54 protein-coding genes (1 of these 54 cut by a window edge) are annotated in these 56338 nt (G+C 72.1%); 19 read left to right on the top strand and 35 right to left on the bottom strand.

Annotation, left to right across the window (positions count from 1 at the left end; genetic code table 11):
• The 5 genes in view from ABTZ99_RS15420 to ABTZ99_RS15400 are tightly spaced (each overlapping or abutting the next) and all read left to right on the top strand, a layout consistent with a single transcriptional unit that may run on beyond the window.
• Window positions 1–1401, top strand: partial view of an ABC transporter substrate-binding protein gene (locus ABTZ99_RS15420; RefSeq protein WP_498772112.1) — the 3' portion only. Its footprint begins 135 nt before the window's first position; 1401 of the gene's 1536 nt are visible here — the last part of the coding sequence; its start codon lies beyond the left edge, outside the window; the stop codon is at window positions 1399–1401.
• A complete protein-coding gene (locus ABTZ99_RS15415) occupies window positions 1398–2342 on the top strand; it encodes an ABC transporter permease (protein WP_499611787.1) in 945 nt (314 codons plus the stop codon). Before ABTZ99_RS15420 ends, ABTZ99_RS15415 begins: the two co-directional genes overlap by 4 nt.
• Window positions 2339–3109 carry an ABC transporter permease gene (locus ABTZ99_RS15410; RefSeq protein WP_499611784.1) on the top strand — a complete coding sequence of 257 codons (771 nt, stop codon included), beginning with the start codon at window positions 2339–2341 and terminating at the stop codon, window positions 3107–3109. Before ABTZ99_RS15415 ends, ABTZ99_RS15410 begins: the two co-directional genes overlap by 4 nt.
• Window positions 3106–4578, top strand: coding sequence for an ABC transporter ATP-binding protein (locus tag ABTZ99_RS15405; RefSeq protein WP_498772106.1), 1473 nt, complete (start codon window positions 3106–3108; stop codon window positions 4576–4578). Before ABTZ99_RS15410 ends, ABTZ99_RS15405 begins: the two co-directional genes overlap by 4 nt.
• A complete protein-coding gene (locus tag ABTZ99_RS15400; RefSeq protein WP_498772104.1) occupies window positions 4575–5126 on the top strand; it encodes a GNAT family N-acetyltransferase in 552 nt (183 codons plus the stop codon). Before ABTZ99_RS15405 ends, ABTZ99_RS15400 begins: the two co-directional genes overlap by 4 nt.
• A 6-nt stretch (window positions 5127–5132) precedes the next feature.
• On the opposite strand, the gene ABTZ99_RS15395 is transcribed toward ABTZ99_RS15400, so the two are convergent.
• The gene (locus ABTZ99_RS15395) at window positions 5133–5984 is read right to left on the bottom strand and encodes an SDR family oxidoreductase (RefSeq protein WP_499611781.1); all 852 of its coding nucleotides are present in this window, start codon (window positions 5982–5984) and stop codon (window positions 5133–5135) included.
• A 269-nt stretch (window positions 5985–6253) separates the two neighbouring features.
• Between ABTZ99_RS15395 and ABTZ99_RS15390 the strand changes: the two genes are divergently transcribed.
• Window positions 6254–7474, top strand: a complete 1221-nt coding sequence (locus ABTZ99_RS15390; protein ID WP_499611778.1) for a pectate lyase — start codon at window positions 6254–6256, stop codon at window positions 7472–7474.
• Between the two features lie 54 nt (window positions 7475–7528).
• Here the strand turns inward: ABTZ99_RS15390 and ABTZ99_RS15385 are convergent, their stop codons facing one another.
• The 6 genes from ABTZ99_RS15385 to ABTZ99_RS15360 form a co-directional block, all read right to left on the bottom strand.
• Complete coding sequence (locus tag ABTZ99_RS15385) at window positions 7529–8776, bottom strand: hypothetical protein (RefSeq protein ID WP_498772098.1); 1248 nt, start codon at window positions 8774–8776, stop codon at window positions 7529–7531.
• The gene (locus ABTZ99_RS15380) at window positions 8773–9279 is read right to left on the bottom strand and encodes a SigE family RNA polymerase sigma factor (RefSeq protein WP_498772096.1); all 507 of its coding nucleotides are present in this window, start codon (window positions 9277–9279) and stop codon (window positions 8773–8775) included. Before ABTZ99_RS15380 ends, ABTZ99_RS15385 begins: the two co-directional genes overlap by 4 nt.
• Before the next feature lie 134 nt (window positions 9280–9413).
• Window positions 9414–10511: a CU044_5270 family protein gene (locus ABTZ99_RS15375; protein ID WP_499611774.1), complete on the bottom strand. Its 1098-nt coding sequence runs from the start codon at window positions 10509–10511 to the stop codon at window positions 9414–9416.
• Complete coding sequence (locus ABTZ99_RS15370; RefSeq protein WP_498772092.1) at window positions 10504–11094, bottom strand: RNA polymerase sigma factor; 591 nt, start codon at window positions 11092–11094, stop codon at window positions 10504–10506. Before ABTZ99_RS15370 ends, ABTZ99_RS15375 begins: the two co-directional genes overlap by 8 nt.
• A gap of 102 nt (window positions 11095–11196) precedes the next feature.
• Window positions 11197–11433, bottom strand: a complete 237-nt coding sequence (locus ABTZ99_RS15365; RefSeq protein ID WP_499611771.1) for a hypothetical protein — start codon at window positions 11431–11433, stop codon at window positions 11197–11199.
• A gap of 97 nt (window positions 11434–11530) precedes the next feature.
• On the bottom strand, window positions 11531–12583 hold the full coding sequence (locus ABTZ99_RS15360) for a Kelch repeat-containing protein (RefSeq protein ID WP_499611767.1): 1053 nt from the start codon (window positions 12581–12583) through the stop codon (window positions 11531–11533).
• A 91-nt stretch (window positions 12584–12674) separates the two neighbouring features.
• Here ABTZ99_RS15360 and ABTZ99_RS15355 point away from each other — a divergent pair, with 91 nt between their 5' ends.
• Window positions 12675–13370, top strand: a complete 696-nt coding sequence (locus ABTZ99_RS15355; RefSeq protein WP_499611764.1) for a TetR/AcrR family transcriptional regulator — start codon at window positions 12675–12677, stop codon at window positions 13368–13370.
• A gap of 1 nt (window position 13371) precedes the next feature.
• Here the strand turns inward: ABTZ99_RS15355 and ABTZ99_RS15350 are convergent, their stop codons facing one another.
• The 5 genes from ABTZ99_RS15350 to ABTZ99_RS15330 form a co-directional block, all read right to left on the bottom strand.
• Window positions 13372–14487 carry an ABC transporter permease gene (locus ABTZ99_RS15350; protein WP_499611761.1) on the bottom strand — a complete coding sequence of 372 codons (1116 nt, stop codon included), beginning with the start codon at window positions 14485–14487 and terminating at the stop codon, window positions 13372–13374.
• Window positions 14487–15371, bottom strand: coding sequence for an ABC transporter ATP-binding protein (locus ABTZ99_RS15345; protein ID WP_499611759.1), 885 nt, complete (start codon window positions 15369–15371; stop codon window positions 14487–14489). The genes ABTZ99_RS15350 and ABTZ99_RS15345 overlap by 1 nt, the downstream gene beginning before the upstream one ends.
• Window positions 15372–15431: 60 nt before the next feature.
• Window positions 15432–16118, bottom strand: a complete 687-nt coding sequence (locus ABTZ99_RS15340) for a response regulator (RefSeq protein WP_498772080.1) — start codon at window positions 16116–16118, stop codon at window positions 15432–15434.
• Window positions 16115–17404: a sensor histidine kinase gene (locus tag ABTZ99_RS15335; RefSeq protein WP_499611756.1), complete on the bottom strand. Its 1290-nt coding sequence runs from the start codon at window positions 17402–17404 to the stop codon at window positions 16115–16117. Before ABTZ99_RS15335 ends, ABTZ99_RS15340 begins: the two co-directional genes overlap by 4 nt.
• 179 nt (window positions 17405–17583) lie before the next feature.
• Entirely contained in the window at window positions 17584–18369 is a 786-nt protein-coding gene (locus ABTZ99_RS15330) for a class I SAM-dependent methyltransferase (protein WP_499611753.1), read from the bottom strand.
• A 50-nt stretch (window positions 18370–18419) separates the two neighbouring features.
• Here ABTZ99_RS15330 and ABTZ99_RS15325 point away from each other — a divergent pair, with 50 nt between their 5' ends.
• Entirely contained in the window at window positions 18420–19001 is a 582-nt protein-coding gene (locus tag ABTZ99_RS15325; RefSeq protein ID WP_498772074.1) for a TetR/AcrR family transcriptional regulator, read from the top strand.
• A 5-nt stretch (window positions 19002–19006) separates the two neighbouring features.
• Here ABTZ99_RS15325 and ABTZ99_RS15320 read toward each other — a convergent pair whose 3' ends face one another.
• A complete protein-coding gene (locus ABTZ99_RS15320) occupies window positions 19007–19984 on the bottom strand; it encodes an aldo/keto reductase (protein WP_499611750.1) in 978 nt (325 codons plus the stop codon).
• Between the two features lie 75 nt (window positions 19985–20059).
• On the opposite strand from ABTZ99_RS15320, the gene ABTZ99_RS15315 reads away from it, so the two are divergent.
• The gene (locus ABTZ99_RS15315) at window positions 20060–20875 is read left to right on the top strand and encodes a helix-turn-helix domain-containing protein (protein WP_499611747.1); all 816 of its coding nucleotides are present in this window, start codon (window positions 20060–20062) and stop codon (window positions 20873–20875) included.
• Window positions 20876–20960: 85 nt separating this feature from the next.
• Here ABTZ99_RS15315 and ABTZ99_RS15310 read toward each other — a convergent pair whose 3' ends face one another.
• The 3 genes from ABTZ99_RS15310 to ABTZ99_RS15300 are packed head-to-tail and all read right to left on the bottom strand — an operon-like array spanning window position 20961 to window position 23017.
• Window positions 20961–21917 carry an LLM class flavin-dependent oxidoreductase gene (locus ABTZ99_RS15310; protein ID WP_499611744.1) on the bottom strand — a complete coding sequence of 319 codons (957 nt, stop codon included), beginning with the start codon at window positions 21915–21917 and terminating at the stop codon, window positions 20961–20963.
• Window positions 21918–21926: 9 nt separating this feature from the next.
• The gene (locus ABTZ99_RS15305; RefSeq protein WP_499611741.1) at window positions 21927–22604 is read right to left on the bottom strand and encodes an SDR family NAD(P)-dependent oxidoreductase; all 678 of its coding nucleotides are present in this window, start codon (window positions 22602–22604) and stop codon (window positions 21927–21929) included.
• Window positions 22601–23017 carry a VOC family protein gene (locus ABTZ99_RS15300; RefSeq protein WP_498772062.1) on the bottom strand — a complete coding sequence of 139 codons (417 nt, stop codon included), beginning with the start codon at window positions 23015–23017 and terminating at the stop codon, window positions 22601–22603. The genes ABTZ99_RS15305 and ABTZ99_RS15300 overlap by 4 nt, the downstream gene beginning before the upstream one ends.
• Before the next feature lie 46 nt (window positions 23018–23063).
• Between ABTZ99_RS15300 and ABTZ99_RS15295 the strand changes: the two genes are divergently transcribed.
• Window positions 23064–23741: a GntR family transcriptional regulator gene (locus ABTZ99_RS15295; protein ID WP_499611738.1), complete on the top strand. Its 678-nt coding sequence runs from the start codon at window positions 23064–23066 to the stop codon at window positions 23739–23741.
• Here the strand turns inward: ABTZ99_RS15295 and ABTZ99_RS15290 are convergent.
• From ABTZ99_RS15290 to ABTZ99_RS15260, 7 genes are all read right to left on the bottom strand, one after another.
• The gene (locus ABTZ99_RS15290; RefSeq protein WP_499611736.1) at window positions 23705–24844 is read right to left on the bottom strand and encodes an alpha/beta hydrolase family protein; all 1140 of its coding nucleotides are present in this window, start codon (window positions 24842–24844) and stop codon (window positions 23705–23707) included. The two genes, ABTZ99_RS15295 and ABTZ99_RS15290, sit on opposite strands and share 37 nt — an antisense overlap.
• A gap of 22 nt (window positions 24845–24866) precedes the next feature.
• On the bottom strand, window positions 24867–25859 hold the full coding sequence (locus ABTZ99_RS15285) for an ABC-2 membrane transporter-related protein (RefSeq protein ID WP_499611733.1): 993 nt from the start codon (window positions 25857–25859) through the stop codon (window positions 24867–24869).
• Window positions 25856–26737: an ABC transporter ATP-binding protein gene (locus tag ABTZ99_RS15280; protein WP_499611730.1), complete on the bottom strand. Its 882-nt coding sequence runs from the start codon at window positions 26735–26737 to the stop codon at window positions 25856–25858. The genes ABTZ99_RS15285 and ABTZ99_RS15280 overlap by 4 nt, the downstream gene beginning before the upstream one ends.
• Entirely contained in the window at window positions 26734–27126 is a 393-nt protein-coding gene (locus ABTZ99_RS15275; RefSeq protein WP_499611727.1) for a GntR family transcriptional regulator, read from the bottom strand. The genes ABTZ99_RS15280 and ABTZ99_RS15275 overlap by 4 nt, the downstream gene beginning before the upstream one ends.
• A gap of 153 nt (window positions 27127–27279) precedes the next feature.
• Window positions 27280–28851, bottom strand: coding sequence for a right-handed parallel beta-helix repeat-containing protein (locus ABTZ99_RS15270; RefSeq protein ID WP_499611725.1), 1572 nt, complete (start codon window positions 28849–28851; stop codon window positions 27280–27282).
• A 211-nt stretch (window positions 28852–29062) separates the two neighbouring features.
• On the bottom strand, window positions 29063–30514 hold the full coding sequence (locus ABTZ99_RS15265) for a DHA2 family efflux MFS transporter permease subunit (RefSeq protein ID WP_498772047.1): 1452 nt from the start codon (window positions 30512–30514) through the stop codon (window positions 29063–29065).
• A gap of 188 nt (window positions 30515–30702) precedes the next feature.
• Entirely contained in the window at window positions 30703–31197 is a 495-nt protein-coding gene (locus ABTZ99_RS15260) for an FBP domain-containing protein (RefSeq protein WP_498772045.1), read from the bottom strand.
• Between the two features lie 80 nt (window positions 31198–31277).
• Here ABTZ99_RS15260 and ABTZ99_RS15255 point away from each other — a divergent pair, with 80 nt between their 5' ends.
• The 7 genes from ABTZ99_RS15255 (at window position 31278) to ABTZ99_RS15225 (ending at window position 39891) form a co-directional block, all read left to right on the top strand.
• A complete protein-coding gene (locus ABTZ99_RS15255; protein ID WP_499611722.1) occupies window positions 31278–31844 on the top strand; it encodes a TetR/AcrR family transcriptional regulator in 567 nt (188 codons plus the stop codon).
• Window positions 31845–31921: 77 nt separating this feature from the next.
• A complete protein-coding gene (locus tag ABTZ99_RS15250; protein ID WP_499611720.1) occupies window positions 31922–32284 on the top strand; it encodes a PLD nuclease N-terminal domain-containing protein in 363 nt (120 codons plus the stop codon).
• Window positions 32285–33203: 919 nt separating this feature from the next.
• The gene (locus ABTZ99_RS15245; protein ID WP_498772037.1) at window positions 33204–33806 is read left to right on the top strand and encodes a DUF4956 domain-containing protein; all 603 of its coding nucleotides are present in this window, start codon (window positions 33204–33206) and stop codon (window positions 33804–33806) included.
• Window positions 33803–34636, top strand: a complete 834-nt coding sequence (locus ABTZ99_RS15240) for a polyphosphate polymerase domain-containing protein (RefSeq protein ID WP_498772035.1) — start codon at window positions 33803–33805, stop codon at window positions 34634–34636. The genes ABTZ99_RS15245 and ABTZ99_RS15240 overlap by 4 nt, the downstream gene beginning before the upstream one ends.
• Window positions 34627–36720, top strand: coding sequence for a CotH kinase family protein (locus ABTZ99_RS15235; protein ID WP_498772033.1), 2094 nt, complete (start codon window positions 34627–34629; stop codon window positions 36718–36720). Before ABTZ99_RS15240 ends, ABTZ99_RS15235 begins: the two co-directional genes overlap by 10 nt.
• A gap of 254 nt (window positions 36721–36974) precedes the next feature.
• Window positions 36975–37874 (top strand): endo-1,4-beta-xylanase XynA, encoded by a 900-nt coding sequence (gene xynA, locus ABTZ99_RS15230; RefSeq protein WP_499611717.1) that lies wholly within the window; start codon window positions 36975–36977, stop codon window positions 37872–37874.
• A 331-nt stretch (window positions 37875–38205) separates the two neighbouring features.
• The gene (locus tag ABTZ99_RS15225; RefSeq protein WP_499611714.1) at window positions 38206–39891 is read left to right on the top strand and encodes a TIR domain-containing protein; all 1686 of its coding nucleotides are present in this window, start codon (window positions 38206–38208) and stop codon (window positions 39889–39891) included.
• On the opposite strand, the gene ABTZ99_RS15220 is transcribed toward ABTZ99_RS15225, so the two are convergent.
• From ABTZ99_RS15220 to ABTZ99_RS15210, 3 genes are all read right to left on the bottom strand, one after another.
• Complete coding sequence (locus tag ABTZ99_RS15220) at window positions 39869–41989, bottom strand: tetratricopeptide repeat protein (RefSeq protein WP_498772028.1); 2121 nt, start codon at window positions 41987–41989, stop codon at window positions 39869–39871. The genes ABTZ99_RS15225 and ABTZ99_RS15220 overlap by 23 nt on opposite strands.
• A gap of 34 nt (window positions 41990–42023) precedes the next feature.
• The gene (locus ABTZ99_RS15215) at window positions 42024–42245 is read right to left on the bottom strand and encodes a DUF397 domain-containing protein (protein WP_498772026.1); all 222 of its coding nucleotides are present in this window, start codon (window positions 42243–42245) and stop codon (window positions 42024–42026) included.
• A 252-nt stretch (window positions 42246–42497) separates the two neighbouring features.
• The gene (locus ABTZ99_RS15210; protein WP_498772024.1) at window positions 42498–43334 is read right to left on the bottom strand and encodes a helix-turn-helix domain-containing protein; all 837 of its coding nucleotides are present in this window, start codon (window positions 43332–43334) and stop codon (window positions 42498–42500) included.
• 896 nt (window positions 43335–44230) lie between these two features.
• Between ABTZ99_RS15210 and ABTZ99_RS15205 the strand changes: the two genes are divergently transcribed.
• Entirely contained in the window at window positions 44231–45676 is a 1446-nt protein-coding gene (locus ABTZ99_RS15205) for an MFS transporter (protein WP_498772022.1), read from the top strand.
• Window positions 45677–45734: 58 nt separating this feature from the next.
• On the opposite strand, the gene glgB is transcribed toward ABTZ99_RS15205, so the two are convergent.
• The 9 genes from glgB to ABTZ99_RS15160 all read right to left on the bottom strand — a co-directional run bounded on the left by glgB (window position 45735) and on the right by ABTZ99_RS15160 (window position 55283).
• Window positions 45735–47504, bottom strand: a complete 1770-nt coding sequence (glgB, locus tag ABTZ99_RS15200; RefSeq protein ID WP_499611711.1) for a 1,4-alpha-glucan branching protein GlgB — start codon at window positions 47502–47504, stop codon at window positions 45735–45737.
• On the bottom strand, window positions 47501–48811 hold the full coding sequence (locus ABTZ99_RS15195; RefSeq protein WP_498772018.1) for a maltokinase N-terminal cap-like domain-containing protein: 1311 nt from the start codon (window positions 48809–48811) through the stop codon (window positions 47501–47503). Before ABTZ99_RS15195 ends, glgB begins: the two co-directional genes overlap by 4 nt.
• On the bottom strand, window positions 48808–50532 hold the full coding sequence (gene treS, locus ABTZ99_RS15190) for a maltose alpha-D-glucosyltransferase (protein WP_499611708.1): 1725 nt from the start codon (window positions 50530–50532) through the stop codon (window positions 48808–48810). Before treS ends, ABTZ99_RS15195 begins: the two co-directional genes overlap by 4 nt.
• Complete coding sequence (locus ABTZ99_RS15185; protein WP_499611706.1) at window positions 50532–52499, bottom strand: maltotransferase domain-containing protein; 1968 nt, start codon at window positions 52497–52499, stop codon at window positions 50532–50534. Before ABTZ99_RS15185 ends, treS begins: the two co-directional genes overlap by 1 nt.
• A 181-nt stretch (window positions 52500–52680) precedes the next feature.
• Window positions 52681–53094 (bottom strand): VOC family protein, encoded by a 414-nt coding sequence (locus ABTZ99_RS15180; RefSeq protein WP_230571704.1) that lies wholly within the window; start codon window positions 53092–53094, stop codon window positions 52681–52683.
• Window positions 53095–53172: 78 nt separating this feature from the next.
• Window positions 53173–53976: an SDR family NAD(P)-dependent oxidoreductase gene (locus tag ABTZ99_RS15175; protein WP_499611704.1), complete on the bottom strand. Its 804-nt coding sequence runs from the start codon at window positions 53974–53976 to the stop codon at window positions 53173–53175.
• A gap of 40 nt (window positions 53977–54016) precedes the next feature.
• Window positions 54017–54334: a putative quinol monooxygenase gene (locus tag ABTZ99_RS15170; RefSeq protein ID WP_499611701.1), complete on the bottom strand. Its 318-nt coding sequence runs from the start codon at window positions 54332–54334 to the stop codon at window positions 54017–54019.
• Window positions 54331–54762 (bottom strand): ester cyclase, encoded by a 432-nt coding sequence (locus ABTZ99_RS15165; RefSeq protein ID WP_498772007.1) that lies wholly within the window; start codon window positions 54760–54762, stop codon window positions 54331–54333. The genes ABTZ99_RS15170 and ABTZ99_RS15165 overlap by 4 nt, the downstream gene beginning before the upstream one ends.
• Window positions 54759–55283, bottom strand: a complete 525-nt coding sequence (locus ABTZ99_RS15160; protein WP_499611700.1) for an LLM class oxidoreductase — start codon at window positions 55281–55283, stop codon at window positions 54759–54761. The genes ABTZ99_RS15165 and ABTZ99_RS15160 overlap by 4 nt, the downstream gene beginning before the upstream one ends.
• A gap of 108 nt (window positions 55284–55391) precedes the next feature.
• On the opposite strand from ABTZ99_RS15160, the gene ABTZ99_RS15155 reads away from it, so the two are divergent.
• Window positions 55392–56219: a helix-turn-helix transcriptional regulator gene (locus ABTZ99_RS15155; RefSeq protein ID WP_498772005.1), complete on the top strand. Its 828-nt coding sequence runs from the start codon at window positions 55392–55394 to the stop codon at window positions 56217–56219.
• Window positions 56220–56338 lie beyond the last annotated feature (119 nt).

Here is a 56338-nt window from a genome sequence, read left to right as displayed (position 1 = left end):
TTCGCGGGCGCCGGCGCCAAGGAGGTGCTGGACCCGCACCTGGCGAACCTGTTCGTGGAGGCCGCCCGGTCCAAGGCGCTGTACGACAAGCTCGCCGACCTCGGCCCGGACGTCTCCGCGCAGCCCAGACTCGCCGAGAAGTGGGAGCCGGACGCCGGCCTGACCCGCTGGCGGATCACGTTGCGGCAGGCCGCCTTCCACAACGGGCAGCCGGTGCGCGCGGAGGACGTGCTGGCCAGCTACGCCCGCATCCTCGACCCCGCCCGCGCGTTCCGGGCCAAGTCCAGCCTCGCGTTGATCGACCTGCCCAACAGCCGCGCGGTGGACGAGCGGACGGTGGAGTTCGCGCTGAAGCGGCCGTTCGTGGAGTTCCCGAACGTGCTGGCGGCGTTCGGCGCGTACATCGTGCCCGCCGGCACGGAGGACTTCACCACGCCCGTCGGCTCGGGGCCGTTCCGCTTCGTGTCGTTCGAGCCGGGCAAGTCGGTGCTGCTCAAGCGGCACGCCGAGTACTGGGAGGGCGCGCCCCACCTGGACGAGCTGGAGTTCGTGATCGCCAACGAGGAGTCCGCGCGGACGAACGCGCTGCTCGGCGGCCAGGTCGAGTACGCGCACGACCTCACCCCGACCACCGCGCGCAGCCACGCGGCCGGGGACCGGATGGCGATCCACCGCGCGCCCAACAGCGCCGTGCAGGCCTTCGCGATGAAGCTGGACCGGCCGCCGTTCGACAACCGGGACCTGCGCGAGGCGATGTTCCTGCTGGCCGACCGGGCGCAGCTGGTCGAGTCGGTGCTCGCGGGCTCCGGGCAGGTGGGCAACGACCTGTTCGGCAAGGGCTACCAGCACTACGCCGACGACATCCCGCAGCGCACGCGCGACCTGGACAAGGCGAAGTTCCTGATCCGCCGCGCGGGCGCCGAGGGCCTCACGGTCAAGCTGGACACGTCCACCGCCGCGGCCGGGATGGTCGAGGCCGCCACGGTGTTCGCCGACCAGGTCAAGGGTTCGGGGCTGACCATCGAGGTGGTCACCGGCAACAAGGACAGCTACTGGTCCGACACGCTCAAGAACGGCTCGCTGTCGAGCTTCCGCTCCGGCGCGATGCCGATCGAGACCCACGTCGCGCAACGCCTGCTGAGCGGTTCGGGCACGAACGTGACCAAGTGGGCCCGGCCCGAGTTCGACGCGCTCTACGACCAGGCGGTGTCCACTGTGGACGCCGGGCGGCGCGGCGAGGTGTACCGGGAGATGCAGCGCTCCCTGCACGCCGAGGGCGGCTACCTGATGTGGGGCTTCGCGGACTGGATCGTCGGCGCCGCGCCGAAGGTGGGCGGCATCTCCACCGCGCCCGCGAACACGCTCGACTGGGCGCGGTTCGACAAGGTGTGGCTGGGATGAGCCTGCGCCGGTACGCGGCCCGGCGGCTGGCCATCGGCCTGGTCCAGGTGCTCGCCGTCGTCACCGCGGTGTTCCTGCTGGTGCAGGCGTTGCCGGGGGACGCGGCGGTGGCGTTGGCGGGCGACAACCCGGATCCCCAGCGGATCGCGCAGATCCGCGCCGCGATGGGGTTGGACCGGCCGCCGCTGGAGCGGTTCGGCGACTGGCTCGGGGGGTTGGCGCGGGGCGACTTCGGCGTGTCGCTGATCTCCGGTCGGCCGGTGGCGGAGTTCCTGCACGACGGGCTGGGTCCGACGCTCGTGCTGGCCGTGCTCGCCCTGGTGCTGCTGGTCCCGCTGGCCGTGCTGCTGGGCGTGCTGGCGGCGTTGCGCGAGGGCGGGCCGGTGGACCGGGTGGTCACGACGGTGACCGTGGGCCTGCACTCGATCCCGGAGTTCGCGCTGGCCGTCGTGCTGATCGCGTTGTTCGGGGTGCAGTTGCGGTGGCTGCCGCCCACGGCGGTGGGCGCGGACCTGCTCGGGCAGCCCGCCGTGCTGGTGCTGCCGCTGGTGGTGCTCGTCGCGCGGCCGTTGTGCTCGATCAGCCGGCTCGTGCGCGCCGGCATGATCGACGCGCTGGCGTCCGACTACGTCCGGCACGCGCGGCGGCTCGGCATCGGGGTGACGCGGGTCCGGTTCGCGCACGCGCTGCCGACCGCGCTGGCACCCGCCGTGCAGCAGGTGGCGCGGACCACCGACTGGCTGCTCGGCGGCGTGATCGTGGTCGAGGCGGTGTTCGTCGTCCCCGGTCTCGGCACGATCCTGGTGGACGCGGTCGCGGGCCGCGACCTGCCGGTGGTGCAGGGGCTGGCGGTGGTGTTCGCGGTGACCACGGTGGTGGTGAACCTGGTCGCGGACCTGCTCGTGTTCCGGCTCGCGCCGCGATCGGTGGCGATCGCGTGAGGGGCGTCGGCTGGTTGCTCGTGCTGGTGCCGCTGGCACTGGCGCTGGTGGGCCCGTTGTTCGTGCCGGCCGAGCTGACGCGGGGCGCGCCGTTCGCGGAGAACTCGTCGCTGGGCACCGACTTCGTCGGCCGGGACGTGTGGCACCAGGTGCTCGCGGGCGGGCAGACGGTGGTGCTGGTGGCGTTGCTGGCGACGGTGTTCTCGTACGTGCTCGGCGTGCCGTGGGGCGTCCTCGCCGCGATGACCCGCCTGCGGATCGTGGACGAGGTGCTGATGCGGCCCTTGGACCTGCTGCTCGCGGTGCCGTCGTTGCTGGTGCTGATCCTGGTGGCGGCGATCGCCGGGCCGGGGCTGGTGGTGCTCGTCGGCGTGGTGGCGCTGGTCAACTTCCCGGACGTGGCGCGGATCTCGCGGGCCGCCGCTCTGGAGATCGCCGGCCGGCCCGCGCTGGAGGCGATGCGGTTGCAGGGCGAGACGTGGTGGCGGACGTCCATCGTCTACACGGGACGGTCGATGCTGCGGACCCTGGCCGCCGACCTGGGCGTGCGGCTGACCGGCGCGCTGTACCTGGTCGCGTCGGCCAGCTTCCTGGGCGTCGGCGTCGCGCCGGACGCCGCCGACTGGGCCGTCATGGTCGACCGCAACCGGGTGGGGCTGTTCCTGCAGCCGTGGGCGGTGGTCGTGCCCGCGTTGCTGATCGTGGCGTTGTCGGTGGGGTTGAACCTGGTGTTCGACCGGGCGTTGCGGGCGGAGGCGCGGACGTGACGGCGGTGGTGCACGTGGAGGGCCTGCGCGCGGTGGCCGGGTCGCGCGCGTTGGTCGACGGTGTCAGTTTCGCGCTGTCGGCGGGGCAGGTGGTGGCGCTGGTCGGCGCGTCCGGCAGCGGCAAGACCACCACGGGGTTGGCGCTGCTCGGCGAGCACGCGCCGGGGGTGTCGGTGAGCGGGCGGATCACGGTGACCGGGCGGATCGGGTTCGTGCCGCAGCAGCCGTCCGCGGCGCTGAACCCGGTGCGGCGGCTCGGTGGCGTGTTCCGGGAGATCGCCGCCCTGCACCCCGGTGATCGCGACACGTTGATCGCCGACGCGCTGCGCCGCGCCCGCGTGCCGGTGGAGCTGCTGCGCCGGTACCCGCACGAGCTGTCGGGCGGCCAGCAGCAACGGGTGGTGCTGGCGCAGGCGCTGGTCGGCGACCCGGCGGTGCTGGTCGCGGACGAGCCGACCACCGGGCAGGACCCGATCACCCGGGCCGAGGTGGTCGACGAGCTGTCGTCGGTCGTGGCGCAGGGCGTGGCGCTGGTGCTGCTCACGCACGACCTGGACGTGGTGCGGGCGTTGGCGGACGAGGTCGTGGTGCTGCGGGCGGGCCAGGTCGTGGAGGCGGGGCCGGTGGCCGACGTGCTCGACCGGCCGCGGACGGCCTACACCGCCGAGCTGGTCGCGGCGCAGCCCCGGGTCACCGTGCCCGCCGAACGGCCGGTCGAGCCGGTTCGGCTGGAGGCGCGGGCGCTGACGGCGCGGCACCGTGCCACGACCGTGCTGCACGACGTGGACGTGCGGGTGGGCGCGGGCGAGTGCCTCGCCGTCGTGGGGCGCTCCGGGAGCGGCAAGACCACGCTGGCCCGGTGCGTCGCCGGGCTGCACGCCGGGTTCACCGGTGACGTGCTGCTGGACGGGCGTCCGCTGCCCCGGTCGTTGCGCCGCCGGTCACGGGCGCAGTTGGCCGCGGTGCAGTACGTGTTCCAGGACGCCCGTGCGTCGTTCGACGCCTACCGGACCGTGCTGGACCAGGTCAGCCGGACCGCGGTGCGGCTCGGTGGCGTCGCCGACCCGCGTGCGGCGGCGTTGGCGGAACTGGCGGCCGTGGGGCTGGACGAGGCGACCGTGACCCGCCGGCCGTCCGGGCTGTCCGGCGGCGAGCTGCAACGCGCGGCGCTGGTGCGGGCGCTGCTGGCCCGGCCTGACGTGCTGGTGTGCGACGAGATCACCTCCGGCCTCGACACCCTGACCCAGGCGAGCCTGCTCGACCAGCTCGCCGCGCTGACCTGCACCGTCGTGCTGATCAGCCACGACCTGGCCGTCGTCGCGCGGCTGGCCGACCGCGTCGCCGTGCTGCACCGCGGGCACGTCGTCGAGCACGGGCCGGCGGGCGACGTCCTGGGCTCCCCCACCCACCCGGTGACCATCGGCCTGCTGGGCCGCTCGATGGAAGGAACAGAGGAGAGGAAGACATGACCTTGTACCACCGCGAAGTAGGGCCTTACGAGGTCCGCCTGGCTTCGCCGACCGACGTGGACGGCGCGCGCAGCGTCATGCTGGACACGTTCTACCAGGAGTTCGGCTACGGCTACCGGCCCGAGTGGCACGGTGACGTGGTCGACCTCGACGGCGCGTACCTGCGGCCCGACCGGCACGCGTTGTTCGTCGCGGTCAAGGGCGACGAGGTGGTGGGTACGACCGGCGTGCGCGCCACGGCGCCGGCCAGCCCGCCGCACCCCGCCTGGCTGGCCGCCCGCTACCCGGACGGCAGCACGGCGCAGTTGTTCCGCGTGTACGTGCGGCCGGAGCACCGCCGGTGCGGGCTGGCGCGCGCGTTGGTCGACATGGCCACCGCGTTCGTCGCGGGGACGCCGGGCTACGAGCGGCTGTACCTGCACACCGACACCCGGATCGCGGGTGCCGAGCCGTTCTGGCGCTCGGTGGCCGAGGAGGTGCACGACGCGCGTGACGGCGACCCGATTAGCTTCCAGACCGTCCACTTCGAGATCCCGCTGGCCCGCTGAGCCCGCTCACCCGTCACGTCGTCGGTGGAGCAGGTCCGCCAACGACGTGGCGGGGTGGCCGGTGAGGGTGGGCACGGCGTCGCCGACCTCGGACAGCTCGCCGCTGGCGACGGCGGTGTAGGTGGAGACCCAGGCGTCGAGCTGCCAGTCGGGCGCTCCGTACCCGGCACGCGAGCGATAGGCCTCGTCGACCGTCTCCGGGTGGTAGGTGATCGTCCGGCCGGTGGCTGCCGACAGCACGTCGGCGATCTCGTGGAAGGTGAGCGCCGCCGGACCCGTGAGGTCGTAAGTGCGGCCCGCGTGGGCGTCGGGGTCGGTGAGCACGGCGGTCGCGGCGTCGGCGACGTCGTCCCGCGCGACGGCGGCCAGGCGACCGTTCCCGGCGGGACCGCGCAGCACGTCGTCGTCCCCGACCATGGCGGGCAGGTAGTCGGCGTAGAGGTTGTCCCGCAGGAACGTGAACTCCAGCCCACTGGCTTCGACGTGCCGTTCGGTGGCCCAGTGGTCGCGGGCGAGGGTGAAGGTGGCGTTCGGCGCGGCGCCCACGAACGAGAGGTAGACGAGGTGGGCGACCCCGGCCGCCGCCGCGGCGTCGACGAAGGCGCGGTGCTGGTCCACCCGGTCGGGTGATTCCGAAGCCGAGACCATGAGGACGGTCGGGATGCCGTCGAGGGCCCGGCGAACGGCGTCGTGGTCGGCGAACCCGGCTTTCGCCACGGTCGCCGCGGGCACCTTGGGCGCGCGGGCGGGGTCACGGACGAGCAGCAGCTGGGCGTGCCCTGCTTCCGCGAGGCGGCGGGCGACGCGGCCACCGACGTGCCCGGTGGCGCCCGTGACGGCGATCGGGGGCTGGGCCATGGGTCTCCTCTCGGCGGTCGGCGCACCCCAGGCTCCCACGGACGGGCGCGCCGGACCTGCTCGACGTTGCCCGGCTCGCGCACCGGCGACGCGCCCGTGCGTCCCATGAACGCGATCGCCATTCGACGACAATTCGCGAATTCGTCGAAACAGCGCCTGTACGCGGACCTTTAATTCACGTGCATGAACTTCCTACACAAATGTGACCGCGCAGGGTTACCCTTCCTGGGAGCGCTCCCAGAATGGCCCTGCTCGCAAGGAGGCGACGCATGAACACGGTTACTGGCACGCGCAGAAGAAAGCTGACCGGTCGATTCGCGGCGATCACGGCCGCGGCTTCGGTGACGGCGATGGCCGCGGCGATGGTGGTGGCCGGCGGCCAGAGCGCCTACGCGGCCGTCGGGTGCCGCGTCGACTACACCGTCACGAACCAGTGGGGCGGCGGGTTCGGCGCGAACGTCACGATCACCAACCTGGGTGACGCCCTGTCGAGCTGGAGCCTGGAGTGGACCTTCACCGCCGGCCAGCGCGTCGACCAGCTGTGGGGCGGCGAGTTCAGCCAGTCGGGCAGCACCGTGACCGTCCGCAACGCGAGCTACAACGGCTCCCTGGCCACCGGCGCGAGCACGACGCCCGGCTTCAACGGCTCGTGGTCCGGCTCGAACCCCGCGCCGACCTCGTTCAAGCTCAACGGGGTGACGTGCACCGGCTCGCCGACCAGCACGTCCGTCTCCCCCTCCACCTCGCCCTCGACCACCAGCCGGACCACCACCACCACCACCACCACCACCACCACCAACCCCGGTGGCGGCGGTGACGGCAGCGGCCCCTGGCCCACCGACACGGGCAGCGTGCACACCCCGACCACCCGCAACGCCGGCACGTTCTTCGACGGCGGCATGAAGCGGTACTACGGCATCGGTGACGGCGGCCAGGGCGAGAGCCAGGACCCGATGTTCGTGGTGGCCAACGGCGGCACCATCCAGAACGTGATCATCGACGCCCCGGCGGGCGACGGCATCCACTGCGAGGGTTCCTGCACCATCCGCAACGTCTGGTGGAACGACGTGGGCGAGGACGCCGCGACGTTCAAGTCCTCCAGCTCCTCGGCGCAGTACCTGGTCGACGGCGGCGGCGCGAAGTCGGGCGCGGACAAGGTGTTCCAGCACAACGGCGCGGGCACCGTGACCATCCGCAACTTCCAGGTGCACAGCAGCGGCAAGCTCTACCGCGCCTGCGGCAACTGCTCGACGTCCTACCAGCGCCACGTGGTCATGGACGGCGTCACGGCGCGGTCGACGAAGGTCCTCGCGGGCATCAACACCAACTGGGGCGACACCGCCCGCTTCTCCCGCATCACCGTCTACGGCAGCACGGTGATCTGCGAGAAGTACCAGGGCGTGCCGAAGGGCTCCGAGCCGAAGAAGATCGGTGAGGGCGCGGACGGCAAGAACTGCTTCTACTCGCCGTCCGACATCACCCAGCGGTAGCGGCACCGGCGGTGCGGGCGCGGCCACCCCTCGACGACGCGCCCGCACCACCGGTCACCAGTGCAGGTCCGGCAGTTCCGCGATCCGGACCAGGTCCGCCTCCCCCAGCGGCGGGGTCGGGCGCGTCGGTGCGTCGGACGCCCCGCCGGTCTGCGCGGCGTTGGAGGTCTGGACGCTGACCCACGTGCCGTCCGCCGCCTGCGCGGTCAGCGACAGCCTGGTCACGCCCCCTTCCACCACGGTCTCCAACGCCGCCTTGCGGCCATCCGAGAGGTCGACCAGGCGGCACGCGGCACGACCGGCGCAGCCCACCTCGCCGCCGCCGGGCTTCTCCAGGTTCACCATCAGCCAGCCGCTGCCGGCGGCGTCGGTCAGGTTGGCGATCGCGCGGTAGGCGCCCTGCCTGATGCCGAACTTCAACGCCTCCTCGGCGGGAGTCCGCTCGGGCCTCAAACCGGGTGGGAGGGCGCCCGCCAGCACCGGGTCGAGCTCGGCCGCGCGGCGGTCCGACGGCGCGGGGGGCACCGGACGGCCCACCCACTGCACCTTGAGCTGCGGCGCGGTGGCGATGGCGGTCAGGCGGTCGTCGTCGAGCACCCTCGTCTTGGAGCCCTGTCCGCCGGTCTCCATGACGCGCACGTACGTGCCGTCGGTGCGCCACACCTCGACGGTGGCCATCGTCACCTCGGCCGTCGACAACACGTCGACCTTCGCCGTCGCCCCGTCCGGCAGCTGCTCGATCGCGCACCGGACCTCCGACGTGGGCGCCCCCGACAGCGTGCACTCCCCCGGCGGCTGGCCGCCGAGCGGCCTGACGTAGACGATGACCGTCCGGTCGCCGGTCAGCACGAAGTTGCCGCCCCAGCTGTCCGCGATGGCGCAGAGCCGCAGCGGTGTCGCCTCGACCCCCGCCGGCAACGGCAGCGCGAACCGCGCGAACGCCTCGGTGAGGCGACCGGACTCGGCCAGTTCCGCCGGCGTCGCCGAACCGCGCGGCTGGTCGGGGAAGCCGCCCGTCATCCGCTCCGCCGCGCATCCCGGAGTCGTCACGACCGCCGACGTCGCGCTCGTCGTCGGCGACGTCGACAGCACGCCGGCGGGCGGGGCCGAGGCCTGCCCGAACGTCCCGCTCACCGCGACCGCGACCACCGCCACGACACCCGCCGCCGCGGCGGTCAGCGCGCCGTACCGCCGACGTGCCCGCCGCCTGCGCCCGTCCTCGACCACCTGCTCGAACGCCAGGCCCAACGCGGGCTCGTCCGCCAACGCCGACCTGATCATGTCCCGCACCTCGTCGCTCACGAGCCCTCCCACAGCACGGTCCGCTTGGTCGCCAACGCCCGGCGCAGGGCGCCCAGCCCCTTGGCGACCTGGCTCTTCACCGTTCCCTCGCTGCAGCCCAGCGCCGCCGCGGTCTCCGCGACCGGCAGGTCCTCCCAGTACCGCAGCACGACCGCGGCCCGCTGCCTGGGCGGCAGCGCGGCCAACGCCCGCCGCACGTCCAGGGCCTCCTCGAGCCCCGTCGACGCCTCGGCCACCTCCGGCACGGCCTCGACCACCGTCTCCGGCCGCCGTCCCCGCCACCGCGACTCGTCGATCACGGCCCGCACGAGCACCTTGCGCACGTACGCGTCGACCCGTCCCTCCCGGTCCAACCGCCCCCAGTGCACGTAGACCTTGGCCAGCGCCGTCTGCGCCAGGTCCTCGGCCCGGTGCCAATCGCCGCACAACAAGAAGGCGGTCCGCCGCACGACAGCCGCCCGTGCCTCGAAGTACGCCCGGAACTCGCGGTCCCGATCGTGCACGTGACACCTCCTCCACTCGGTCACCCCCTATACGGCGTCCGCACGCGGCCCGTTGCCCGTAACTTTGCGTGAGCACGCCGAAGGGCCCGCGCGCCGTCGAGCGCACGGGCCCCCCGAACCGCCGGGCTCCCCGATCAGCCGGCGGGCTCGACCCCGATGGCGTCCACCACCGCCGTCGTCACCGCGGTGAACTCCAGCACGGTCCCGGCCTCGAAGTCGTCCACGTCGTCGGTCGCGACCTGCCGCTCGCCGATGAACCGGCCGGTCTCCGGGTCGATGATGATGTCCCGGCGCCGGTCGTCGTCCTCGACGCCCAACGCGATGCCGACCCGACCCCCCAGGTTGGCCTGCTCCTCGGTCACCTCCAGGCCGTCGATCCTGGTCAACGCCCGGTAGATCGCGGCACGCACGTCCTTGTCGACCAGCCCGCTGCGCAACGCGTCGGCGGCGTAGGCGAACAGCGCGGCGTCACCCCGGCCGTCCGGCACGTCGGCCCGCAGCCGCTCGAACAGCGCGTCCGGATCGGTCGGCAGGCCCGCCTGCCACTCGGCGGTCGGGTTCTGCCAGGAACCGCCGTCCTGGCACTTCGACTCGCCGAAGAAGTCGCCGCACGGCGCGCGCCACTCCCCCTCGGGCCAGCCGCGCCGGTCGGGCAAGCCGCGCCGGCCGGCCACGCCGGCCGCCTCCGCCTCCGCCCGCGTGCCGATGACCCACTGCTCGTTGCCGGTCGCGTCCCGGCGCAGCATCCACTCGTCGCTCGGGTTCGCGGGCACCCACGTCTCCATCAGGTGCTCCGTGAGCCAGGCGAAGCCCTTGCCCTCGACCGAGGTCGTGCCCATCCACCAGGCGTGCGTCGCGACGTAGCGGTACTGACCGGGCCCGACGGGCTCGTCCACGGCGCCGATCGTCGTGGAGGCCGCCTGGTCGAGCGTCCGCACGGCCTCGGCGGTCGCCGGCGCGGGACCGCCGAACGACACGGTCTGCGCGACCAGGGCCCCGGCCACCAGCACCACGACCACCGCCGCGGCGGCCAACCAGCGCCCGGTGCTCCTCCGTGGTCGGCGCTGCGGTGTCGTGGTCACGCCCTCCTCCTCCTGCTCGATGTCCGCGAGCAACGCCGCCCTGGTCCGGACGAGCACCGGCTCGTCCGCGCGGACGTGGGCGTTCAAGGCGTCCAGCGCGGAGTCCAGTTCGTCCTCGGTCCACAGGCGGCGGACGTCGTCGTCACTCATCGCCGCTCCTCGTGTGCTCGGTGTTCGACGCGTGGGCCCGCAGCCGCTGCCGCACGCGGTGCAGCCGGGAGCGGACCGTGCCGACGGGGATGCCGAGCGCCTCGGCGACCTCGTTCGAGTCGAGGCCCGCCCAGCTGGTCAGCAGCAGCACGTCCCGGTCGCCCTCGTCCAGCCCGACCAGCGCGCCGGCCAGCAGCCTGGCCCGCGACGAGGCGTCCACCCGGTCGGCCACCCGGTTCCCGTGGTCCTCGGCGCCCGAGGCCGACCCGGCCGCCCGCGCCGCCGCTCGCAGCCCGCGCACCTCCTGCCGCACGTGCCTGCGCAGCAGGTTCGTGGCGATGCCGTAGAGCCAGGAACGCGCCGTGCCGCGGCCCGGGTCGTACCCGGTGCGGGTCTGGAACGCGATCAGGAACGTCTCGCCGACCAGGTCGTCGGCCAGGTCGCCGACGCGGCGGGCCAGGTACCGGTGCAGCGGCCGGGCGTGCCGGTCGAACAGCTGCCCGAAGAGCCGCGACGGGTGCGGTCCGGCCAGGTCCGGCCGGTCGTCGGCGGCCGCGGCCCCGCCGCCCGCGTGCTCGGTCATGATCCTCACACCAGGTGTTGCCCGCAGCGCGCCGCCACGTTCACGCCGTGCCGGTCGGTCACGCCGCACGGTACGGCGTCCGGGGACGTCTCCGGGGCGCGATCAGGGGCGTCCGCAGTGCAGCGCGGTGATGCCGCAGTCGAACGCGCGGGCCTCCACCAGCCGGAACCGCCGTCGGGCGGCGGTGTCGCCGAACACCGGCAGGCCCGTGCCGATCGCGGTCGGGTCGACGAACAGGTGCAGTTCGTCCAGCAGGTCCTCGGCGAGCTCGCGGCCGAGCACGATGCGGTCGACCGGTCCGGTCAGCGCGCCGACGTGGGGGTGAGGTCCTCGGTCCACGGGGAGGTGAGCCAGTCCGTCTCCCCGCCCGGACCGGCCACCACCCCGTTCCGACACCGACGACCTGGAACCGCGCGCGACGGCCGTCGCCTCCGGCTCAGCGGGCGCCGGGGCGGTAGGCGTCGTTCACGGCCACCGGGCCGGCGCCGCTCGTGGTGCCACCACCCGGGACGTAGATCGTGCCGTCCACCGCGACGGCGGCGGTGCCGTGGCGGGGTACCGGCATCGGCGCCAGGCGCTGCCAGCGGTCGCGGGCCACGTCGTACACCTCGTGGTCGGGGAAGACGCCGTGCGCGCCCGCCGCGTGGTTGCCCTCGCCGCCGAACGCGTGGATCCGGCCGCCGACGACGGCGGTCGCGATACCGCCCCGGGCGGTCGGCATCGGCGCGCGCTCGGTCCAGCACCGGGTGCGCAGGTCGAGCGCGTACACGCTGTCCCGGACGTTCACCTGGCCCCGGTCACGTCCGCCGAGCACGTAGAACGTCGCACCGAGGATCGCGCCGCCGACGTGGTCACGGGCCTCGGGCAGGCTCGGCAACGACTCCCAGCGACCGGTCACGACGTCGTAGGACGACACGGTGTCCACGGTGTCCTGCAACCCGCCGGGTCCGGGCGTCAACGTCCGCATGCCGCCGGCGAGGTAGATCTTCGTCCCCCGCACGCCCACGGCGGCGCTGCCGCGTTCGGCGCCGGCGGGCATCGGCGGCAGTTCGGTCCACCGGTCCGCGCGCGGGTCGTAGACGTAGCTGTCGCGCAACGCCTGCCACGACGCGCCGCCGGACAGCCCGCCCACGACGTAGAGCCGACCGCCCACCGCCGCCACGTTCGGGTGGTTCATCGCCACCGGCAGGGGCGCCGCCGTCGACCAGCGGTCGGTGCGCGGGTCGTAGACCTCGACCTTGTCCGTGGTCACGACCCCGCCGCCGGCGTTCGGGAGGATGCCGCCGATGACGTAGACCCGGCCGTCGAGCGCGGCGACGCTGTGCTCCTGCCGCGGCCCGCTCGCGATCGGCGCCAACGGCTGCCAGCCGTGGCCGTACCCGGTCGTCGGCGGCGTGCCGCCGGGGGATGTCCCGTGTCCGGGATGGGCGTGGGCCGCAGGGGCGACCAGCAGCGCCACGCCCGCGGCCAGGGCGGTCCATCGTCGCATCGCGACCTCCACTTGCACGTCGTTACACCGTCTCTATATCGACGTTAGACGAGTTCTATAACGGTGACAAGTGTGGGTATAGTCCGGTTACATGAGCGAGGGGCAGCAGGCGCGGGAGCGCATCCTGGCCGCGGCGGCGACCCTGGTCGGCGAGGTCGGCATCGAGGGCACGTCGATCCGCGACGTGTGCACGCGCGCGGGCGTCACGCCGCCGACCGTCTACCACTACTTCGGCGACAAGCGCGGTCTGCTCGACGCCGTGGTCGCCGACGGGTTCGAGCGCTACCTCGCGGAGAAGCGCAGGCGTCGCCCGTCCGCCGACCCGGTCGAGGACCTGCGCCGCGGCTGGCACGGGCACGTGGAGTTCGGGCTGCGCAACCCCGCGTTCTACGGGCTGATGTACGGCGGCGTGCGGGCCGGTCGGCACCCGGCGGCGCTGGAGGGCGAGCGGATCCTCCGCCGGATCGTCGAGCGGATCGCCGAGGCCGGCCTGGTGCGCGTCACGGTGGACGAGGCCGTGCAGACCGTCCACGCCGCCACCGTCGGCACCACGATCCTGCTGATCGGCGACCCCGACGCGCCGGGCGCCGCAGGGCTGTCCGAGCGCAACCTCGAAGCCGTGCTCGACGCGGTGCTGATCACCCGGCCCGACGCCGACCGCACCGGCCTGCCCGCCGAGGCCGAGAAGCTGGTCGCGCTCGTCGCGCGGACCCCGGACGCCCCGCTCACCCCCGGCGAGCGGGGCATCCTGCTGGAACTGCTGGCGAAGCTCGCCCGGACCGGGTGAGCTACGCCTCCCTGGCCCAGGCCTTGGCCAGCGCGAGCTTGCCGCCGGTGTGCAGCAGCGACCCGGAGTACACCCGGCTCGCCAGCAGCACGGTCAGCACCACCGTCCCGGCCAGCAACCCCATGGCCAGCAGCGGTTCCCACAGCGCCGCGTCACCGGCGAACAGCCGCACCGGCATGGCGATCGCCGACGAGAACGGCAGGAACGACAGCACGGTGAGCACGGCGACGTTGTCGGAGAAGAACATCACGCCGAAGTAGGGCCCCATCACCAGGAGCATCACCAGGCCCATGCTCGAACCCAGGTCCTCCTGCCTGCTGACCAACGACCCGGCCACCGCCCACATCGCGGCCAGCAGCACGAAGCCGAGCAGCAGGAACGGCACGAACCAGCCCAGCGGGGGCGCGACCAGCGCCAGCAGCTCCGAGTGCCCGCCGAGCCGCATCGCCACCGGCCCGGCCACCGCGATCACCAGCACCTGGCCGATCGTCAGCAGCGAGTGGCCCACGATCTTGCCCGCCAGCAGCGCGCGCACCGGCACCGTCGACACCAGGATCTCCACGATCCGCGTCTGCTTCTCGGTGACCGTGCTCTGCGCGATCGCCGTGCCGCTCATCCCGAACATGAGGAACAGCAGGGCGAACACCATGATCACGAGCTGCCGCTGACCCTGGCCGACCTCGGCCGGGTCGAGCAGGTCGACCGGCGGCGCGGTGCGCAGCGCGGCCAGGACGTCGGTCGGCGGGTCGGCCAGCGCGACCACCCGGACACCCGTGGCCGACTCGCCCGTCGGGTCCGGCACGACCGCCGCCTCCACCTCCTCCGACCGGATCAGCGCCTCGGCCTCGGCCACGTCGGCGACGGCGCGGACCTCGACACCGGTGTCCGTCAGCACGTCCGCGGCCCGCGCGCCGACCGTGGCCACCTTGGTCTCGCCGCCGCCGAACACGGTCGGCAGGATCGACATCGCGAACAACCCCACCACGATCACGCCGAGGCCGATCCAGAAGGCCTTGGCGCGCAGGAAGGTCTTCATCTCCCGCTCGGCCACCAGCCTGGTGGCCGCGACGAACCCGCGCGACCCGCCGTCCCGCTCCCGCTCCGCCACGCCGGTCATCAGATCGCCTCCATGAAGATCTCGCCGAGCGTCGGCACGACGGGGGTGAAGCTGCGCACGGGACCGCGGCGCAGGGCCGCTGCCAGGACCACCTGGTCCACTTCGGCGTCACCGTCCGGTTCGAACACCACGCGGGGACCGTCCACGTCGACCACGCGGACGCCCGGCACGTCGCGCACCCACCCCGCGTCGGACGCCACGACCAGCTCGAACCTCGTGGTGCCGTACCGGGTCCGCAGCTCGTCCCGCGCGCCGGCGACCGCGATCCGGCCGCCGGAGATGATCACCACGTCGTCGCAGAGCCGTTCCACCACCGACAGCTGGTGGCTGGAGAACAGCACGGGCACGCCGTTCGCGGCCCGCTCGCGCAGCACGCCGAGCACCGTCTCGACCGCGATCGGGTCCAGCCCGGAGAACGGCTCGTCCAGGATCAGCATGACGGGGTCGTGCACGAGCGCGGCGGCGACCTGCGCGCGCTGCTGGTTGCCCAGCGACAGCTCCTCGAGCTTGTCCTTGGCCCGGTGCCCCAGTTCGAGCTGGTCGAGCAGCCGCTCGGTGTTGCGCCGCGCGGTGTCCTTGTCGAGGCCGTGCAGCTGCCCGAGCCAGGCGATCTGCTCGCCGACGGCCATCTTCGGGTAGAGGCCGCGCTCCTCGGGCATGTACCCGAACCGCTGCCGCACCGCGCCGGTCACCGGCGAGCCGTGCCAGGCGACCGTGCCGCCCTGCGCCGCCAGGACGCCGAGGACGATGCGCATGGTGGTGGTCTTGCCGGACCCGTTCGCGCCCAGGAACCCGGTCATGCGGCCGGGTCGGACCTCGAAGGACACCCCGTCGAGGACCTGGTGGTCGCCGAAACTCCGGCTGACCGACGTCACTGTCAACATGACCGCAACGCTAGGTCCCGCACCCCGGCGGCGCGTCCGGCGCGAGATCGACTCCCGGGGTCATCCTCGCGGAGGACCCCCTTGGCCCGGCTCCACGATCCCGTGCTCGTAGGCGAACACGACGGCGTGCGTGCGGTCGCGCAGGCCCAGCTTGGCCAGGATGCGCGACACGTGCGTCTTCACCGTCGTCTCGCCCAGGTACAGCGCGCCGGCGATCTCCGAGTTGCTCGCGCCGCGCGCGAGGTGTTCCAGCACCTCGAACTCGCGGTCGGTCAGCTCCGCCGGCCGCCGCGCGGGCGTGGCGGGCCCCCGTTCGGTGAACCGGGCGATGACGCGCCGCGTGACCTCGGGCGAGAGCAGGGCGTCGCCGCGGGCCACGATCCGGACCGAGTCGACCAGGTCCTCCGGCGAGGCGTTCTTGAGCAGGAAACCGCTCGCGCCCGCGCGCAGCGCCTCGAACAGGTAGTCCTCGCGGTCGAACGTGGTGAGGATGACGACCTTGATCGGGTTGCCCGCGCCGGCCGGGCCGAGGATGCGCCGGGTGGCCTCCAGGCCGTCGACGCCCGGCATCTGCACGTCCATCAGCACGACGTCCGGCCGGAGCCTGCCGACCACCTCCACGGCCTCGACGCCGTCACGGGCCTCGCCGACCACCTCGATGTCGTCCTCGGTGCCGAGGATCACCCGGAAGCCCGCCCGCACCAGGTCCTGGTCGTCGGCGAGCACCACGCGCAACGGGATCGTCATGCCGGGAACCTCGCACGGACCCGGTACCCGGCATCACGGCGGGGTCCGGCTTCCAGCTCGCCGCCGTGCACCGCGACCCGCTCCCGCATCCCGACCAGGCCGAACCCGGCCCGACCCGACGTGCCCGACCGACCCCGGCCGTCGTCGGCCACCTCGACCTCCAGCGAGTTCGCCAGGAACCGCACCCGCACGTCGGCCTTGCGCGCGTCCGCGTGCTTCACCACGTTCGTCAACGACTCCTGCACGATCCGGTACACCGACAGCGCCACGCCCTCCGGCACCGGCCGGGGCTCGCCGTACACGCCGTGCTCCACGTCGAGCCCGGCCGACCGCGCCAGTTCGGCCAGCTCGGGCAGCTGGTCCAGCCCCGGCGAGGACGTCTCGCCCGCCTTGGGTGGCGCCTCGTCCTGATCGGCGCGCAGCACGCCGAGCAGCCCGCGCAGCTCGCCGATGGCGGTGCGGGCGGTGTCCTCGACGGTCCGCAACGCCTCCCTGGCCAGGTCGGGGTCGCGGTCGAGCACCCGCCGCGCCGCGCCCGCCTGCACGCCCATCACCGACACGTGGTGCGCCACGACGTCGTGCAGGTCGCGGGCGATGCGGACGCGTTCGGCGACGATCGCGCCACGCGTGTTCTGCTCCTGCGAGCGGCGCAGCTGCTCGGCGCGGTGCTCCAGCTCGGCCTGCCGACGGGCCGAGACCCACGCCATCTCGCCGAAGAAGTACGCGGACAGGAAGAACAGCACGTTGAACCCGATGCCGTAGAGCACGGTCGCGAGCACCGGGTCGAGCGGCCCGGCCGCGCCCTCGAACGGCGGCATCGGCCTGACCAGGAACCGCACCAGCCCGAACCCGAGCCAGCCGAACATGGCCACGATCACCGCGATCCGCGCCCACCGCGCCCGCGTCCGGTCCCGCCCCCACGCGCCCGCGCTGAAGATGGCCAGGAACAGCGCGACGGACGGCACGAGGTTGTCGCCCACCTGCCGGGCCTGCGCCGCGACGAGCAGCGCGCCCACCACGACCATCACCGTCAGCGGGTAGCGCCGGCGCGCCGCCAGCGGCAGGGTCATCGCCGCGCCCCAGGCGAGCTGCTCGGCCAGCGGCGGTCCGCCGTCCCACGGGCTCGCGCCCATGCTGTTGATCAGCACGGTCACCGCCACCGCGCCGGCCAGGGCCGCGAGCGCCAGCCAGACGTCCTCGCGCCACTCGGCCCCGGTGGGACCGGGACGCCGCCACCGCGCCCACACCGGCTCGGGACCGCCCTCGCGCGTCCAGTCGTCCGCCATGCCCGTGAACGTAGCCCGAGCGGCGTTCGGCCGGAGCGCCGGACCACTGCGGTTCACCGGGCAGGTGCGGCAGCGGGGGTGCTGCGCCAGACCGGCGGGGTGGACGGGTTCCGCCACACCGGCCTGCTCGACGACCGGGACCGGTTGCCCATCCCGCCGTCCGGCGACCCGCGGGCTTCCTAGTCCGCGCCCGACCGGGCGGCGGTGACGACGACGGCGGTGTAGCGCATGACGAAGGCGCCGCCCACCGCGTCGATGGCGGCGCCGGTCGCGGCCAGCACCTCGTCCAGCTCGGCGGGTGGGAGCCGGGCGGCCACGCCGGAGGTCGGCAACTGGTCCAGCCACTCGTCCCGGGTGTAGGTCCGCTCCCAGTCGAACCGCCACTCCTCGTGCTCGCCGAACGCGCCCGACCGCCGGATGCCGTCGACCGCCTTGGCGGTGAAGGGCGAGTACCCGGCCGCGGGGGCGGGCGGGGAGTCCGGCAGGACGCGGCGATAGCCGGCGTTGAAGGCCTCGGCCAGGTCGGGCGGCGGTTGGGCGACGTTCCAGAACACGGCCAGCCGGCCGCCCGGCCGCAGCACGCGGGCCGCCTTCGCCGCGCCCGCGACCGGGTCGACCCAGTGCCAGGTCTGGCCGGACACCACGGCGTCGAACACGCGGCCGGCGGGCTCCCAGTCCTCGAACCTGCCCACCTCCACGTCGAGACCGCGCCGCCGTGCCACGTCGGCCATCCGGGGGTCGACCTCGACGCCGAGCACCCGGCACCCGGCCGCCTGGAACCGGCGGGCCGCGATGCCGGTGCCCGTGCCGACGTCCACCACGTGGGGCCCGGGGCTCGCGGCGACGATCGCCCGCACCATGGCGTCGGGGTAGGACGGTCGGGAGCGGTCGTAGCGCTCGGGGTCCGTGCCGAACGACTCGGCCATGTCACGGGCGCGGTGCGGGTCCGGGGGTACTGTGGGCATGCGCCCACTATGAGTGGGCAAGCGCCCACTCGTCAACCGAGAGGAGCACCGTGCCGACCGGTGTGGCCATCCGCGACGTGCGCGAGCAGCTGTTCGACGCCGCCGACCGCATCCTGCTGCGGGACGGGCCCAGCGCGCTGACCAGCCGTGCCGTCACCACCGAGGCGGGTTGCGCCAAGGGCGTGCTGCACCGGCACTTCGAGGACTTCGACGCCTTCCTGGCCGAGTTCGTGCTCGACCGCGTCGACCGGATGGACGCCCAGGCCGCCGCGCTGCGCGGGGCCGCGGGCTCCGGCGCGGTCGTCGACAACCTCACCGACGCGCTCATCTCGCTGTTCGGGTCGGTCGCGGTGGCGATCGTCGCCCTGGTGACCTTCCGGGACGAGCTGCGCGCCCGGCTGCGGCGGGCGTGGCCCGCGGGCGTGCCGGTGCTGACGGAGGCGGTGACCATGATCGCGGCCTACCTCACCGCCGAGCGCGACCTCGGCCGCATCGCGCCGACCGCTCAGGTCGACGCCCTCGCACCCACCCTCATCGGCACCGCGCACCTGCTGTTCGCCGACCGCGGCGCGCGGCCGGAGCGCGACGCCGTGCGCCAGGCCGTGACCGCGGTCGTCGCCGGCGTGCTCTGAGCGCTTCAGCGCGGCTCGACCCTGGTGGCCGTGTCGCCGAAGACGAACGCGGACGGCTCGCACTCGGCGATGAAGTCGCGGGGGAACCCGAGCCGGAACTCCACCGCCGCCTCCAGCCGCCGGACCGCGTCCTCGGGCAGGGTCAGGTCGAGCGCGCCGAGGTTCTCGGCGAGCTGCTCGACGCTGCTCACGCCGACCAGCGGCAGCACCGCGCGGTGCTTGGCGCGCGTCCACGCCAACGCCACCTGCGCCGGGCGTGCGCCCAGCTCGTCGGCGACCTCCCGGACGGCACGGGCCGCCGCGCGGTCGCGTTCGGTCAGCGTGGCGGGGTCGGCGCGCCTGGGGTTCGACGACCCGGACAGCTTGCCCGCCGCGAGCGGGGCCCAGGCGGTGACGCTCAGGCCGAGCGCCTCGGCCATCGGCAGCAGCTCGCGCTCGACGTCGCGGTTGAGCAGGTTGTAGGGCACCTGGAGCCCGGCGAACGGCGTCCAGTCGCGCCACTGCGCGAGCGTGTTGGCGCGGGAGACGACCCACGCCGGCGCGTCGGAGATGCCGGTGTAGAGGATCTTGCCCGCGCGGACGGCGTCGTCCAGGGCGCGCATCGTCTCCTCGACCGGGGTGTGCCGGTCCCAGATGTGCACCCAGTAGATGTCGACGTAGTCGGTGCGCAGCCGGCGCAGGCTCCGGTCCAGCGAGGCCGTCAGGTTCTTGCGGTGGTTGCCCGAGGCGTTGGGGTCGGCGGCGTCGCGCGACAACGTGTACTTCGTGCCGATGACGAACCGGTCCCGCCGGTCCACGATCGAGCCGAGCAGCTCCTCGCCGGCGCCGTAGGCCGACGCGGTGTCGAGCACGTTGCCGCCCGCGTCGGCGTAGGCGTCCACGATGCGGCGCGACTCGACGGGGTCGCTCAGGGTCATCGTGCCGAGCAGGAGTTCCGACACGCGCAAACCGGTCTGGCCGAAGAGGCGGTACTTCATGGTCATGCCGCCCAGCCTGGGGTGGCGGGCCGGGCGGAGGGAGGCCCTCGCAGGGCCACCGTCGGCCTAGACTCGGCGACCATGAACGCGTTGGGCGGGTTCCTGCGTGCCCGGCGGGAGGCGATCACCCCGGCCGAGGTCGGCCTGCCGACCGGACCGCGCCGCCGCACGCCCGGTCTGCGCCGGGCGGAGCTGGCCGCGTTGGCCGGGGTGAGCGTCGAGTACCTGACCCGGCTGGAACGCGGGCGTGACCGCCACCCGTCGGCGCAGGTCGTCGGGGCGTTGGCGGACGCGTTGCGCCTGTCGTCGCACGAGCGCGTGCACCTGCACCGGCTGGTGAAGGGCGGCGGCGCGGTGTGCCCGGCGGCGCCGGAGCCGCGTCCGGTGCGGCCGACCGTCCTCGCGCTGCTCGACCGGCTGGAGCCGACGCCCGCGTACGTCTGCGACGGGCAGGGCGACCTGCTCGCGTGGACCGCCGGGTTCCGCCTGCTGGCCGCGCCGTCCGGCCTGCTCGACGTCGACCGGCCGAACCTCGCGCGGTTCGTGTTCGGCGATGCCAGGGCGCGCACGGCGTTCCCGGACTGGGACCGCGTGGCCGACGACCGCGCGGCCGCCCTCCGCACGGCGGCGGACCTGGGTGACGGCTCGGCGGCCGTGCTGGCGGAGGAGCTGTCGATCACGGTGGGCGCGGACTTCGGCCGCCGCTTCACCGCCGGGAGGGTGCCCGGCGGCACGGGCGTCGAGCGGTGGCGCCACCCGGAGGCGGGCGTGCTGCGCCTGGCCTACGAAACCCTGACCGTGCCGGGCGACGAGGACCACCGCCTGGTCGCCTACCTGCCCGCCGACCCCGCGACCGCGCAGGCGCTCGACGCCCACGCCTACGCCGCCACGTCGTAGGCATCGGGACACCGCGCCAGCCGAGTGGGCTGCCCGGCGGACCGCGGCAGCACCGCTGCCGCCCGACAGGCCCGGGACCGTGCCGCTACAGCACCGCGGCGAGCTCTTCCAGCGCCGCCAACGGATCCGGACCGATCGGGAAGAGCACGGCGCTGTCCACACCGGCCGCGAACAGCTCGGCCAAGCAGGCCCGCGCGTCCGCCGGCGTGCCGGTCACCGCGAGTTGCCGCACCCACTCCTCCGGCAGCCGGCGCACGAACTCCTCCCGCGTGCCGCACTCCCGCCGCAGCGCCGCGAACTCCGCCGCGAACGGCAGCGGGGCCAGGTGCGGCGCCCAGTCCGGCTCGCCGATCCACTCCAGCCCGGCCCGGACGGCGTCGATCGCGACCGTCGCGTCGGCGTGCACCGCGGCCACGTTGTAGCCGACCAGCCGGTGAGGCCGGCCCGCGTCGACGTGCGCCAGCGCCGCCCGCGCGTACTCCGGCGTCGTCGGCTCGGCCAGGACCGTCCCGTCCGCCACCCGCCCCGACACCGCCAGCGAACGCGGACCGCGCACCCCGGCCAGCACGCGCGGCGGGATGTCCGGCACGCACGCGGGTTCCAGGCGGACACCGTCCAGCCGGACGTACGTACCCCGCTCGACCGACTCGCCGCGCACCAGGGCCATCACCGCGCCCAGGTACTCCTCGATCGACGTCAACGGGCTGGCGGGCCACTCCCCGACCGACCGCATCCACCCCGGCATGCCGTGCCCGATGCCGATGTCGATCCGACCGGGGAACAGCTGGGCCAGCGTCGCCGCCTCCTTCGCGGCGAACGCGGCGTTGCGCGCGCCGACCGGCAGCAGCCCGATGCCGACCCGGATCCGCCCCGTCACCGCCAGCACCGCCGCGGCCTGGCCGATCCCGCCGCGGAAACCCAGGTCCTCCACCACCCACAGCTCGTCGAACCCGAGCTCGTCGGCACGCCGCGCGAACGGCAGCACCTGCGACGGCGCGAGGTCACGGGGCAGGATCAGCCCGACCGATCCGGAACGACTCACCACAAGCTCCTAGGTCCGCAAGTACGAAGCGCCGTTGAGGTCGAGCACCGCGCCGGAGGCCCACTCCGCCGCCGGCGAGGCGAGGTAGACCACCGCGGCGGCCACCTCCTCCGGTTCCGCCACCCGGCCGAACGGGCTCTGCGCCAGCACCTCGTCGGTCACCAGGTCGGCCACCCGGTCGGTGCCGACGAACCCGGGCGCCACCGACGCCACCGCGATGCCGTGCGGCGCGAGGGCCACCGCCAGGGACTGCCCCATCGAGTGCAGCGCCGCCTTGCTCGCGCCGTACGCGGGCATCGCCGGCTCACCGCGGAACGCGCCGCGCGATCCGACGTTGACGATCCGCCCGCGGGTGCCGCGCGCGATCATGTGCCGGGCGACGCAGTAGGACATGTCGGCCGCGCCGAACACGTTCACCGCGAACGTGCGACGCCACAACGCCTGCCACTGCGCGTACGGGAGCCCCACCGAACCGAGCTCCACCAGACCCGCGTTGTTGACCAGGACGTCGATGCCGCCGAGGGTGTCCGCGGCGGAGTCGACCACCCGCTCGATCGCCTCCGGGTCCGCCAGGTCGACGTCCGAAGAGGACAGCGCGACGACCTCGTCACCGAGGTCCCGGAACGCCTGGACGATCGCCGCGCCGATGCCGCGGCTGCCACCGGTGACCAGCACGCCCCGGCTCACTTGGCGAACACCTGCGACTCGTCCTTGAAGGCCTTGAACTCCAGCGCGTTGCCGGCCGGGTCGCGGAAGAACATCGTCCACTGCTCGCCCGGCTCGCCCGCGAACCGCAGGTACGGCTCGATCACGAAGTCCGTGCCCGCCGCGCGCAGCCGCTCGGCCAGCGCGTGGAACTCGTCGACGGGCAGGATCAGGCCGAAGTGCGGCACGGGCACGTCGTGGCCGTCGACCGGGTTGCGGCCGGAGTCGCCGCGCGGTCCGGGCACGACGTGCGTCACGAACTGGTGGCCGTAGAAGTTCCAGTCCACCCACTTCTCGGCCGAGCGCCCCTCTTCGAGCCCGAGCACGCCGCCGTAGAACTCGCGGGCCCTGGCCAGGTCGTCGACGGGAACAGCGAGGTGGAACCCAGGTCTCATGCCTCCACCTTGACCAACGGCCGGGCCAATGTCAACATTCGACATTATGCAGCTGCGCAAGGCCGACCGGCGGGGCCTGGCGGACGAGGCCGCCGACCGGATCCGGGAGGCGATCTTCGCGGGCCTCTTCCCGCCCGGCTCGCCGGTGCGCGAGGTGGAGCTGGCCGAGTCACTGGACGTCAGCCGCGGCTCGGTGCGCGAGGGCCTCGCCGTGCTGGAGCGCGAAGGGCTCGTGCGCAGCGCCTGGCACCGCGGCACCAGGGTCATCGACCTCACCGCGCGGGACGCCGAGGAGGTCTACTCGGTCCGCGCCGCGCTGGAAGGGCTGGCCGGCCGCCGCGCGATCGGCCGGGTCGACCTGGACGCGCTCGGCGACCTGGTCGACGCCATGGCCCGGCGGCTGGCCGCGGGCGCGCCGAGCGACGAGCTGCTCGCGCTGGACATGGAGTTCCACGACACGATCTACCGGTCCGCCGACAACCGGCGCCTGCTCGAGGCGTGGCACGCCGTGCGGTCGCAGGTGCACCTTTTCCAGCTCACCCGCATCCGCCTCGGCCACCACGACTACCGCGCGGTCGTCGTCGACGAGCACCGGGAGATCGTGCGGCTGCTCGACGCCGGCGACGCCGACGAGGTCACCCGCTTCGCCGAGGAGCACGTCCACTCGGCGAAGCGGGTGCTCGTCGGTCAGCTCGACGGCTCGACGAGCGAGACCTCCGGGTAGCTCGCCGACGCCCGGTCCAGCAGCGGCTGCGGCTCACCGCGCAGGTGCAGGTCGAAGAACGCCCGCACGTAGGCGCGGGTGATCGCCGCGCCGCGCTCGCCCGGGACGCCGCCGCCGGGACCGATGCCCAACTGCGGCAGCACCACGCCGATGTCGGTGAACGACGGGTGCGACATGCCCGCCACCACCAGCCAGCGCTTCCACCCGGTCAGCATCGGCCAGGTGTCCTGCCAGCTCTTGGCGCCGTCCCGGCCGGGCGCGTAGTTGTCCTCCCGCCCCAGGAGCATGACCGGCTGCGAGATCCCCGGCGCCGGGACCGGCGTGCTGATCACGCCGTCCACGTCGATCGCGACGCGGATGCGGGCGTCGGCACGTGCGGCGACGAGGCTGCTCGCCCCGCCCACGGAGTGGCCGCCCATCGCGATCCGCGAGGCGTCGACCAGGTTCGCGCCCCGGTGGTGGCGCAGCGGCCCGGTCAGCTGGTCCAGCACGAACGACACGTCCGCCGCGCGGCCCTCGCCCAGCTTCAACCAGAACTCGTGGTCGTGGAAGAGCTCGCAGGAGGCGCAGGGCGCGACCCGCCCGTCGGGGAACGTGGTGGCGACGTTCTCGTAGGTGTGGTCGACCACCGCGACGACGTAGCCGTGGCTCGCCAGGTCCTCCGCCAACGTGGTGAGCGTGGCGCGGGACCGCTTGTAGCCCGGTGAGAGCACGACCAGCGGCAGGCCGTGCCGCCGCCCGACCGGTCGGGCGTCCACCACCGCGTTGGTCCGCACGTGGCTCAACGCGTCGGGCGGCACGGTGGTGATGCCGCCTTCTTCGAGCGCCGCCTGGGACTCGGCCGGCGTCATGTACTGCTTCTTCGGGCCGCGCGCGGACGCCGTCGGGTAGAAGAGGGAGACCATCAGCTCCCGGTTCACCGCCGGCACCCAGGGATCGGGGCGCGAGGGGTCCGTCAGGTGCAACGAGGTCGTGCCCACCGGGTGCCGACCGGTCGGCGCGGGCAGGTACGGCGTCGGGTCGGCGGGCTCGGGCTCCGACGCCGACGCGGGCGTGGCGGACAGGACGAGGGTCAGGGCGATCAGGAACGTGAGGCCACGCATGGGCCTTCCTTCCGACGAGGGGTCAGGACAGGTGGCGCAGCCGGCGGAAGCAGCACCACGTCAGCAGTGCCGACAGCACGAGGAACAACGCCAGTTCGGCCCACTGCAAGGGCCAGAACCGGGTCACCGGCTGGTAGGCGAGGTGCTGCCGGTAGCCGAGGCCGTCCAGCCGCGCGAAGCACGCGCGGATCCGGTCGAGGTCCGCCAGGGTCGGCGGGTCGGCCGACGCGGGCGGCAGGCAGTCGCCCACCGCGGCGGGCAGCGGGTGCGTCACGACGCCGTTCGCGTCGACGGTCTCGTTCGCCAGCACCCAGGCGCCCGCCGGTTCGGCCACCCGCACGGACACGGGCACGTCACCGCTCACGCCCTCGTCCGCCTGGATGCCCTCGATGCTGCGCGCGGTGAGCGTGACGGACTCCTCGACCGGCGGCAGCACGTGCGGGCGCACGCCGTACGGGACCGCCAGCTGCACGGCGACGTACACCACGAGGGTCACCGCCATCGCGGGCACGGTGCGGCGCAACAGGATCGCGATCGCGACACCGAGCACGAACGCGAACGCGGCGTAGCCGATGGGCGCGATCCCCCGTGCGGCGAACACCAGCGGCGTGACGCGCGCCTGGAAGCCCCGCTCGGCGTCGAGGTCGGCCGCCGTGTCGATCGGGTCGGCCCACCAGCCGACGACCAGGCTGAGCACGCCCGCCGCGACCATGGCGGCCGGCGCGCCGATGCCGAGCTTCACCGCGAGCCACCGGGTGCGGGTGACGCTCTGGTTCCACACCAGGTTGTGCGTGCCGGTCTCCAGCTCGCGGGTGATCATCGGCACGCCCCAGAACACGCCGAGGACGGCCGGCAGCAGCTGCACCGCCAGCGTGCCGGCGAGGTAGGCGAACCCCAGGTCGCCGAAGTCGCCGCCCACCGGGCGGCTGATCGCCAGCACGAGCACCGCCGGCGCGAGCACCGCGTACACCGACATCACCGGGAAGCGCAGCTGCCGCCACGCCAACCACGTCATCGGACGACCCCCAGAGCGGGGCGTTCGACGCCGGACGCGGTCAGGTAGGCCAGGATCAGGTCCTCCAGGCCGGGTTCGCCGACGTCCCACGCGGGGTCGAGGATCGGCGCCTCGGTGCGCACCAGCGCGGTGGTCTGGCGCTCGGTGTGGCTCGCCGCGACCACCCGCTGGTCCGCGGGCAGGGTGTCGAGGTCCCGGCGCGGCCCGGTCAGCCTGCGGTGCGTGGCGAGCAGCTCGTCGACGTCGCCCGCGATCCGGACCCGGGAGTCCACCAGCACGACGAGGTGGTCGCAGACCCGTTCCAGGTCGGCGACCAGGTGCGAGGACATCACCACGCTCAGCCCGTGCTCGGCCACGGCCGCCATGAGGTCGCCCAGGAACTCCCGCCGCGCCAACGGGTCCAGCGAGGCGACCGGTTCGTCCAGCAGGAGCAGTTCGGGCCGCTTCGCGATGCCGAGGGTGAGCGCGAGCTGGGCGCGTTGGCCGCCGGACAGCTTGCCCGCGGCCAGCGCCGGGTCGAGCCCGAGCCGCGCCACCCGGCCCCGGGCCAGCTCGTCGTCCCAGCCGGGGTTGAGGCGGGCGCCCAGGCGCAGATGCTCCTCGACGGTGAGGTTTGGGTAGACCGGGGTGTTCTGCGCGACGAAGCCGACCTTCGCCAGCTGGGCCGGACCGCTGCCCGGCACGCCGCCGCACACCTCGATCGTGCCGCTCGACGGTGCGAGCATGCCCGCGGCGAGGCCGAGCAACGTGGACTTGCCCGCGCCGTTCGGGCCGACCAGCCCGGTCACGCGCCCGGCGGGCACGTCCAGCGTGCAGCCGGTCAACGCCCAGCGCCGCTTGTACTTCTTGCCCAACCCCCGGGCGCGCAGCACGCTCACGCTATGTCCTCCTTGGCCCCGGTGCGGAACGTGGTGAGGAACAACGCCTCGATGCTCTCCTCGTCCAGCCCGGCGCGGCGGGCCTTGGCCAGCCAGCGCCGCAGGTCCTGGCGCAGCGGCGCGAGCGCGGCGAGCGACGTGCCGGACAGCGTGCCCGTCACGAACGTGCCCACCCCGGGACGGGCGGCGACCAGGCCGTCGTGCTCGAGCTCGCGGTAGGCCTTGAGCACCGTGTTCGGGTTGATCGCGAGGTCCGCCACCACGTCCTTCACCTTGGGCAGCTGATCGCCTTCGCGCAGCAGGCCGAGCCGCAGCGCGTGCCGCACCTGTCGGACCAGTTGCTGGTACGGCGACAGTCCCGACTTGCCGTCCAGGTGGAACTCGATCACGACTACCTCCATTTATCTAGCTACCTAGCACTATAGGCATAAGGAGGTGCCGCGTCGAGCGGGCGACGGCGCGACGGGCCGGTCCTCGGGTCAGGGTGGACAAACGACGGGCGGGGCCGGGCACGGTGCCCGGCCCCGCCGTCGGATCGGAGGTCAGAAGCGCGCGCCCACGTCCGCGCCGTTGCTCGGGCGCAGGAAGGTGGAGGACGGGATCGAGCCGTCGGCGGTGCGCGGACCGGTGATCGTGCCCGGGTTCGTGCTCGCGAACGACCACGAGCCGCCGAGGTCCCACGAGTTGCCGGTGCCGGCGGAGTTCGAGCCGAGCGAGGCGTTCGTGCCGTTGGCCGCCGCCAGGTTCTTGGTCAGCGTGCTGCTCGACCGGTCGAACTGGAACCCGGTCTTCGGGTTGTCCCAGGCCGTGCTGCGCTCGATCCGTTGCCGGCCGGGGTTGTTGTTGTCCACGAAGCCGCCCGCCGCGTTGTCCCACGTCATCGTGTTGCGCACGGTGTGGTCGGCGACGACGCCGTTGCCGCCGAGCTTGAACCCGTTGCCGTCACCGGTGAAGCCGGGCAGGTTCCAGCGGTTGAAGCCGTTGCCCCAGGCCAGGCTGTTCTCCAGCAGGATCGGCGAGGAGAACATCCAGTAGTCGAGGCCGTCGTCGGAGTTGTTCCACAGCCGCGCGCCGCGCACGACGTTGCCGCTGCCGGAGCCCTCCTTGATCGCCAGGCCGTCGGCGCTCTCGCCGTTCTTGCGCGGGTCGCGGTTGCCGTAGGCGTCCAGGTTGACGATCTGGTTGTTGCTCGACGCGCCTTGGAGGTGCAGCCCGGACTCGTAGTTGTCGCGCGTGACGAGCCGGTCGAAGACGGAGTTGTTGACGTCCAGGCCGAACACGCCGTACGGGCCGTGGACGATCTCCAGGCCGATCAGCCGCCAGTGGTCGCCCTCGATGTGCACGGCGCCGCGTTCCGCGCGGGGGATGCTGGACCCGACGGCACCCGGCGTGTGCGGCATGTTCTCGCCGTCGATGACCACGTGCTCGCCGTTGTAGTTGCGCAAGGTGATCGGCCGGCTCGCGGTGCCGTCCTTGAGCAGCTGGATGTTCGTGCTCGGCGCGTACGTGCCGCCGCGGACGTGGACCGTGGAGCCGGGCTGGGCCAGGTCGACGCCGCGCTGGATGGTGCGCAGTGGTGCGGCCAGGGTGCCGGGGTTGCCGTCGTCGCCGTCGGGCGCCACGTAGAGCGCGTCGACGGGTGGCGGCGTGCCGTCCTGGGTGAAGTCCAGGTAGTCGACGTTCGGCAGGCCGGCGGAGGTGGTCGGGCTGAGCCGGATGGTGACGGCCCCCGACGGCACCGTGACGGCGAGGGTCTTCGACGCCCAGGTCGACCACGCGCCCGTCGCCTCGAACGAGACCGACCCCGCGGTGGAGCCGTTGACCACGAGGTCCGCGGTGCGGGCGGTCGTGCCGCCGTTGGCGAACCGGACCAGGACCGTCGCGGCGCCCGCGGCCGGGGCGCTGACGGTGAACTGCGCGTGGGCGCCGACGGCGTTGTCCGCGTTGCAGAACCCGGAGCCCGAGTAGCCGCCCCAGTTGGCCTCGATGGCGCCGGTGCACACCGCGGGCGCGGATTCGGCCTCGTGGTGCGTGGTCGCCGCACTCGCCGCGGTGCCCGGTAATACGAGGGCCGCGACCACCGCGGTGGCGACGACAAAGGGTTTCAACGACATTGTTTCTCCCTCGATGTGACGCGAAGCGGGGCCGGGTTCACGCTTCTGAACAGCGCAAACCCGTTCCGGTAGCGGCCCGGGCACGCTAACGCACATCTTTGGAAGCACGCAATGCACCGAGGGAGGCAAACTGCGGTTTCACAATTATGAACAATTGCGACAACCGCGGGTCGGGCGCGGGGACGAATGCCGCCCCCGCGCCCCCCGTGCGCTAGTGCGGGGCGTCCTCGGCCTTGCCGGCCTTGATCATGAACGAACCGGCGACCGCGACCAGCGACAGGATCGCCGCCAGCAGGATCGCGGCGTGCATGCCGCCCATCTCGGCGCCGACCTTCGCCTCACCGGCCGTGGCCAGCTCGGCGGCCCGCGCGCTCATCACGCTGACCAGCAACGCCACGCCCGCCGCGGCGGCGAGCTGCTGGGTCGTGCTGAAGATCGCGCTGCCGTGCGAGTAGAGCCGCGCGGGCAGAGCGCCGAGGCCGGAGGAGAACAGCGGCGTGAACGAGAACGCCAGGCCCAGGCTCAGCACGAGGTGGAACACCAGCACGAGCGGCGTCGGCGTGCCCTCGTCGAACGTGGTGGCGAACCACAGCGAGCCGCTGGTGGCGACCGTGCCGACGATGAGCAGGACGCGCGGCCCCACCCGGTCGTAGAGCCGGCCGACGAACGGCGACAGCAGCCCCATCAGCAGACCGCCCGGCAGCAGGAGCAGGCCGGTGGCGAGCGGGTCGAGCGCCAGCACGTTCTGGGTGTAGATCGGCAGGATCGTGACGACGCCCAGCAGCAGGCCCATCATCACCATCATCAGCGCACTGGCCAGGGTGAACGTGCGGAAGCCGAACGTGCGCAGGTCCAGCAGGGCCCGTTCGTGCCGTTGCAACTGGACCTGCCGCAGCACGAACGCGGTGATGCCCACCACGCCGACCGCGAGCGACACCCACAGCGTGGCGGACGACCCGCCGCCGCTGTGCCCGATGCTCGACAGGCCGTAGACCAGCCCGCCGAAGCCGAACACCGACAGCACGACCGACAGCACGTCGAGCGGCGCGCTGCTCGACTCGCCGATGCGCGTGACCCAGCGCAGGCCGAGCACCAGCGTGGTCACCGAGATCGGCAGCACGACCCAGAACATGGCGCGCCAGCTGAACATGTCCAGCACCACGCCGGACACCGTCGGCCCGATGGCGGGCGCGACGGAGATGACGATGGAGATGTTGCCCATCACCGCGCCGCGGCGGGCCGGCGGCACGAGCGTCATGACGGTCGTCATGAGCAGCGGCAGCATGATCGCCGTGCCGCAGGCCTGCACGACGCGTGCCGCGAGGAGCACCTCGAAGCCGGGAGCCAGCGCGGCGAGCAACGTGCCCGCGCTGAACAGGCCCATCGCCACGCCGTAGAGCACGCGCGTGGTCACGCGTTGGATGAGGTAGCCGGTGATCGGGATGACCACCGACATGGTCAGCAGGAAGCCGGCGGTGAGCCACTGGCCCACGGCGGCGGTCACGTTGAGTTCGGTGAGCAGCACGGGCAGTGCGACGCCCATGATGGTCTCGTTCAGGATGACCACGAACGTGGCCACGAGCAGCACGCCGATCACGGCGCGGTCGGCGCGGGTGAGCGCGGGCGGCGACGTCACGGCGTCGGACACACCTGCGGAAGTCATGCGTGGATCCCCCAGAGGAAAAGACGGGCGCGACAAAGAGGCAACGGCGCCCCGAACACACCAACCCTACCTCCGAAGATGCCGACGACAACTCGCTTTTCCGTGGGCGAACGCCGACGGACCGGCGTGCCGGCCCGGACCAGGTGTCCAACCGCGACGCCGCCGCGGCGCTGCGCGACCGACCCTGTTCAGCCGGTCACCCGCGTGAGGAAGGCGTGGAGCTTGACGGTGGTCCGGTCGACCAGTTCCGCCAGGGTGAGCGACTCGTGCAGCCGCGAGCCGGGGCCGGCGTCCTTCTTGCCGCGCAGGTAGAGCGAGCAGGCCAGGTCGGCGCAGAGGTAGACGCCGACGGAGTTGCCCTGCTGGCCCTCGCGTCCCGCCTTGCGCGCCGTCATCAAGGAGACGCCGCCACCTTGGTGCGTGGTCAGGCACAGCGAGCACATGGTGCGCCGCGGCTGACCGGCGTGCGGCGACGCCAGGCGCAGCGCCACGCCGACCACGGCGTCACCGGACGTGGCGACCAGGTAGGCGCGTTGCGGTGACGCGGGATCGCGCCAGCCGAGGAAGTCCAGGTCGTCCCACGGCCGCTCGGACAGGTCACCCGGCACGGACAGGCGCTTCGCCTCGCCCTTGGTGCAGTTGACGAACGACGCGCGGATCTCGCGCTCGGTTACGGGTTCCATGCACCCCAAGCTACGTCAGCTAGTCACCAGGGACAAACGTATAAGTGCTAGCCTAGGACTCCTAGGTTGCGGGAGGCGACATGGCACGCGTGGGACTGACCGTCGAACGCCTGGTCCGAGCGGCGGCGGAGCTGGCGGACGAGGTCGGGTTCGACAACCTGACCGTGTCGGCGCTCGCCCGCCGGTTCGGCGTCAAGGACGCGAGCCTCTACTCCCACCTCAGGAACGCCCACGACCTGCGGGAGCGGGTGGCGGTGCTGGCGCTGGCGGAGCTCGCCGACCGCGCCGCCTCCGCCCTGGCCGGGCGCGCGGGCAAGGACGCCCTGGTCGCCTTCGCCAACGCCTACCGCGACTACGCGAGGGAGCACCCCGGCCGGTACGCCGCCCTGCGGGTCGACCTGACCCCGGAGATCGCGGCCACGAGCCGGGCCGACCGGCACTCGGAGCTGACCCGCGCCATCCTGCGCGGCTACCACCTGCCCGAGCCGGACGAGACCGACGCCGTGCGCCTGCTGCACAGCACGCTGCACGGCTACACGGCTCTCGAAGCGACGGGCGGCTTCAGCCACCACCCGCGCGACACCGAGGCGTCGTGGGCGAAGGCGCTCGACGCGCTCCACGCCGTCCTCGGGAACTGGCCGTCCTGACGCGCCGTCCGAACTCCCCCGTCTTTGTCGGACCCCTGCGCTACCGTGCGCCGACGACTTTCTTGGGGGTTGGGACCGTGCTGTACTTCGGGGGCCTCTTCGGCGTGCTCACGCTGGGCCTGTGGTTGTTCTGCCTGGTCGACGTCATCACCACCGACGACGGCGACGCCCGGAACCTGCCCAAGGCGGGCTGGCTGCTGATCGTGCTGTTCTTCCCGCTGGTGGGCTCGATCAGCTGGCTCGTGGCGGGCCGCCCGGTCCGTCCCGCCGGCAGGCCGCGCGCCTACGAGCGCACCGCGCCCGCGTTCCCCGAGTACGACCGCCCGGGCCGCTTCGCCGCCGCCGACTCCGAGTCCGACGCCGAGTTCCTCCGCCGCTGCCGCGAACGGGCCGAGGAGCAGCGCCGCAAGGCGCGCAGGTCCGAGGACGAGTCGCACTAGCCCGCCGCGCCGCGCCGCCGCCGGTCCGTCGCACGTGGACGGACCGGGTGTCGGGGCGCCGGCTCCCGCCAGGACTCCGCGCCGAGCGCGTTGTGCGCGCCGGCGACCTTCACGAGTCCCCGCGTGCCAGGACGTCACGGAAGGACGGATGCAACCCTCGGACCGCTCGGCGCTCCTCGTCGTGCGGGCCGGAACCGATGTGGCGCGACGCCGGCGGGCCGCCGAATGGTGTCGGCGGCCCGGCACCGACGGGCTCCCCACCAGGGAGCGGTAGACGTAGTAGTCCAGGCCGCCGCGCCTGCCGACGACGCTGGAGCCCTCCTCGGGCAACTGGAGCCGGACCCCGTCGGTCAGGTCGTCCTCGGGTGCGGGCACCAGGTCGGCGATGCTCGTGCTCAGCGCGGCCCGAAGTCCTTGCCGCTCAACTCGTGGCCCGCCGGCTCCGCCTTCCGCCACGACCGGCGCGCACCTTGCCGGTCGGCGAGGGCGATCCGGCCCGCACGACGACCCGGGTCGACCACGAGGACCTTCGCCGGTTCGAACCGTCCCGGTCGTCGCCCTTCGGAAGACCGGCGCTCGTGGCGTGATCTAGCTCGGGCAAGTTGGCTCCACTTGATCCGAAACTTTCGACACCACTTGACATGGGTCGATTACCGCGCGTACCGCTCGACCGGCCCACCAAAAGGCGGCCACCACAGCGTCCGAATGGCCTCTACCAGCGAAGTATCCACCTTTTGATACGCGCCAGTACACCGGCAGTTCATTGACGCGACACCAGGGTGGCCCCTATCGTTTCGAACGAGTTCCCGAAAGTTTACCTGAATACTCGAAAGTTTCGGCGACCGTCCTGCAGACCCCCGCCAAGAAGCGGGCGGTGCCCAGCCGATCTCGGCACGCGGCTGTAGGAGGAACGAACGAGATGTCACAGCTCGTCCTGTTCGCGATCGACATCTGTGCGGTGGTGCTGCTCGTCTTCGGGCTCTACTTCCCGCGGCACCGCCGACGCGACCTCGTCGTCGCCTACCTGGGGGTCAACATCGGCGTCCTCGCCGTCGCGAGCGCGCTGAGCACCACCAACACCGGTGCGGGCATCGGGCTCGGCATGGCGCTGTTCGGCGTGCTGTCGATCATCCGCCTGCGCTCGACGGAGCTCGACCAGCACGAGGTGGCGTACTACTTCTCCGCCCTCGCCCTCGGCCTGCTCGGCGCGTTGAGCACGAGCTCGTTGTGGCTCAACGGCGGCCTCATGGGGCTCATCGTCGTGGTGATGTTCCTGGGCGACAACCGGAAGCTGTTCCGCCACTACCGGCACCAGATCCTGGTCCTGGACTCGGCCATCACCGACCACGTCACGCTCGTCGCGCACCTGGAGCAGCTGCTCAACGCCAGGGTGCACGCCGTCACCGTGCAGCGGCTGGACCTGGTGAACGAGACCACGATCGTCGACGTCCGCTACGCGCTGACCCCGCACGCCCTGACCACGGCGCCCACCGCGCCCGCAGCCTCGGGAGCGCGCCGATGACCATGACGACCACCATGCCCGCCCTCGCGCGGATGACCCCGGTGGGGCTGGCCGAGCTGATCGAGCGGGCCGCGTTGCAGACCAGGGTCGACCGCAAGTACGTCGTGCCGTCCGACGCCCTGCCGCACCTGCTGGAGCAGCTCGCGCCGCACGCGCGGGTGCTCGACATCGGCGGCGAGCGGACGTTCCGCTACGAGTCGGTCTACTTCGACACGCCGCGGCTGGAGAGCTACCACTCCGCGGCCTACCGCAGGCGCCGCCGGTTCAAGGTGCGCACCCGCACCTACGTCGACTCCGGCGAGTGCTGGCTGGAGGTCAAGATCAGCGGCGCGCGGGGCAGCATCACCAAGCACCGGCTGCCCTACCACCCGGACGACTGCGACACCGTCCGCCCGGGACGCGACTTCGTCGACGAGGCGCTCGCCCGCGAGTCGATCGCGCCCGACGCCGACGGCTCGCTCGACCCGGTCCTGGTCACGGACTACGACCGCACCACGTTGCTGCTGCCGGAGTCCGCGAGCCGGGTCACCATCGACACCGCGCTGTCCTGGCGGCACGACGACGCCACGCTGCGGTTGTCCGGCTGGGCCGTGATCGAGACCAAGACCGCGTCGGCCGCCTCGCCGGTCGACCGCATGCTGTGGCAGCGGGGGGTGCGGCCGGCCCGGATCTCCAAGTACGCCACCGGCCTGGCCGCGCTCCGCCTCGACCTGCCCGACGCGCCGTGGCGACGCACGCTGCGCCGCCACTTCCGGGGCGCCACGTCGTCGCTGGGCCCGGCGCCGACCGCCCTGTCCCACCGAACCGAACAGGAGGCATCGTGCGTTTGACCCTCCGCAGCAACGGCGCCGCGGCGACGACCCACAAGGCCAAGGGGCTGGCGGTCGCCGCCGTGCTCCTCACCGGTCTGCTCATCCCGTTGTCCGCAGGCGCAGAACCGAGCTCCCCCACCGGATCCACCGGCGGCACGGCCGCCGCCGACGCCATCGCCGCCGCCGCGGCGGCCGACGACCTGGTCGGCGACATCACGTTCTCCGTGCCCAGCGGCACGTTCCAGGGACAGGTGTCGGTCGCGCTGAGCACCGCGATCGCCGGCGCCCAGATCCGCTACACCACCAACGGCCAGCTGCCCAACGCGCAGTCGACGCTCTACCAGGGCGCGGCGGTGCAGCTCACCCGGACCACGCAGCTGCGCGCGCAGGCGTTCGTCGACAACGCCGCCTCCGGGCGTCCCGGCACGGCGATGTACGTCGCCCGCGAGGCCACCGCCACGGCGCACGACCTGCCCGTGGTCGCGATCGACTCCTACGGCGCGGGCAAGCCGCAGCGCGAGTACTTCGACGGCGCCACCATGATCTTCGAACCGCAGGCGGGCGGCACGACGTCGTTGGCCGCGACCCCGACCGTCGCCACGCGCGGCGGGTTCAAGCTGCGCGGGCAGTCGTCGGCCTCGTTCGAGAAGACGCCGTACCGGCTGGAGTTCTGGGACAACGAGGGTGACGACGCCGACTACCCGGTGCTCGGCATGCCCGCCGACTCCGACTGGGTGCTGCGCGGACCGTTCACCGACAAGTCCCTGATCCGCGAGGCGTTCGTCTACGACCTCGGTCGCGAGATGGGGCTCAAGGCCCCGCGGTACAAGTTCGTCGAGTTCTACCTCAACACCGACACCACCCCCGTCGGCGCGAGCGACTACATGGGCGTCTACATGTTGGTCGAGACGATCAAGAACTCGAAGAACCGGTTGGACCTCAAGGGCTTGGACGAGGACGACACGACGCTGCCCACGATCCAGGGCGGGTACATCTTCAAGTTCGAGTGGATGGCGACCGAGGAGCCGACGCTGGCCTGCACCGGGCCGACGAACACCTGCTGGAACTACCTGGAGGTCGCCGACCCCGACCCGCTGAACACGCAGCAGCGGGACTGGCTGCGCGGTCACATCCAGCAGTTCCACGACGTGCTCCGGGCGCCGAACTTCGCGGACCCGACCACCGGGTACCAGAAGTACATCGACGTGCCGTCGTTCATCGACCACATGATCATCAACGAGCTCAGCCGCGGCATGGACGCCTACCTCCGCAGCGCCCACTTCTACAAGGACCGGGACAGCAAGATCTTCGCCGGGCCGCTGTGGGACTTCGACCTCACGTTCGGCGTCGGCGGGTTCTTCCAGAACGACCAGGTCTCCGGCTGGCAGCACCTGCAGACCCGGCAACCGATCGCCAACGACTGGCACACGCAGCTGTTGCGCGACCCGGCGTTCGTGAACCAGGTCAAGTCGCGCTGGCAGTCGCTGCGCCGCGGCCTGCTCTCCGACTCCTCGCTCGCGACCCGGGTCGACGCCCTCGCCCGGCCGCTGACCAACGGCGCGCAGCGCAACTTCCAGCGCTGGCCGAACCTCAGCTCGCCGACCGTCGGCTTCTTCCGCACCCCGACCGCGCCCACGTGGCAGGGTCAGGTGCAGGCGATGCGGGACTGGATGCAGCGCCGCATCCAGTGGCTGGACTCCACGTCGGGCTGGGGCGGTTCGACCACCCCGACGTCCACGACGACCTCCACCACCACGACCACGACCACGTCGACGACCACCACGACCACGCAACCCGGCGGTGCGCGGTGCTCGGCGACGTATGCGGTGGTCAACCAGTGGCAGGGCGGGTTCCAGGGCGAGGTCCGCGTCACCGCGGGCACGTCGGCGATCAGCAACTGGACCGTGTCGTGGACCTACACCGGCGGTGAGACGGTCAGCCAGTCGTGGAACGCCACCGTGACCAGCCAGGGATCGACCGTCACCGCCCGCAACGCGGCGCACAACGGCTCGGTCGGCGCTGGGGCCAGCACTTCGTTCGGGTTCCTCGGCACGTCCACCGGGTCGCCCGGCACGCCGGTGCTCACGTGCACCGGTAGCTGACCCGTTCCCCCGAGGACCGTGCCCGGCGCCACCCCGGCGCCGGGCACTCGGTCGTGCGAATGCCTTTTCGGCCGGATCACGTGAATCCGTTCGGCGTACCCGACCGGAAAGTTTCGCAAACTGTTGACCGCGCCCGAGGCCGACTCGATGCTATTCGACGTCGATCAGCAATGCTGCTGAAAGGAATTCCCCCGATGTCCGTCAAGATCAGAGGCGGGAGGTTGCTCCCGCTGACGGCGATCACTTTCCTGCTCATGGCAATTGTGACGTCGAACGCCCAGGCGGCGGTGACCACCAACCAAGAGGGCACCAACAACGGCTACTTCTACTCGTTCTGGACCGACAGCCAGGGCACCGTCTCGATGGAGCTGGGGTCCGGCGGCAACTACAGCACGTCGTGGCGCAACACCGGCAACTTCGTGGCGGGCAAGGGCTGGGCCACCGGCGGGCGCCGGACGGTCAACTACTCGGGCAGCTTCAACCCGTCCGGGAACGCCTACCTGACCCTTTACGGTTGGACCCGGAACCCGCTCGTCGAGTACTACATCGTCGACAACTGGGGCACGTACCGGCCCACCGGCCAGTACAAGGGCACGGTCACCACCGATGGCGGCACCTACGACATCTACAAGACGACGCGGACGAATGCGCCGTCCATCGACGGCACCCGGACCTTCGACCAGTACTGGAGCGTCCGGCAGTCGAAGAAGACCGGTGGCAGCATCACGTCCGGCAACCACTTCGACGCGTGGGCGCGCAACGGGATGAACCTCGGCAGCCACTACTACATGATCATGGCGACCGAGGGCTACCAGAGCAGCGGCAACTCCAACATCACGGTCGACGGCGTGTCCGGCGGCAACCCCGGCACGGGCAACCCGGGCACCGGCGGCTGCACCGCCACCCTGTCCGCGGGTGACAAGTGGAGCGACCGCTACAACCTCAACGTCTCGGTCAGCGGCTCGACCAACTGGACCGTCACGATGAACGTCCCGTCGCCCGCGAAGGTCCTGTCGACGTGGAACATCAGCGCGAGCTACCCGAACGCCCAGACGCTGACCGCGAGGCCCAACGGCAGCGGCAACAACTGGGGCGTGACCATACAGGCGAACGGCAACTGGACCTGGCCGTCCGTCTCCTGCGCGGCCGGCTGACCCCGCCAGCCGACCCTTCACCGACCCACTGGCACACGTGGCGCGACGGTCTTGAACCGTCGCGCCACGCTGCGTTCCCGGCCGGTGGCGCCCGAGACGTGCAGCCGGGAGCGGCCGGTGCCCGACTGCACTTACATGCCACCCCACCAGCGCCGATGCCGCCAGTCGGGCTTGTCAGGCGCATCCGGACCAGCCCTCGTGCCCCTGAGGTCTACCCTGATGCAGACCCGCTTAAAGCACAGTCGCGCCGCGGTTGCTATCGTCCTTCAGAGCAAACAGGCACTGAAAAGTGCCACATAGCACTTTCGCCGCACAGTGACTCGGAGCACCAATGGATGACACACCCCCGTACACCGTCTTCCTCTCGTACGTACACGGGGTGCAGGACAACGCCGCGGCTGAAGAGCTGGTCCGATCGCTCACCGCGAGGGGGATCGAGGTCCTCTACGACCGGCAGCTCGCCCGTCGCAACCCGAGCTCACTGCACCAGTGGATCAGCCGTTGCATCCAGAACCACCCGGTCATCTACCTGATCTCCCGGAACTCGATCGCGTGGTACGACAACGACGACCCGACGACCGATCACCTCGGCATCCGCTATGAGACGAAACAGGTGATCCAGCGCCACTACGAGCACACGTCGCACGAGGGGTGCCCGATCATCCCGGTGCTGCTGCCCGACACACCGGCGGACGTGGCGCCGTTCGCGTTGCGGAGCTTGCAGATGGCCAAGCTCGACCAGATCGACCTCATCGTCGCGCGGATCAAGGACGTGCACAGGCACGAACGCGAGTCGATCAACGCGTCGGGGAACAGTGCCGAGCACCCTGCACCGGACAACGCCACGACGTCGACGACCGAGAGCCCACGCACGTTGCGGGACGTCCTTCGGGACCTCAGGCTGGTCGGCCCGGCCAACTCACCCGCACCAGGTCTGGTGCGCGAGTGGCACGCGCTCGCCTCTCGCGCCCCTCGACCGCTGGACCCCCGTGCGATCCGGATCTTCTCCACGGTCGAGCGGATCATCAAGGCGGCGGGTGACGTCGAACTCATGGCCGACGTCTCCGACCTCTGTCTCGCCGAACTCGAAGCGACCGACGGTGACGAGACGAGCAGCAGGGAAAGGGCGCGGTGGCTGATCTGCGGTCGCGCCTGGGTGCTGCGCAGGCGCAACGCACTGGACGAGGCGCTGCGGGTGACCCACGAGGGTGTGGCGATCGCGGAGGAGATCGACGACCAGACCCTGCTGGCGAAGGGCTGGCGGTGCCTGAGCCGGATCCACCTCGACATCGCGGCCACCCGGCTCGGCGACAAACGCGATCACCACTTGCACAAGGCGCACGAGTACCTCGACCGGGCGCAGAAGATGTTCCTGTTGGCCAACAACCCGCACGAAGTCGACGTGTGCCTGTTGATCGACGCCCGCATCTGGTTCACCCGGCACCGGCTGCTGGGGCATCGCCGTGCCCTTCGCATCGCCCGGAAGCTCGCGGACAGCGCGGAGGAGCGCCTGCGCATGGGTCGGCCATGCCGCGAGCGCTACGAAGCGGCCCTCCTGCGCGCCGAGATCGCGGTCAGGGCCGGCAACCTGGCGCTCGCGACCCGCTTGGCGGGAGGGGACTTGTTGACAGCGCTCCAGAACCGGGCCCGTGACGGGGCGTCCTACATCGAGCTTTCAGGCCGCTTGCACCTCCTCAGGGCCCACTTGGAGCGTGACCGCCGGGGTGCCGACGCCACCTCCGAGATCGACGCCGCGACGCGGATCTTCGAGAAGCTCGGCCTCGACCACCTCGTGGCGGACTGCCGGTGGTTCACCATCCGGAGCACCCACAGGGACCGCGGCTTCTCGGCCGGGGACATCCGGGCTCTGGAGCGACTCTGCCCCGACCCGGTCGAGCGCGTCCGGGTGGCGGCGGAGGGCCGGACCTGGACGACCACGCAGGGGATCTGGGGCAGCATCGGCAACCGGAACTGGAAGGCGGTGGTCAAGAAGGTCAGGACGTCCGGAGCGCGCTGAGCGCCACGTCGCACCGCGCCGATTCGACGGCGCGGTGCTGACTCGCGTAGAGGTCGCGCGCCCGTCGCAGGACCGTCGGCGCCGATTCGTCCGCCAGTTCGGCCAACACGGATCCCAGGTGCTCGGCCACCTCGGCCTCGAACGAGATCGACCCCGTGGCGGCGGCCAAGGCGAGCGCTCGTTCGTAGTACTCCACGGCCGTCCGCAGGTCCTCCATCCGCCAGGTGATCGAAGCGAGATTGTCGAGGATCACCATCTGCCCACCGGCGTCCGCCGCCTCGTCGGCGATCCGCAGCGCTTCGGTGCAGAACTCCACCGCCTTCGCGGACGCTCCCAGCTCGGCGTGCGCACGTCCGAGGGCGTTGAGCGCGTGAGCTTCGCCGATGGCGTTACCCGCCGCCCGGTACTGGCGCACCGCCTGCGACGCGTGGTGCCGCGCCCCGTCCTGGTCACCTGACCGGGCGCACAAGCGGCTCAAGTCATGGTGGGTGTGGGCGGACTCCGTGATGTCGCCACCGTCCGCCGCGAGGTCGAGTGCGTGACGCAGTGAATCGGCGGCGGCGGCGAAATCACCGATCCGGGTCTGCGCGCGCCCCAGTTGACGAAGCGCGATACCGCTCATGGTTGGGTCGCCCAGCAGGCGGGCGGCCTCCACGCCCGCCTGCGAGGTGCGGACGTTCTCGGCCAAGTGCCCGCGCCGGTAGTGGAAGGTGTCGAGCGCACGGGAGAGGTGCCACGTGGTCGTGGGCCAGTTGCGCCGCACCGACTCGTCGAGCGCGGCCAGCACTTGTTGGTGCGCCCGTGCGAACCACGCGAACGCCTCCTCTTCCCCGGAGAAGGCCAAGGGCACGCAGCCGTCGACCGGCGGTGGCAGAGGTAGCCGAGTCCGGTGCGGGTACAGGAGGACGTCGGCGGCGTGTGCGGTGCGGGCGTAGAAGTCGACCCATCGCCGTGCGCTCTCCATCAGTGCCCCAGGCTCTTCCGCGTCCTCGGCGAGGGCGCCGGCCCACGCCCGTACCAACGAGTGCATCTGGAACCTGTCGGGCTCACGCTGCCACAACAGGTTCTTCGACTCCAGTGCGCGCAACAGCCGTCGTGCCGAACGCACCGCGTCGGCGAGCAGGGCGGCCGCGGCCGGCAGTTCGAGGTCGCCGGTCGGCGCCGCCCCGACGAGGCGGAAGGCCCGCGCTTGAGCCGGGGTCAGCGACGTGTACGACCACTCCAGCACTCCGCGCAGGCTCACGCTGCCGTCGTCGGACTCGAACGCGTCCACACCGGCCACCGACTCGTCGAACTCCTCCGCCAGGTGGGACAGCGGGAAGTCGGGATGTGCGGACACGCGAGCCGCGACGATGGCGAGCGCGAGCGGCAACCCGGCACAGGCCTCGACCAGGACGTCCGCCGCTCGCGCGCCGGATTCCCCTTCCACGGGTCCGACCCGGCTCTCGAACAGTTCCTTCGCCGCATCCCGGTTCAACACGTCGAGGTGCAACGAGGCGGTCGGTCGAAGACGCAGACCGTGCGGGCGGGTCCTGCTCGTGACCATCACCGCGCACGACGGCGTGCCCGGCAGCGCGAGGTGGACCTCCTCGTTCTCATCGACGTTCTCGAGCACGATGAGCACCGCCTGGTCCGCGATCAGGCTGCGGTAGAGCGCTGCGGCGGACTGCTCATCACCCGGAATCGCACCCGGGTCGGCCCCGAGTGCGAGGAGGAACCCGTGCAACACCCGTTGCACGGGTGAGCCGGGCAGTTCACGCGAACTGGCGAAGTCGGCGAACAGCTGACCACCGGCATAGCGCGACGACTGCCGGTGCGCCCACTCGATCACCAGGGCCGACTTGCCGATCCCACCGACTCCCTCGACCACGAGCACCGGGAGTTCACCGTCGCCCACCGCCGCTTCGAGCGCGCTGTCGAGAAAGGACAGTTCGCGCCCGCGGCCCACCAGCGAGCGGTGCCGAGCCGGCAGTTGACGTGGCGCGCGTCGTGACGATCCGGGTGACGAGACGACGTGGACGCCACCGTGGACGGCACCGACCTGCACGACGGTCCCGCCGACGGAGGACGTGACGCTGTTGCTGGCGTCCAGGTTCATCGCTCAGGGCCGTGGCAAGCGGGATCGATGTGCTTCATGCGCTCTTGAGGTCGGAGAGGAAGGACAACCACGAGGATCCGGTGAAGCTCAAGCGCTCCCCGCCGCGGTTGCGCGAGCTCCTGACGGCGATGCGACTGTCGCGCACCGCGATTTCGACACAAGCGCTGTTGATGTTGCCGCCACTGGCCGAACTCTTCACCCAGACCCTGCCCGTGGAGTCCACCTCGACCACCACGGTCCCGCCCGTTCGCTCCACGCAGCCCCCTTCGCACCGACTTCACCCCGTCCGGCACCTGCCCCCACAGTGGATGTGCCGTAACGAGCGCGCCCTCAGGCACCACCACGAAGCTAGTCGCGGAAGACGGTTCGCCAAAACCGCCGATAGACGTACCGGGGTATCTACGCACAGCGCTCGACGCTGCGCCCGAATGCCCACTCAGACCGCATTATTGCGCACATCCGACCAACCGGGCCGAGACGTCGCGCGGCCGACCGGAACACCACTCGACTATTTCAGCTCATCCTTGAGCTCCCCGATGAATTCGACGGTCTGCCCCTTCGGGGTCGCCACCTCGTCCAGCATGGTGAAGGCATTCAAGTATTTCTCCACCTCGTCCCGGTTGTCCCGGACGAGCACATCCCTCAAAGGCTCCTCCAGGACGAGGATCTTGCCATCCTCGAGCTCACCGAGGTCCAGGATCGAAAAAGACCCCTTCAAGCCCAGGTGACCGCCGGCCACATCGAACGGAAGGAGCCTGATGGAAACGTTCGACAACTGGGCCGCATCGATGAGTCGTTGATATTGACCACGCATCACGTCGACGCTGCCGACACGACGGCGAAGCACCGCCTCGTCCAAGATGAAGACCAGGTCAGGGCCACCCGGACCGACAATGCCTTGCCGCTGCGATCGAATTTTGACGCCGAGGTCGACAGCCTCTTCGTCGTATCCGAACGCACCGGTGAGGACCCTTGTGTAATCCGCCGTCTGCAGCAGTCCGGGCATGGTGAGGGACTGGTACTGGGAGATGCGGACAGCCGATGCCTCATAGCCGATGAAACTGTAGAACTGAGGCTCGACAAGCGATCGGTACTCTTTCCACCAGGCCCGCTGACGGCTCGCCCTGGCCTCCGACACCAGAGAGTCGACCTTGGCCTGGTCCTCCACCCCGTAAAGCAACAGTAAGGCGCGCAAGTCGGTTATCCCGACGTTAGTGGCGCCGTTCTCGATGCGAATGACCTTCGACACGGACCAGTCCAGCCGCTCAGCGGCATCCTTCTGGGTCAGTCCAACGCGTTCACGCAGTCGACGCAGCTCAGACCGAAGACGCCGCTGGTGGACCATGGGAGTGTCACCTTGACTCATGCTGCCCTCCGTTAGCTGGTGGCATTCTGCCACATGTCACATGGAGCATCGCAGAGTGATAGGGGCCGCGTTACAGGTTCCACGATGAAGGATTACTTACCGCATAGTCCTGTAAAAGGACCTACCTGGCTGTGCAGCACCCACCTGAGCCAACCGGAGCCGCATGAACACGCTGCGTAACAGTCGGGCACCTCCCGCTCGCCTTTCGGGCGGTCACGAAAGGATGCAGGCCACAGGTTGCGCAAGATCGCCACTAGCAGCGGATTCCTCGACCACCGTCACGTGGAATGACGCGCCCGCGACCTGAGCGGCGGAAGCGAAGCGCGGCCGACAACCAATGGACGACCACTCTCCGCTATAGGCGCCAGTCGCCCCAGCGGCCCATAGACACTTCGAATGTGGTTCGTATCAAGACAGGCATTGGTCTATTCCACACAGAGGGGAATTACGACGAACTCGGACGCACACGACATCGTGCCCGCCGCACCGATGGTGGAGAACGGGTCGTCGAAGGGCCGATCCAATCCGGCGCGGATCAGAGTGCGCCACAGCACTCGTCGTGTGCACGCAACGCCGCCGACCAGGTCGCCAGTGGCACGCGGTAGTTGACGCCACACAGAACCCCACGCGGTTCGTCGTCGTCCCCCAGCCCTCAGGGGTGACCGCGGCGGAGCGGGATCGGGCGCGAACCGGCCTTGGTGGCACGAGCCTGTCGGACCGATCGCAAACGGTCGTTCATGGCGCGCCCCAGTACGTTAACTACCCATAGCCGCGCGCATTTCCCGCTCGAAAGGGCCTTGCCCTGGATCGGTTCCCCTCCCTTGAGGACAGTGGAGGCGCAATCCGCTTTTCCCCTCGTCCTAGGGAGTTCGACGTTGTCCAGTACAGCTGAAACGCGGGCCGGGCGACCGGTCGGCGGTGGGGCGCGCGGTGGGCTCGTCCTGCTGTTGTTGTGCGCCGCGCAGTTCATGATCGTCCTCGACTTCTCCATCACCAACGTGGCGCTGCCGACCATCCAGACCGACCTCGGCTTCTCCGTCAACGACCTGCAGTGGGTGGTCAGCGCCTACGCCCTGACCTTCGGCGGGTGCCTGTTGCTCGGCGGGCGGGTCGCCGACCTGCACGGGCAGCGGCGGCTGTTCATCGTCGGGTTGTTGGTGTTCGGCCTCGCCTCGCTGTTCGCCGGGCTCGCACAGGACGCCGCGCAACTGGTCGTGTTGCGCGGCGTCCAGGGCTTGGCGGCGGCGTTCGTGGCGCCGGCGGCCCTGGCGTTGTTGACGACCTCGTTCCCCGAAGGCCCGGCCCGCAACCGCGCGCTGGGCGTGTGGGGCGCGGTGCTGTCGTTGGGGTTCGTGTGCGGTGTCATCGCGGGCGGTGTGCTGACCGACCTGCTGAACTGGCGGTGGGTGTTCTTCATCAACGTGCCCATCGGCGTCGTCACCGGCGTCGCGGCGGTCGTGTTCCTCACCGAGGTCGCCCGGCCCGCCACCCGCACGAAGCTCGACCTGCCCGGCGCGGTCACGGTCACGGTGGCGTTGATCAGCCTCGTCTACGGGCTGTCGGTGGCGCACACCCACGGCTGGCTCGGCGCGACGACGTTGACCGCGTTCGGCCTGTCCGCCGTGCTGCTGGTGGCGTTCGTGCTCATCGAGAACAAGGCGCCGCACCCGCTGGTCCCGATGAGCATCTTCCGGCTGCGCGCCCTGGTGGTGGCCAACGTGACGAACCTGGTGCTGATCGGGGCGTTCGTCGGCTCGACCTACATCGTCACGCTGTACCTCCAGGTGATCGAGCGGTACACGCCGTTGCGCACGGGGTTGACGTTCTCCGTGCTCGGCCTCACCGCCATGCTCGCCGGGTTCACCGCGGGCCGGATCGCGGCGAAGATCGGCTCACGGGCCGCGATGGTCCTCGGCGTCGCCGCGCAGGCGGTCGGGTCGCTGGTGATGGCCGCGCTGCCCTCCGGCGCGGCGGGGCTGGTCGCGGTGCTCGTCGGCACGGCCCTGGTCGGGTTCGGCAACATCACCGCGGTCGTGATGATCATCATCTCCGCGACGGCGGGCGTGCCCGACGACCGGCAGGGACTGGCCGGCGGTCTGTTCAACACCTCCCAGCAGCTCGGTTCCGCGCTCGGTGTCGCGCTGTTCGCCGCCATCGCGGTGAGCCGCACGGCCGGTGAGCTGCCGGCGGGCGCGTCCGTGGCCGAAGCGCCGGCGGCGGCCCTGCTGTCCGGCTACCGGTTCTCGTTGCTGCTGTGCGGTCTGCTCGCCGTCGCGGCCGGGCTGTTCGCCGCGCTCGCCGACCGCCGCCGGGCGAACTGACCCGGAGCACGCGAAAAGGCTCGTAGGACGTGCCGGTCCTACGAGCCTTCTCGCGTGCTCAGAAGCGGGTGAGCCAGACCGCGGCACGGGCGGGCAACGCCAGTTCCGCCACCGCGCGCCCGTCCTCCGGCACGGCCACGACCGCCTCGGGCGCACCGGCGCCGCCGAACTCGACGGCCTCGGTGTGCAGCAGCACCCGCCACACCCCGGACGACGGCAACGGCAGCCGGAAGCCCTCCCTGGCCACGCCGAAGTTCGCCACGCACACCACGTCGGGCGCACCGGGCGCACGCCGCCCGAACGCCACCACGGCGCGTGCCGGGTCGTCGTCGACCAGCCACTCGAAGCCGTCCGGCCGGTCGTCACCCCGGTACAGCGCGGGGTGCAGCGCCTGCACCCGGTTCAGCGCCGCGACCAGCCGCGCCACGCCAGCGTGCACGGGATCGTCCAGCAGGTCCCACGGCAGCTCGAGGTGATCCGCCCACTCCTGCGGCTGACCCAGCTCACCACCCATGAACAGCACCTGGCCGCCGGGGTGCGCCCACAGGTGCGCGAGCAGCACCCGCAACCCCGCCGCGCCACCGGTCTTGGCGATCAGCGAGCCCTTGCCGTGCACGACCTCGTCGTGCGACAGGGGCAGCAGGTAGCGCTCGCCCCAGGCGTAGGACACGGGCAGCTTCAGCCGCTCGTAGTCGCCGTCGCGGAAGTACCGCAGCGTGTCGTGCATCCAGCCGAGGTTCCACTTGCGGTCGAACCCCAGGCCGGACGGCGAGGTGACACCCGGCCAGGTGGTGGACTCCTCGGCGATCAGCAGCGCGTCCGGGTGCAGCCGACCCACGGTCGCGGTCAGCTCCCGCAGGAACGCCACCGCCTCCAGGTTCTCGTTGCCACCCAGCTCGTTCGGCTCCCACTCACCCGGCCCGCGCGAGTAGTCGCGGTAGAGCATCGACGACACCGCGTCCACCCGCAGGCCGTCCACGTGGAACTCCTCGAGCCAGTACAACGCGTTGGACACCAGGAAGTTGCGCACCTCGGGCCGACCGAAGTCGAACACGTACGTGCCCCAGTCGGGGTGCTCGCCCCGGCGCGGGTCGGGGTGCTCGTACACCGGCACGCCGGTCAAGCGCCCCAACGCCCAGTCGTCCTTGGGGAAGTGGGCGGGCACCCAGTCCAGGATCACGCCGATGCCGCGGCGGTGCAGCACGTCCACCAAGTGCCGCAGGTCGTCCGGGCTGCCGTGGCGCGCCGTGGGCGCGTAGTACGACGTCACCTGGTAGCCCCACGAGCCGCCGTACGGGTGCTCGGCCAACGGCAGCAGCTCCACGTGCGTGAACCCGAGCCGGACCACGTGGTCGGCGAGCCGTTCGGCCGCCTCCCGGTAACCCAGGCCGGCCCTCCACGACCCGAGGTGCACCTCGTACACGCTGATCCGGTCCGGCCGGTGCCGCCACCCGCCGTCCGACCACACGTGCCGCGACCGCGCCACCACCGACTCGGTCGCGGGCGGCGGCGCGGTGCGGAACGCCAGCGGGTCGGCCTTGTCCCGCCACACGCCGTCCTCGCCCAGGATGCGGAACCGGTAGCGGTGCCCCTCCCGCGCCCGCGGCACCACGGCCTGCCAGACGGGGATCAGCGGGTCGCACACCAGCTCCGACGAGCCCCACTCGCCGGTCACCCGCACCGCACGCGCGCCGGGCGCCCAGAGGGCGAAGCGCACGCCGTCGTCCACGACGTGCGCGCCCAGCACCTCCCACAGCCGCTCGTGCCGCCCCTCGGCGATCAGGTGGCGGTCCAGGTCGGCGAGCGCCGGCGTGACGACGGCGGTCACGACGACCCGCCGACCAGCTCGCGCACGGCCCGCAACGGCACCGGCAGCCAGCCCGGCCGGTTCGCCGCCTCGTACCGCACCTCGTACAGCGCCTTGTCCAGCTGATAGGCCCGCAGCACGGTGGACGCGGCCCGCAGGTCGAGGCCCGACTCGCTGGCGTACCCGGCGAGGAACGCGCGCTGGGCGTCGCGCACCCAGTGCCGGCTGCGGCGCTCGTCCTCCACCGACCAGTAGGTCGCGGTGAGCCGGTGGTGCCCGGCCACGTAGTCCAGCGACCGCAACATCCCGGCCACGTCGCGCAACGGCGAGTCGGGACGGGCCCGTTCGGCGGGTGGCGCGGACGGCTCGCCCTCGAAGTCCAGCAGCACCCAGCGGCCGTTGCCGCGCAGCACCTGGCCCAGGTGCAGGTCGCCGTGCACGCGCTGCACCTCACCGGGCTCCGCCGCGCGGACGCGGTCGCCCAACGCCACCCGCAACGCCGCCGCGTAGGGCCGCAGCGTCGGCGCGACCTCCAGCGTCTCGGCCAGCCGGGTCAGGAACCGGTCGGCCAGCGCCTCGTGGTCGGCGGGCGCGGCGCCGAGCGCGCGACCCAGGTCGGCGTGCACGGCGGCGACGGCGACGCCCAGCCGTCCCAGCTCGCCGACCAGGTCCAGCTCGCGGGGCGTGCCGGTGAGCGTGTGCCCCAGGTCGGCGCGCGCGGCCTCCCACCCCTCGACGGCGCCGTCCACGAAGGACTCGACCAGCCCCAGCGTGTCCGTGCCGTCCAACGTGATCGAGCCGAGCAGGCGCGGCACGTACAGGCTGTCGCGCAGCACCCGGTGCAGCGTGAGGTCGGGGTTCTCGCCCGGCCACACCCGCCGGAACGCCTTGAGCACGCTGTGCCGGCCGATCACCAGAGAGGTGTTGGACTGCTCCACGCCCATCGGCCGCACGTCGCCCGCGCGTTCCGGCAGGTCCACGCCCAGCTCGGGCCGGAACGCCACCGCGCCGGTCGTCCCGGCCTGGGCCACCAGCTCGTACAGCCGCGTCACCAGCTCCGGGTCGGCGAGCGCGTCGTAGTGCACCTCGCCGTCGACGGCTCCGATCACCGCGTCGGCCAGGCCCGCAGGCAGGTCGGCGCGGATGCCGACGGGCACGTGGAAGCGGCCGTGCGCGGTGCCGACGACGGCGATCACCCCGCGCACCGGCCCGTCCGCGAAGGGCTCGACCCGCTCGACGGTCACCTCTCCCGCGTCCTCGGCGGGGAACCACCGCTGTCGCGGCAGCCAGTCGGCCAAGCCGGGCAGACCCGTGATGGCGGTGGTCATCGCGAAGGCACCTCCAGGTGGACGGCGAACCAGTAGAAACCGTGACCGGGCAGGGTGATCTGGTACGGGGCCGCGCCGATCACCGGGAACTCCACGCCCCCGGTCAGCTCGGTCAGCTCGTGCCCCTGGAACTCCCGCAGGTCCAGCTCGACGGCCTGCGGGTGGCGGGACAGGTTGTTCACGCACAGCACGATGTCCAGGCGGCCGTCCTCGGCGACGTGCTCGCGCAGGTAGGTCATCACGGCGGCGTTGCCCGAGGGCAGCTCGCGGAACCCGCCGAGGCCGAACGCGCGGTGCCCGCGGCGGACGTCGATCATCCGCTTGGTCCAGCGCAGCAGCGAGCCGGGGCTGTCGATCTGCGCTTCCACGTTCAGGCTCTGGTAGCCGTAGACCGGGTCGGAGATGACCGGCAGGTAGAGCCGGCCCGGGTCGCCGGCGCTGAACCCGCCGTTGCGGTCGGGCGTCCACTGCATCGGCGTGCGCACGCCGTCCCGGTCGCCGAGCCAGATGTTGTCGCCCATCCCGATCTCGTCGCCGTAGTACAGCACCGGCGACCCGGGCAGCGACAGCAGCATCGCGGTGAACAGCTCCAGCTGGTTGCGGTCGTTGTCCAGCAACGGTGCCAGGCGCCGCCGGATGCCGATGTTGGCCTTCATCCGGGGGTCCTTGGCGTACTCGGCGTACATGTAGTCACGTTCCTCGTCCGTGACCATCTCCAGCGTCAGCTCGTCGTGGTTGCGCAGGAAGATGCCCCACTGGGCGCCGGCCGGGATCTCCGGCGTGGCCGCCAGGACCTCGGAGATCGGCACCCGCGACTCCTGCCGCACGGCCATGAAGATGCGCGGCATCAACGGGAAGTGGAACGCCATGTGGCACTCGTCGCCGCCGACGCTCTGGTCGCCGAAGTAGTGCACGACGTCCGACGGCCACTGGTTGGCCTCGGCCAGCAGCACGCGCCCCGGGTACTCGTCGTCGACGACCTTGCGGCACAACCGCAGGAACTCGTGCGTCTCCGGCAGGTTCTCGCAGTTGGTGCCCTCGCGCTCGAACAGGTACGGCACCGCGTCCAGCCGGAACCCGTCGATGCCGAGGTCGAGCCAGAACCGCAGGACGTCGAGCATCGCCTCCTGCACGGCCGGGTTGTCGTAGTTGAGGTCGGGCTGGTGGCTGAAGAACCGGTGCCAGTAGAACTGGCCGCGCACCGGGTCGTAGGTCCAGTTCGACGTCTCGGTGTCCACGAAGATGATGCGCGCGTCGGCGTACTTGGAGTCGTCGTCGCTCCACACGTAGAAGTCGCCGTACGGCCCGTTGGGGTCGCGGCGCGACTCCTGGAACCAGTGGTGCGAGTCGGACGTGTGGTTGAGCACCAGGTCGGTGATGACCCGGATGCCCCGCTTGTGCGCCTCGTCCAGCAGGTGCACGAAGTCCTCGATCGTGCCGAACTCCGCCAGCAGCGCGCGGAAGTCGCGGATGTCGTACCCGCCGTCGCGCAGCGGCGAGTCGTAGAACGGCGGCAGCCACAGGCAGTCCACGCCGAGCCACGCGAGGTAGTCCAGGTGGTCGGCCAGCCCGCGCAGGTCGCCCGAGCCGTTGCCGTCGGCGTCGTGGAACGCGCGGACGAGCACCTCGTAGAAGACCGCGGACTTGTACCACTCGGGCTCGACCCCGATGGGCGTGGCGGCGGGCGGCGCCTCGCCGCTGGGCAGCAGGCGGCGCGGCATCAGGCCCTCACCGCCACGATGTGCGCGACGGCGCGGACGGGGTCGAGGCGCACGTAGTTGCTCGGGCCCCACTCCCACGTCCGGCCGGTCACCTCGTCGTGCGCGGTGAACGCGGGCGGCACGCCGAGGGCGGCGAGGTCGGGGGTCAACGTGCCCTCCTGCGGTCGGTCGGGGTCGAGGGTCACCACGGCCAGCACGGTGTCGCCGGTCGCGGGGTCGCGCTTGGAGAACGCCAGCAGCGCGGGGTTGTCGACGGCGTGGAATGCCAAGCCGTCCAGCGACCACAGCGCGGGGTGCGCGCGGCGGACGCGGTTGAGCAGCGTCAGCCACGGCTCCAGGGACGCGCCACTGGCCCGTGCGGCGGCGTAGTCGCGCGGGCGCAGCTCGTACTTCTCGGAGTGCCGGTACTCCTCGCCGCCGGGCGTGGCCGCCTCGTTCTCGTAGAGCTCGAAACCGGAGTACACGCCCCACGTCGGCGAGAGCAGCGCGGCCAGCGCGGCGCGGATGGCGAACATCGCCGGTCCGCCCTCCTGCAGGTGCCTGGGCAGGATGTCGGGCGTGTTGACGAACAGGTTCGGCCTGGCCTCGTGCGCGTGCGCGGCCAGCTCCTTGCCGAAGCCCTCCAGCTCCGCCTTGTCCTCGCGCCAGGTGAAGTACGTGTAGGACTGCGTGAAACCGAGGCGGGCCAGGCCGTACAGGCGCGCGGGCCGGGTGAACGCCTCGGCCAGGAACAGCACGTCCGGCCGGTCCCGGTGCACCTCCTCGATCAGCCACGCCCAGAAGTCCGGCGGCTTGGTGTGCGGGTTGTCGACCCGGAAGATCCGCACCCCGTGGTCGATCCAGAGGTGCACCACGCGCAGGACCTCCGCGTACAGGCCCTTGGGGTCGTCGTCGAAGTTCAGCGGGTAGATGTCCTGGTACTTCTTGGGCGGGTTCTCCGCGAACGCCACGCTGCCGTCGGGCAGGCGGGTGAACCAGTCGGGGTGCTGCCCGACCCACGGGTGGTCCGGCGCGCACTGCAGCGCCAGGTCGAGCGCCACCTCGATGCCCAGTTCGGCGGCCCGCGCCACGAACGCGTCGAAGTCGGCGAACGTGCCCAGCTCCGGGTGGATGGCGTCATGTCCACCGTGGACGGAGCCGATCGCCCACGGCGAGCCGACGTCGCCCTCCAGCGCGACGAGCGCGTTGTCCTTGCCCTTGCGGTTGACCTCGCCGATCGGGTGGATCGGGGGCAGGTACACCACGTCGAAGCCCATCGCGGCGACCCGGTCCAGCTCCTCGGCCGCGGTGCGGAACGTGCCGTGCACCGGCCGTCCCTGCGCGTCCACGCCGCCGGTGGAGCGGGGGAAGAACTCGTACCAGGAGCCGAACGCGGCCTTCGGCCGGTCCACCCACAGCCGGTGCGGCACGCCCTCGGTGACCAGGTCGCGCACCGGGTGCTCGTGCAGCTCGGCGAGCACGGCCTCGTCGAGCGCGGCGGCCAGCCGGTCCGCCAGCGGCAGCGCGCCGGAGCGCAGCCGGGCCGCGGCGGAGCGCAGCAGCACGCCGTTCGCGTCCTCGTCGAGCGCCGCGCGCTCCAGCAGCCGTGCGCCGAGCTCCAGGTCGTTGGCCAGGTCGGTCGCGCCCTGCCCGGCGCCGGTCTTGGCGCGGATCGCGTGCAGCCAGGTCGACCACGGGTCCGACCACGCGTCGACCCGGAACTCCCACTCCCCCACGGCGTCCGGCACGATCACCGCGGCCCAGCGGTCCGCGCCCGCGTCGTCCACCCGCATCCGGGTGCTCTGCCAGGCGCCGTCCGGGCCGCGCCAGCGCACCGTCGCGGCGACCGCGTCGTGGCCCTCGCGCCACACCGCGGCCCGCACCGGCACGTGCTGCCCGACCACGGCCTTGGCCGGCCGCGCACCCGACGACACCGCCGGGTAGACGTCGTCAACGACGAGTCTCCCCACCGTCGCGTCATCCTTCATCAGGTCCACCTCTCGGATTTCCGCGGGCTTTCGGAACTCTTCGCCCACGTCTTTCGAGAATGACTGGGGATTACGCGCGGAACCATCAACGCGAGACCACTCGGAAAATTCGACGTAGTAGCCCGGAAAGCACGGGACCCGGCGCTCGACGAGGTCGAGGCCGGGTCTCGTGGGTGGTGCCCTACAGGTCGTCGCGGTAGCCCTGGCTGACCTCGACCACGACGCCGTCGGGGTCGGTCAGCCACGCGCTTCGCCAGCCCGGGATGAAGCCGTCGAAGTCGATCGGCCCCAGGTTGACCTGCGCGTCTTCGCCCATCTGCGCGAGCAGGGCGTCCACGTCGTCCACCTGGAACGCCAGGTGGCGCACCGTGCCGACGTGGTCCGGGCCGTCGCGCTCCACCAGCGTGGGCGCGCCGGCCGCGTCCACCGCGGCGCCGCCGAACAGCTCCAGGTACGCCTCACCCGATTTCAGGAAGACGATGGACGTCTCCCCGAGGTCGAAGTAACGGGCGCGCTTGAAGCCGAACCAGCGCGTGTAGAACTCCTCGGTCGCTGCCAGGTCGCGGCAGTTGAGCGCGACGTGGGACCACTTCATGGGGATCGCCTTTCGGTGATGGCAGTCGGCGACCCGTTCCGCGTGACGTCGGTCGGCGCGGCGTCAGTCCGGGTGGCGTCAGGTCGGGGGCAGGCCGACCAGCTCGCTGCTGAGCCGCCACAGCCGCCGCCGCGCGGACGGGTCGTAGCACTGCGCGTGGGCACGGGCTTCGCGGACGCCGTCGTAGTAGCGCCCGGTGATCCCGGCGAGGTCGGCGGAGAGCGCGAGGCGCAACGTCGCCTCGGAGCCCTCCGCCACGGTGCTCATGGTGTAGCCGAAGGTCTCGTGGACCATCTTGGTGCCCATCAAGGACGCCGGGTGCAGGCTGTTCACGGTGGCCTGCGCCGGGTCGAGCCGCTCGGCCAGCTCGAAGCAGGTCGCGATCTGGGCCAGTTTGCTCTGCCGGTAGGCGCGCAACGGCTCGTAACCCCGGCGCAGCATCACGTCGTCGAAGTCGATCGGGGACTGCCCGGCCGACGCGACGGTGACGATCCGCGCGGCGGGTGCCAGCAGCGGCAGCAGCAGCCTGGTGAGGAGGAACGGGGCGAGGTGGTTCACGGTGAACCTCAGCTCGTGGCCCGCCGCGCCCTCCAGGCGCTGGTCGTCGCGGCGTCCCGCGCCCATCCCGGCGTTGTTGATCAGCACGTCCGGCCGCGCGCCGTCGTCGGCGAGGCGTGCGGCGAAGGCGCGGACCTGGTCGAAGTCTGCGAAGTCCGCCAGGTAGGTCCGCACGTCGCCACCGAGGTCACGCGCCGCGTTCGCGAGGCGTTGCTCGTCACGGCCGTGGATCAGCACGGTCGCCCCGGTCTTGACGAGCCTGCGGGCCAGGTCGAGCCCGAGGCCGTCCGTGGCTCCGGTGACCAGGAAAGTGCGGTCCTTCAACGGTGTTTCTCCTTCGGTTCGACTCGCGACCGGCCGCCGGTCAGGCCAGCTCGGTGACCGCGCGCACGCTCTGGGAGACGGGGTCGCCCTCCAGGCACGGCGCGAACTGCTCCCACACCGGGATGATCTTGGCGAGGTGGTCGTCCAGGTGCTGCTGACTCTCCCAGCGCTCGAAGAGCGTGAACTTGTTCACGTCATCCTCGTGGCGCAGCCAGGTGAAGTCCACGCAGCCCTCGTCCCGCAGGGACAGCCGCTGGATCTCGGCGAGCGTGCGCAGGGCCTCGCCCTGGTGCTGGGGCTTGACGGTGATGTGCAGCAGGAACGTGGGCATGGTGATCCCCTTCACGGACGTGGTCACGGCAGCGGCACCCCGAGCTGGCGCAGCAGGCCCGCGGTGTCGGCCTGGACCCAGCGCTCGGCGATCCGGCCGTGCTCGAACCGGAAGACCTCGATGCTGGTCCAGGTGATCGGCTCACCGGTGGCGCGCTGACCGAGGAAGTCCTTGACGAACCGCCCGGTGAAGGTGATGTGGATGACGACCTTGTCGTCGCCGGCCGGGTAGATCAGGTCGTGGTGCGAGGTGAACGCCATCGCCTCGTGCGCCTCGGCCAGCAGCACCTTGAGCTCGGCGACGTCGCGGACGCTCCACGCCGGGTTGTTGTCGATGAAGCCGGGCGCGAACAGCTCGTCCATGTCGTCGTATCGGCGCTCGTTGACGACGTCGTTGAGCGTGCGGATGGCGAGGACGTGCTGCTCCTCGACCCGCAGCGGATCCGTTGTGGTCACTGGGTTTTCCTCCGGTCCGAGTGGACTGTGCGCCACCCAGCCTGCCGAGCGGCGCCGGGCCGGACAATCAGCCCGGGTCCACTGTGGCAACTGCGCTCAGACGTGGTGGCCGACGGCACGTCGGTCGCGCGGAACGTGGGCTCGACGCGGCCCACGCCGTGCCCCGACACCCTCCCGCCCGCGGCGAGCCGGCCCGGCGGGGCGAGCTGCCCGGCTCGGGCTACGGGATCACGTAGGGGCAGGATCACAACACCGGCGTCCCGTCCGATCCGGCCGGCCACCCCGGCGAGGCGGGAGAGGCGCACGATCGGGTCGACGGGTCGCGGGTCCGGCGGGCGCGCGTCAGCGGAGCCGGCCAGGTCGCGCGACGGCGGGTGTTCGCCCGCCCACAGCGATTCGTGGCCCGCTCCCCCGGCCGACGACGCGATCCCGGCGAGTTCGGCGAGGCCCGCGGTCGGCGCCGCGGTCGACGCGGACAGGGCCACCGCGGGCGGCGGGTCGACGGCGCGGAGCCGCGTCACGACGATCCCCCATGGTGGGAAGGGAGCGCTGAGCAGGCCGTGCGACCGCCGCGCGCGAATACGATGTCCGGGTTCCACCCAGCTCGGCCCGACCGCGGAGACACCCCGATGACCGACCACCGCAAGCGTGAGCTGGGCGCGTTCCTGCGCGCTCGCCGGGAACGGCTCAAGCCGCAGGACGTCGGCCTGGCGTCCGCCGGCCGTCGGCGCACGCCCGGCTTGCGCCGCGAAGAGGTCGCGCAGCTCTCCGGCGTCGGCCTGACCTGGTACACGTGGCTCGAGCAGGGCCGCGACATCCCGTCGTCCCGGCAGGTGATCGAGGCGCTGGCGACGGCGTTGCGGCTGGACGACGACGACCGCGACCACATCTTCGAGCTGGCCGGGCTGCGCGCCGCCGAGCCGCGTTCGCCGGACGGCGAGCTGCCCGCGCTCGTGCAGCGGGTGCTGGACAACCTGATGCCCAACCCCGCGTACGTGTTCGACCAGCGGCTGGACATCCTGGCGTGGAACGCGGCGCAGGCGGTGCTGTGGGTCGACCCGGCGACCGTCGAGCCGCCCGAGCGGAACCTGCTGTGGCTGATCTTCACCGACCCGCTCGTGCGGTCGCTGCTGGTGGACTGGGAGTCCGCGGCGGGCAGCGTGCTCGGCCAGTTCCGCGCGGCGGCCGGGCGCAACAGCGGCGACCGGCGGTACGCCGAGATCGCGGACCGGTTGCGCGAGGCGAGTCCGGAGTTCGGCAAGCGCTGGGACTCCTACCCCGTGGCGGAGTTCGACGTCGAGGTCAACCGGCTCGACCACCCGAAGGTCGGCCGCATCGACCTCGACCTGCTGCACCTGCGCCTGGTCGAGCACCCGACCCTGACGGTCGTGCTCCAGACCCCGGTCGGCCCGGTCGACTCGGCCCGGATCGCGACGCTGCTCGACCGCTTCGACTGACACGGGGTGGTGGGCGCCCGTGGGGGACGGGCCGCCCCGCCCGCCGGCACGCCGGTCATCACCATCACCCCGCCGGCCGACACGACGACGAACGGGACGCAGCCCGCCTCTTCGTCCAC

It is taken from the genome of Actinosynnema sp. NPDC002837 (genome assembly GCF_040295345.1).
Classification (GTDB): Bacteria; Actinomycetota; Actinomycetes; order Mycobacteriales; family Pseudonocardiaceae; genus Actinosynnema.
Note: the sequence above shows the minus strand (reverse complement) of the source record. Positions and strands in the feature narration are given on the sequence as shown.

Bases quoted from the DNA above. Each gene is read 5' to 3' on its own strand.
- ABTZ99_RS15415 (WP_499611787.1), top strand. From the start codon at position 1,398: ATGAGCCTGCGCCGGTACGCGGCCCGGCGGCTGGCCATCGGCCTGGTC.
- ABTZ99_RS15400 (WP_498772104.1), top strand. From the start codon at position 4,575: ATGACCTTGTACCACCGCGAAGTAGGGCCTTACGAGGTCCGCCTGGCT.
- ABTZ99_RS15395 (WP_499611781.1), bottom strand. From the start codon at position 5,984: ATGGCCCAGCCCCCGATCGCCGTCACGGGCGCCACCGGGCACGTCGGT.
- ABTZ99_RS15390 (WP_499611778.1), top strand. From the start codon at position 6,254: ATGAACACGGTTACTGGCACGCGCAGAAGAAAGCTGACCGGTCGATTC.
- ABTZ99_RS15375 (WP_499611774.1), bottom strand. From the start codon at position 10,511: ATGAGTGACGACGACGTCCGCCGCCTGTGGACCGAGGACGAACTGGAC.
- ABTZ99_RS15370 (WP_498772092.1), bottom strand. From the start codon at position 11,094: ATGACCGAGCACGCGGGCGGCGGGGCCGCGGCCGCCGACGACCGGCCG.
- ABTZ99_RS15360 (WP_499611767.1), bottom strand. From the start codon at position 12,583: ATGCGACGATGGACCGCCCTGGCCGCGGGCGTGGCGCTGCTGGTCGCC.
- ABTZ99_RS15355 (WP_499611764.1), top strand. From the start codon at position 12,675: ATGAGCGAGGGGCAGCAGGCGCGGGAGCGCATCCTGGCCGCGGCGGCG.
- ABTZ99_RS15350 (WP_499611761.1), bottom strand. From the start codon at position 14,487: ATGACCGGCGTGGCGGAGCGGGAGCGGGACGGCGGGTCGCGCGGGTTC.
- ABTZ99_RS15345 (WP_499611759.1), bottom strand. From the start codon at position 15,371: ATGTTGACAGTGACGTCGGTCAGCCGGAGTTTCGGCGACCACCAGGTC.
- ABTZ99_RS15340 (WP_498772080.1), bottom strand. From the start codon at position 16,118: ATGACGATCCCGTTGCGCGTGGTGCTCGCCGACGACCAGGACCTGGTG.
- ABTZ99_RS15335 (WP_499611756.1), bottom strand. From the start codon at position 17,404: ATGGCGGACGACTGGACGCGCGAGGGCGGTCCCGAGCCGGTGTGGGCG.
- ABTZ99_RS15330 (WP_499611753.1), bottom strand. From the start codon at position 18,369: ATGCCCACAGTACCCCCGGACCCGCACCGCGCCCGTGACATGGCCGAG.
- ABTZ99_RS15320 (WP_499611750.1), bottom strand. From the start codon at position 19,984: ATGACCATGAAGTACCGCCTCTTCGGCCAGACCGGTTTGCGCGTGTCG.
- ABTZ99_RS15315 (WP_499611747.1), top strand. From the start codon at position 20,060: ATGAACGCGTTGGGCGGGTTCCTGCGTGCCCGGCGGGAGGCGATCACC.
- ABTZ99_RS15300 (WP_498772062.1), bottom strand. From the start codon at position 23,017: ATGAGACCTGGGTTCCACCTCGCTGTTCCCGTCGACGACCTGGCCAGG.
- ABTZ99_RS15295 (WP_499611738.1), top strand. From the start codon at position 23,064: ATGCAGCTGCGCAAGGCCGACCGGCGGGGCCTGGCGGACGAGGCCGCC.
- ABTZ99_RS15290 (WP_499611736.1), bottom strand. From the start codon at position 24,844: ATGCGTGGCCTCACGTTCCTGATCGCCCTGACCCTCGTCCTGTCCGCC.
- ABTZ99_RS15285 (WP_499611733.1), bottom strand. From the start codon at position 25,859: ATGACGTGGTTGGCGTGGCGGCAGCTGCGCTTCCCGGTGATGTCGGTG.
- ABTZ99_RS15270 (WP_499611725.1), bottom strand. From the start codon at position 28,851: ATGTCGTTGAAACCCTTTGTCGTCGCCACCGCGGTGGTCGCGGCCCTC.
- ABTZ99_RS15265 (WP_498772047.1), bottom strand. From the start codon at position 30,514: ATGACTTCCGCAGGTGTGTCCGACGCCGTGACGTCGCCGCCCGCGCTC.
- ABTZ99_RS15260 (WP_498772045.1), bottom strand. From the start codon at position 31,197: ATGGAACCCGTAACCGAGCGCGAGATCCGCGCGTCGTTCGTCAACTGC.
- ABTZ99_RS15255 (WP_499611722.1), top strand. From the start codon at position 31,278: ATGGCACGCGTGGGACTGACCGTCGAACGCCTGGTCCGAGCGGCGGCG.
- ABTZ99_RS15245 (WP_498772037.1), top strand. From the start codon at position 33,204: ATGTCACAGCTCGTCCTGTTCGCGATCGACATCTGTGCGGTGGTGCTG.
- ABTZ99_RS15240 (WP_498772035.1), top strand. From the start codon at position 33,803: ATGACCATGACGACCACCATGCCCGCCCTCGCGCGGATGACCCCGGTG.
- xynA (WP_499611717.1), top strand. From the start codon at position 36,975: ATGGCAATTGTGACGTCGAACGCCCAGGCGGCGGTGACCACCAACCAA.
- ABTZ99_RS15225 (WP_499611714.1), top strand. From the start codon at position 38,206: ATGGATGACACACCCCCGTACACCGTCTTCCTCTCGTACGTACACGGG.
- ABTZ99_RS15220 (WP_498772028.1), bottom strand. From the start codon at position 41,989: ATGAACCTGGACGCCAGCAACAGCGTCACGTCCTCCGTCGGCGGGACC.
- ABTZ99_RS15210 (WP_498772024.1), bottom strand. From the start codon at position 43,334: ATGGTCCACCAGCGGCGTCTTCGGTCTGAGCTGCGTCGACTGCGTGAA.
- ABTZ99_RS15195 (WP_498772018.1), bottom strand. From the start codon at position 48,811: ATGACCACCGCCATCACGGGTCTGCCCGGCTTGGCCGACTGGCTGCCG.
- treS (WP_499611708.1), bottom strand. From the start codon at position 50,532: ATGCCGCGCCGCCTGCTGCCCAGCGGCGAGGCGCCGCCCGCCGCCACG.
- ABTZ99_RS15185 (WP_499611706.1), bottom strand. From the start codon at position 52,499: ATGAAGGATGACGCGACGGTGGGGAGACTCGTCGTTGACGACGTCTAC.
- ABTZ99_RS15180 (WP_230571704.1), bottom strand. From the start codon at position 53,094: ATGAAGTGGTCCCACGTCGCGCTCAACTGCCGCGACCTGGCAGCGACC.
- ABTZ99_RS15155 (WP_498772005.1), top strand. From the start codon at position 55,392: ATGACCGACCACCGCAAGCGTGAGCTGGGCGCGTTCCTGCGCGCTCGC.